The organism is Novilysobacter antarcticus (assembly GCF_019802285.1).
GTDB lineage: Bacteria > Pseudomonadota > Gammaproteobacteria > Xanthomonadales > Xanthomonadaceae > Novilysobacter > Novilysobacter antarcticus.
The window spans coordinates 57,672-113,206 of record NZ_JAIEUJ010000003.1 but is presented as its reverse complement, the minus strand read 5'-3'; the positions used below and the strand labels follow the sequence as shown (position 1 = coordinate 113,206).

Here is a 55,535-nt window from a genome sequence, read left to right as displayed (position 1 = left end):
CGAGCGCCAGGTCAAGCACGCGCTGTACGGCAAGTACATCCGTCGCTCGACCAAGCTGCACGCGCACGATGCGGACAACACCTGCAACGAGGGCGACGTGGTCCGGATTTCCGAGATCGCGCCGATGTCGAAGACCAAGAACTGGCGTGTGGTGGAAGTTGTCACCCGCGCTGTCGAATAACGAGGAGGCTGAACCATGATCCAGATGCAAAGCTACCTCACGGTGGCAGACAATTCCGGCGCGAAGGAAGTGATGTGCATCAAGGTGCTCGGCGGCTCCAAGCGCCGTTACGCCGCGATCGGCGACGTCATCAAAGTGACCGTGAAAGACGCGATTCCGCGGGGCAAGGTCAAGAAGGGCGACGTCTATGACGCCGTCGTGGTGCGTACCCGCAAGGGCGTTCGCCGCCCGGATGGGTCGTTGATCCGCTTCGATGGCAACGCCGCCGTCCTGCTGAACAACAAGCAGGAGCCGATTGGCACCCGAATCTTTGGGCCCGTGACCCGTGAACTGCGTTCCGAGAAGTTCATGAAGATCGTCTCGCTCGCCCCAGAAGTGCTCTGAGCGGAGGAATTGACATGAACCGTATCAAGAAGGGCGACCACGTGATCGTCACCGCCGGCAAGGACAAGGGCAAGAGGGGTGATGTGGTGCGTGTGGCAGGCGACAAGGTCGTCGTGTCCAACGTCAACATCATCAAGCGCCACACCAAGCCGAACCCGCAGGTCGGCCAGGCCGGCGGCGTGATCGAGCGTGAAGCGCCGATCCATATCTCCAACGTGATGGTGTTCAACCCGGCATCGGGCAAGGGCGAGCGCGTTGGCATCAAAGTGCTGGAGGATGGACGCAAAATGCGTGTGTTCCGCTCCAGCGGCGAGGCGCTAGACGCCTGAGGAATGCTGAAATGACCCGGCTTGAAAAATTCTACAAAGAAGAAGTGGTTCCGTCCCTGACCGAGAAGTTCGGTTACACGAACCCGATGCAGGTGCCGCGCATCTCCAAGATCACCTTGAACATGGGTGTGGGCGAGGCGGCCACCAACAAGAAAGTGCTGGAGAACGCCGTCGCCGATATGACCAAGATCGCCGGCCAGAAGCCGATCGTGACCAACAGCCGCGTTTCCGTGGCCTCGTTCAAGATCCGTGACGGCTGGCCGATCGGTTGCAAGGTCACCCTGCGCCGTTCGAGGATGTTCGAGTTCCTCGATCGTCTGATCAACGTCTCGCTGCCGCGCGTGCGTGACTTCCGTGGTGTGTCTGGCAAGTCCTTTGACGGGCGTGGCAACTACAACATGGGCGTCAAGGAACAGATCATCTTCCCGGAAATCGATTACGACCAGGTGGATGCTGTCCGGGGCATGGACATCGCGATCATCACGACCGCGAACACCGATGCCGAAGCCCGCGCCCTGCTGGAAGCGTTCCGCTTCCCGTTCCGCACCTAATCCAAGGACCTATCCATGGCAAAGACCTCAATGGTCAACCGCGACCTGAAGCGGGCGAAGCTGGCGGAGAAGTACGCCGCCAAGCGCGCCGAGCTGAAGAAGACCATCTCCAGCCCGTCCAGCTCCTACGAGGAGAAGGAAGAGGCGGTGATCAAGCTGCAGAAACTGCCGCGTGACTCGTCCCCGTCGCGCCAGCGAAACCGCTGCGCCCTGACCGGCCGTTCGCGCGGCGTATACGCGAAGTTCGGCCTCGGCCGCAACAAGCTGCGCGAAGCCACGATGCGTGGCGACGTACCGGGCCTGCGCAAGGCCAGCTGGTAAAAAAAGTGGTAATGCGGGTCGGTTAGTCTGCTAGACTTGCCGGCTAGCCACGCTCCATGCGCGTCAGCCGTTTTCGGCGCGCCACAACTGAATTCGCAATCGCGCGGATATCGGTGCACTCATCAGGTAACTACACATGAGCATGACTGATCCCATCGCCGACATGTTCGTCCGCATCCGCAATGCGGCCGCGGTCGGCAAGCCGTCGGTAAAAATGCCGTCGTCCAAGACCAAGGTGGCTATCGCCAAGGTGCTGGAAGACGAAGGCTACATCCTCGGCACCACCGTCACCGATATCGGCAACGGCAAGCACGAGCTCCAGGTCGACCTCAAGTACTACGAGGGCAAGCCGGTAATCGAGCAGCTGAAGCGCTATTCGCGCTCCGGCCTGCGCCAGTACCGAGGCAAGGACCAGCTGCCCAAGGTGCTCAACGGCTTGGGTGTCGCCATCATTTCCACCTCCAAAGGCATCATGACCGATTCGAAGGCGCGCGAGCTCGGCGTCGGCGGTGAAGTCCTGTGCTTCGTGGCATAAGGGAGTAACGACCATGTCCCGTATTGCCAACAAGCCTATCGTCCTGGCCAAGGGCGTCCAGCTGGATGTCCAGTCCGGTAACGTGAGCGTCAAGGGTCCGAAGGGCGCCCTCTCGATGGCCGTGCCCGAAGGCGTCCAGATCAAGATCGAAGACGGTCAGGCGCTCATGAGCGCCGACACCCCGGCACACGTCGCCGTTACCGGCACGATGCGCTCGATCATCGCCAACATGGTTCACGGCGTTTCCGAAGGCTTCGAGCGCAAGCTCGAGCTCGTCGGCGTCGGCTACCGAGCCGCGATGCAGGGCAAGGACCTGAGCCTTTCGCTCGGTTTCTCGCACCCGATCGTGTTCACCGCTCCGGAAGGCATCACCATCACCACCCCTACCCAGACCGAAGTTCTGGTCCAGGGTGCCGACAACCAGCGTGTCGGTGAGGTGGCTGCCAAGATTCGTGGCTTCCGTCCGCCCGAGCCCTACAAGGGCAAGGGTGTGAAGTACGCCGGCGAGACCATCATTCGCAAGGAAGCCAAGAAGGCCTGATCACCATCAGGGGCCTTCAGCTTTCGAGGACCAGACAATGAACAAGAACATCGCCCGCCTGCGCCGCGCCAAATCCACCCGTTCGCATATCCGCACGCTCGGCGTCCCGCGCCTGTCGGTGCTGCGTACCGGTCAGCACCTGTACGCGCAGGTATTCACTGCCGACGGCTCGCAGTGCCTCGCCGCCGCCTCGACCACCCAGTCGAGCGTGATGGAAGGCCTGAAGAACGGCCGCAACGCCGACGCCGCTGTCAAGGTTGGCCAGGCAATTGCCGCTGCGGCCAAGGCCGCCGGCATCGAGAAGGTTGCTTTCGACCGCTCGGGTTATCGCTACCATGGTCGCGTCAAGGCGCTGGCCGATGCCGCCCGCGAAGGTGGCCTGCAGTTCTAAGCCGGGACGGGGCTTCTGTCCCGTTTCCGTACCTGCCGACGCGGGTCGCGTCGGGTGTGATCCCAGGTTCCTGTGGTCGCACGGCGCCCGGAAGTGTCAACAATCATAAGCGGCAACGCCGCAAATTCCCTATTCAAACCAGGTAACTGCAAGATGGCTAACGAACGCGATTCGCGGGGGCGTGGTCCCCGTGACGAAATCGACGACGGGATGATCGAGAAGCTGATCACCGTCAACCGTGTCAGCAAGACCGTCAAGGGCGGTCGCCAGTTCACGTTCACCGCTTTGACGGTGGTCGGCGATGGTGGCGGCAAGGTCGGCATGGGTTACGCGAAGGCGCGCGAAGTGCCGGCCGCGATCCAGAAGTCGATGGAGCAGGCACGCAAGAACATGAAGGGTGTCGATCTGAACAACGGCACGCTTTGGCATTCGGTCAAGTCCGGCCACGGCGCAGCGCATGTGTACATGCAGCCGGCGTCGGAAGGTACCGGCGTGATCGCGGGCGGCGCAATGCGCGCTGTGCTCGAGGCGGTCGGCGTGCGTGATGTGCTGGCCAAGGCCACCGGTTCACGCAATCCGATCAACCTGGTGCGGGCGACGTTGCGTGGCCTTTCCGAGATGCATTCGCCGGAGAAGATCGCGGCCAAGCGCGGCAAGAAGGTCGAGGAATTGAACCATGGCTGATGCAACTGAAAACAAGAACGGCACCGTCAAGGTGCGTCTGGTCAAGGGTCTGCGTGGTACCCAGGGTCGGCACCGGCTGTCGGTGAAGGCATTGGGCCTGCGCAAGATCAATGACGTCCGCGAGCTGAAGGACAGCCCGCAGGTTCGTGGCCTGATCAATACGGTCCATTACCTGGTCCGGGTCGAGGAGTAATACGATGCGTCTCAATACACTGTCGCCCGCAGAGGGCGCCCGCGAAGACCGCAAGCGCGTCGGTCGCGGTATCGGTTCCGGCCTGGGCAAGACCGCTGGTCGCGGACACAAGGGTTCCTTCGCGCGGTCCGGCAAGGGCAAGATCAAGGCCGGCTTCGAAGGCGGCCAGATGCCGATGCAGATGCGGCTGCCGAAAATTGGCTTCCGCAGCAAGACCAAGAACGACACCGCCGAAGTCATGCTCTACCAGTTGGACAAGCTTGAAGCGGGCGAGATCGATTTCGCCGCTCTGCGCGCCGCCGGCCTCGTGCCGACCCGCGCCAAGCGCGCCAAGCTGGTGGTGAAGGGCGAGGTTAGCAAGAAGTTCGTGTTCAAGGGCGTGCTGGCCACGGCCGGTGCCAAGGCCGCGGTTGAAGCGGCCGGCGGCAAGGTCGAGGAGTAGGTCACCGATGGCGCGTAGCAACAACGCCATGGCCGGCATGGGTGGCGGGCTCGGCAAATTCACCGAGCTCCGTCAGCGACTCATGTTTGTGCTGGGAGCACTGGTCGTCTACCGGGTGGGATGTTACATCCCGGTCCCGGGCGTCAATCCCGAGGCGATGTTGCGCTTGATGGAAAGCCAGCAGGGCACCATCGTGGACATGTTCAACATGTTCTCCGGTGGTGCGCTGGAGCGCTTCAGCCTGTTCGCGCTGAACGTGATGCCGTACATCTCCGCGTCCATCATCATGCAGTTGATGGTGCAGATCCTGCCCAGCATGAAGGCGATCCAGAAAGAGGGTGAGTCGGGCCGGCGCAAGATCACCCAGTGGTCGCGTCTTGGCGCGATCCCACTTGCGGTGTTCCAGGCCTGGGGCATCGCGACCGCCCTGCAGGCCGGGGGTGCCAGCCAGGGCATCCCGGTGGTTTACAGCCCCGGGGCGGGCTTCGTGATCACCGCGGTCATCTCGCTCACCGCCGGGACAATGTTCCTGATGTGGCTGGGCGAGCAGGTGACCGAGCGGGGTATCGGCAACGGTGTCTCGTTGATCATCTTCGCCGGCATCGTCGCCGGGTTGCCGTCGGCAGCGCTGAACATGTTCGAGCAGGTCCGCAACGGTGAGATGGGTACGCTTACCGCGATGGCGGTGGTGGCGATTGTTCTGGCCGTCACCTTCTTCGTGGTGTTTGTCGAGCGCGGCCAGCGGCGGATCACGGTCAACTACGCGCGGCGCCAGGGTGGCCGCAGCGCGTACATGAACCAGTCCTCGTTCCTGCCGCTGAAGCTCAACATGTCGGGCGTTATTCCGCCGATCTTCGCGTCCAGCATCGTGATGTTCCCGGCCACTGCGGCAACGTGGTTCAGCCAGGGTGATTCGTCCTCGTTCATGCTCAAGGTCAGCCAGTGGCTGAACCCCGGCGAGCCTCTGCACATGCTGCTTTACGGCGGGCTGATCGCCGGATTCACGTTTTTCTACACCGCGCTGGTCTTCAACTCGCAGGAAACCGCCGACAACTTGAAGAAGTCCGGTGCGCTGATCCCGGGCATCCGGCCGGGCAAGGCTACCGCGGACTATGTTGATGGTGTACTCACCCGGCTGACCGCGGCGGGTGCGACCTACCTGGTGATCGTGTGCCTGTTGCCGGAAGTGATGCGCTCACAGATGGGGACGTCGTTCTACTTCGGCGGCACCTCGTTGCTGATCGTGGTGGTGGTGGTGATGGACTTCATCGCGCAGATCCAGGCGCATTTGATGTCGCACCAGTACGAAAGCCTGTTGAAAAAGGCGAACCTGAAGGGTTCGCGCGGCGGCGCAGGCGCACGCTGAGCAAAAAGTGTTGATTCCTGCCAGTCGCTTCGGCTAGACTGGCGCGTCATCTTCGGCGTACGTCGCCGTGGATGCTGCTGATGTATCGAAAGCCCGGCCTCCACACCGGCTTTCATCAGGGCGACCTGCACGACGTCTCGCGTGCAGGTGGATCCGGACCCGTCTGCGCGCCAGAGTAGCGCGCGGTGTCCGGGAAGGCGGCTTGACAGCGCTTTCCCGGTCAGTCCTGGTTCGTCGCCGGAGCATGGGCACACTCCCCATGCCGTTGCGGCGCTGCGTCATAGACGGTGCGCCGCTTCCTATCATCCGAGACCTAGATGATTTTTCGATTCACTAACCAGTGAACCTTTCCACCGAGTTGTCAGGGCTCGGTTGCCAAACCAGTTGGAGATCGCGTTATGGCGCGTATTGCGGGCGTCAACCTGCCTGCCCAGAAGCACGTCTGGGTCGGGCTGCAGAACATCTACGGCATTGGCCGTACCCGTTCCAAACAAGTGTGCGAGTCGGCCGACGTGAAGCTGTCGACCAAGATCCGCGACCTGTCCGAGCCGGAAGTCGAGCGTCTCCGCGCCGAAATCGGCAAGTTCATCGTCGAAGGCGACCTGCGTCGTGAGGTCGGCATGTCGATCAAGCGCCTCATGGACCTGGGTTGCTACCGCGGCCTGCGTCATCGTCGCGGCCTGCCGCTTCGTGGCCAGCGCACCAAGACCAACGCACGTACCCGCAAGGGTCCGCGTCGGGCCATCCGGAAGTAAGGGGTAGATCATGGCCAATCCAAGCGGCTCGAAGACGAAGAAGAAGGTCAAGCGCGTCGTCACTGACGGCGTGGCCCACGTCCACGCTTCGTTCAACAACACCATCATCACGATCACCGACCGCCAGGGCAACGCGCTCTCGTGGGCGACTTCGGGCGGCGCGGGTTTCCGCGGTTCGCGCAAGTCGACCCCGTTCGCCGCCCAGGTAGCTGCCGAGAAGGCCGGCCGTGCTGCGCTCGACTACGGCGTCAAGTCGTTGGAAGTGCGCATCAAGGGCCCGGGTCCGGGTCGGGAATCCGCCGTTCGTTCGTTGAACAACGTCGGGTACAAGATCATCAACATCATCGACGTGACGCCGATTCCGCACAACGGTTGCCGCCCGCCGAAAAAGCGTCGCGTCTGAGGAGCTGAAGAAGAATGGCTCGTTATATTGGTCCCACCTGCAAACTTGCCCGTCGCGAAGGCGTCGATCTCGGTCTCAAGTCCGCCTCGCGCGCCCTTGACTCCAAGTGCAAGCTTGAGCAGAAGCCCGGTCAGCATGGCGCGACGCTTCGTCGCGGCAAGATGTCCGATTACGCAAACCAGCTCCGCGAGAAGCAGAAGGTCAAGCGCACCTACGGGTTGCTTGAGCGCCAGTTCCGGAACTACTACAAGAAGGCGGCGGCGAAGCGCGGCAACACGGGTGAAATCCTGTTGCAGTTGCTCGAAACCCGTCTCGACAATGTCGTCTACCGCATGGGCTTTGCGGTGACCCGGCCGGCCGCGCGCCAGCTGGTGTCGCACCGTGGTGTCACGGTCAACGGCAAGTCGGTCAACCTGCCTTCCTACCAGGTCAAGGCCGGTGACGCGATCGCGTTGTCCGAGCGTGCGCAGAAGCAGTTGCGCGTGCAGGAGTCGCTGACCGTGTCGCAGCAGATGGACCTGTCGCCGTCCTGGATCGATGTGGACAGCAAGAAGTTTGCAGGTGTCTTCAAGGCGATTCCGGAGCGTACGGATCTGTCGGCCGACATTAACGAAGCGCTGATCATCGAGCTGTACTCGAAGTAATCCATCTGTTCTTGAGCCTCCGACCCGCCGGGTCGTGGGCTCACAGGAGACTCCACAAAATGACGGTTACCGCCAATCAGGTGCTGCGCCCGCGCGGTCCCCAGATCGAACGCCTCACCGACAACCGTGCAAGGGTGGTCATCGAGCCGCTCGAGCGTGGCTACGGTCACACGCTGGGCAACGCGTTGCGCCGGGTTCTGCTGTCCTCGATCCCGGGCTTCGCGATTACGGAAGTCGAGATCGATGGCGTGCTGCACGAATACACCACGGTCGAAGGATTGCAGGAGGACGTGCTCGAGGTCCTGCTCAACCTGAAGGACGTCGCCATCACCATGCACACCGGCGAGTCGGCGACGTTGTCGCTGACCAAGCAGGGTCCAGGCGTGGTGACTGCGGCCGACATCAAGACCGACCACAATGTCGAGGTCGTCAACGGCGACCACGTGATCGCGCACTTGACCAAGGACACCGCACTCAACATGCGCATCAAGGTCGAGCGTGGGTACGGCTACCAGCCTGCTACCACCCGCCGCAATCCGGAAGAAGAGACCCGCACCATCGGTCGCCTGATTCTGGATGCGAGCTTCAGCCCGATCCGCCGCGTGGCGTATTCGGTGGAAGCAGCGCGCGTTGAGCAGCGCACCGATCTGGACAAGTTGATCATCGACATCGAGACCAACGGCACAATCGACGCGGAAGAGGCGGTCCGTACCGCCGCTGAAGTGCTCAGTGACCAGCTGTCGGTGTTCGGCGACTTCACCCAGCGCGAGCGTGGTGCAGCCAAGCCGGCAAGCACCGGGATCGATCCGGTGCTGCTGCGTCCGATCGATGACCTGGAGCTCACGGTGCGGTCGGCCAACTGCCTCAAGGCGGAGAGCATCTACTACGTCGGCGATCTGATCCAGAAAACCGAAGTCGAACTGCTGAAGACGCCGAACCTCGGCAAGAAGTCGCTCACCGAGATCAAGGAAGTGCTCGCACAGCGCGGCCTCTCGCTCGGCATGAAGCTTGAAAACTGGCCGCCTGCAGGCATCGCCTCGCACGGCATGATGGGCTAAACAGGAAACAACACTCATGCGCCACCAGAAATCAGGACGCAAATTCAACCGTACCAGTGCCCATCGCGATGCGATGTTCACCAATATGGCCGCGTCGCTCATCAAGCACGGAGCAATCCGTACCACCCTGCCCAAGGCCAAGGAGCTGCGCCGCGTTGCGGAGCCGCTGATTACCCTTGGCAAGACCGATGGCGTTGCCAACCGTCGCCTCGCCTTCTCGCGCCTGCGCGACAAGGAAGCGGTGGGCACGCTGTTTGTCGAACTCGGCCCGCGTTACAGCGCGCGTCCGGGCGGTTACCTGCGCATCCTCAAGTGCGGTTTCCGCGCTGGCGACAATGCGCCGATGGCCTACGTGGAACTGGTTGACCGTCCGCAGTCCGCGGCGGAGTAATCGTTCCTCGACTGCCAAGGGGTAGCAATGCCCTGCCGCACGCATCGACCCTGGCCTTGCGCCGGGGTTTTTGCGTTAAGCGGCTTGGCCTTTGCGCAGCTGCCACAAGTCCGTATCGTGTAGCCCCATGACGACACTCGCAACGCGTACCGCCGGTTTTCGCCGCCGTTTCCTGCTTGGCTTCGTGGCTTGTGCCGGACTGATCGGTTATGCGCTCTACACCCAGATCTACGGCGGTTTGCTGCCGTGTCCGCTGTGCATTTTCCAGCGGGTCGCCTTCGCAGCGGTCGGGCTGGTCTTCCTGGTGGGCGGGCTGCACGCACCGATCGGTCGGATGGGGCGCCGCGTGTACGGCGGACTCGCATTCCTGACCGCGCTGGTCGGCATGGGAGTGGCAGGCAACCACGTGCGACTGCAGCATCTACCACCTGACCAGGTGCCGTCCTGTGGCCCGGGGCTCGATTACATGCTTGAGGCGATGCCGTTGACCGGCGTGATCCGCAAGGTGATGACTGGATCGGGAGAATGTGCGGAGGTCGACTGGAGCTTCCTGGGTCTGGCGATGCCGGCATGGAGCCTTCTCTGGTTTGTCCTGCTCGGTGCCTGGGCGCTGTATGCGAGCACGCGCGCAGACTGAGGGTGGTCGGCGCGGGCGTTGGTCCTTTGGGCGGACGTTGCAACTTTGTCGGCACGCATGGATGATGTAATGCTGCTCCGCAACAAAAGTCCTTACCGCCATGCCCACCGCCGAACGCAGCCTGCACTCCGTGAATCTCCCCGAGAACTGGAACCCGACCTCCTGGCGCGAGCGCACCGCGCTCCAGCTGCCGACCTATGGTGATGCCGACGAGCTCGCCGCGGTGCTGGCGGAGCTGCGGGCGCTGCCCCCGCTGGTGACGTCCTGGGAAATCCTCGCGCTCAAGCAGCAGATCGCCGATGCGCAGGACGGGAAGTGCTTCGTGCTGCAGGGTGGCGATTGCGCTGAGACATTCGATGCGTGCTCCTCGGATGTGATCTCCAACCGCCTGAAGGTGTTGTTGCAGATGAGCCTCGTGCTCGTGCACGGCATGCGTAAGCCGGTGGTTCGGGTGGGCCGGTTCGCCGGTCAGTACGCCAAGCCGCGCTCTGCCGATACCGAGACGATTGATGGCGTGACCCTGCCGAGCTACCGCGGCGACATGGTCAATGCGCCATTGTTTGAGGCCGCTGCGCGGCGCCCGGATCCGCGGCGGATGGTAAAAGCCCACGCCCGCTCGGCCATGACGATGAATTTCGTGCGTGCGCTGATCGATGGCGGTTTCGCTGACCTGCGCCATCCCGAGTACTGGAACCTGGACTGGGTTGGGCATTCACCGTTGGCGGCGGAATATCGCCGCATGGTCGAGTCGATCGGCGACGCGGTCCGCTTCATGGAGACGTTGTCGGGCGGGTCGGTGCGCAACCTGGACCGGGTTGATTTCTACACCTCGCACGAGGCGTTGCTGCTGCCATACGAGGAGTCGTTCACCCGCCAGGTGCCGCGTCACTGGGGTTGGTTCAACCTGAGCACCCACTACCCGTGGATCGGCATGCGCACCGCGGCGCTCGACGGTGCGCACGTCGAGTACTTCCGCGGCATACGCAATCCGATCGCGCTCAAGGTGGGCCCGTCGGTCACGCCGGATCAGCTGATGCGGGTGGTGGATGTGCTCAATCCGCAGGACGAACCGGGCCGGTTGACTCTCATCCATCGGATGGGCGCGGCCCATATCGCCGAGAAATTGCCGCCGCTGCTGGACGCCGTGCGGCGCGACGGTCGCCGCGTGCTTTGGGTGTGCGATCCAATGCACGGCAACACCGAGGCGACCGCGAACGGCTACAAGACCCGCAAGTTTGCCAACATTGGGGACGAGCTTGAGCTGGCGTTTGACCTGCATGCGGCGGCCGGGACCCGGTTGGGCGGTGCGCATCTGGAGCTGACCGGTGAGGACGTGACCGAGTGCACCGGCGGCGCGCGCGGGCTGACCGAGGGCGATCTGGAGCGTGCCTACCATTCCACGGTGGATCCGCGCCTGAACTACGAGCAGGCACTGGAAGTGGCCATGCTGATCGTGCGCAAGCAGTCACAGCTGTCGGCTGGCGACCAGGGCGTCTAAGCCGGGCTGCAGCCAGGCTGCCGGCACAAGCGTCAGCAACAAAAAAGCCGCCCGTGATGGGCGGCTTTTTCATGTCCGCCCCGCATGCTGCGCGGGGCGGTTGCCGGCCGGTCAGCCGCGGCTGGCGCGCTTGCGGTCGGTTTCGGTCAGGTGCTTCTTGCGCAGGCGGATTTCCTTCGGCGTCACCTCGACCAACTCGTCATCCTCGATGAAGTCCAGGGCCTGCTCCAGGGTGAACTTGATCGCCGGTGTCAGCTTGATCGCGTCATCCTTGCCCGAGGCGCGCATGTTGGTCAGCGGCTTGGTCTTGATCGGGTTGACGGTGAGGTCGTTGTCCTTGGAATGGATGCCGATCAACTGGCCTTCGTAGACGTTGTCGCCCTCGGCGGCAAACAGCTTGCCGCGCTCTTCCAGTGGGCCCAGCGAATACGCCGGGGTGGCGCCGGCCGAGTTGGAGATCATCACGCCGTTGGGGCGCTTGGCGATCGCGCCGACTTCGCGCGGGCCGTAATGGTCAAACACGTGGAACAGCAGGCCGGTGCCCTGGGTCAGGGTCTTGAACTCGTTCTGGAAGCCGATCAGCCCGCGCGCGGGGATCATGTAGTCCAGACGCACGCGTCCCTTGCCGTCGGATTCCATGTTCTTCAGTTGACCCTTGCGGATGCCGAGTTTTTCCATCACGCCGCCCTGGTGCTGTTCCTCGATGTCGACGACCAGTTGCTCGACCGGCTCCATCAGCTGGCCATCGATTTCCTTGATGATGACTTCCGGGCGGGACACGGCCAGCTCGAAACCTTCGCGGCGCATCGTCTCGATCAGCACCGACAGGTGCAGCTCGCCGCGGCCGGAAACCAGGAACTTGTCCGGATCCGAACCTTCCTCGACCTTGAGCGCGACGTTGTGCAGGGTCTCGCGCTCCAGGCGCTCGCGGATCTGGCGGCTGGTGATGAACTTGCCGCCGCTGAAGTCCTTGCGGCCGGCGAACGGCGAATTGTTGACCTGGAAGGTCATCGAGATGGTCGGCTCGTCCACGGTCAACGGCGGCAGGGCCTCGGGTGCATCCACCGAGCACAGGGTGTCGGAGATGCCCAGGTCCTGCACGCCGGAGATGGCGATGATGTCGCCAGCTTCCGCCTCTTCGACCTCGACCCGCTCCAGACCCATGAAGCCCAGCACCTGCAACACCTTCGCCTGGCGCTTCTTGCCTTCGCGGTCGATCACGGTGACCGGCATGTTGGTGCGTACCTTGCCACGCTGGATGCGGCCCACGCCGATCAGGCCGACAAAACTGTTGTAGTCCAGCTGGCTGATGCGCATCTGGAAGGGACCTTCGGGGTCCACCGCCGGCGGCGGAACGTGCTTCATGATCGCCTCGTACAGCGGGGTCATGTCGCCGTCGCGCACGGTGTCTTCCAGACCGGCGTAGCCGTGCAGCGCCGAGGTATAGACAATCGGGAAGTCGAGCTGCTCGTTGGTCGCGCCCAGCTTGTCGAACAGGTCGAACACCTGGTCGATCACCCAGTCGGGCCGCGCGCCGGGGCGGTCGATCTTGTTGATCACCACGATCGGCTTGAAGCCCATCGCGAACGCCTTCTGGGTGACGAACCGCGTCTGCGGCATCGGCCCGTCCATGGCGTCGACCAGGATCAGCACCGAGTCGACCATCGACAGCACGCGCTCGACCTCGCCGCCGAAGTCGGCGTGTCCCGGGGTATCGACGATGTTGATCCTGTTGCCCTGCCACGTGATGGCGGTATTCTTGGCCAGGATGGTGATGCCACGTTCCTTTTCCTGGTCGTTGCTGTCCATCACCCGCTCCGCCAGCACAGTGCGGTCGGAGAACGTGCCGGACTGCTTGAGCAGGCAATCAACGATGGTGGTTTTGCCGTGGTCAACGTGGGCGACGATGGCGATATTGCGTAGACGTTCGATGGACATTGGGTAGAGCGGCGCGTAGGCAGCTTTCATAAGGAAGTCCGCCAGTATATATGGCTGCGTGTTCTGCGCGGTAACCGGGTTGGGGTGGGTTAAACTTGGGGGTCTGGCGTTCGCACAAGCGCCCCCTTGAGAAAACCGGAGTCACGACATGAGCCTGATCGCCAATTTCGATACCGAGCGCGGACCGATCCGCATTGAGCTGGCCGCCGACAAGGCGCCGCTGACGGTCGCCAACTTCGTCAACCTGGCCCAGCGCGGCTTCTACGACGGCCTCAATTTCCACCGCGTCCTGGCCGATTTCATGATCCAGGGCGGGTGCCCGCAGGGCACCGGTACGGGCGGCCCGGGCTACCGCTTCGAGGATGAGACCGGCAACGGCCTCGCCCACGAGCGCGGCGTGCTCTCGATGGCCAACGCCGGTCCGGGTACCAATGGCAGCCAGTTCTTCATCACCCACGTGCCGTGCTCCTGGTTGGATGGCAAGCACACCGTGTTCGGCAAGGTGATTGAAGGCCAGGACATCGTCGACAGCGTCAAGCAGGGCGACAAGATCAACTCGGTCAAGATTGAAGGCGACGTTGACGCGGCACTCGCGGCCAAGGCCGACCGCGTTGCAGAATGGAACAAGACCCTCGACGCCAAGGCGTAACGCACTTATCGGCAGTGGCGCCGCCAAGCCGCGGCTGCGTGTGGCGCCACCGCCTTCAACCCCCTTGCAACAGGCGATTGCGATGCCCCAGTTTGCCCAGCGCATCGGTCGGGCCCGGCCCAGCGCGATCATGCAGGTCGCTGAAAAGGCCAAGCGGCTGAAGGCCGAAGGCCGCGACATCATCAACTTCTCGATCGGCGTGCCCAATTTCCTGCCCGGCGATCACGTCTACGCCGCGGCGCGCGAATCCCTGGCCCACGACAGCGGCCAGTACGGCAGCAACCGCGGTTCCGAGACCCTCCTGAAAGCGTTCCTCGCCCATCTGGAAAAGATTGGCCTGACCGGGTACAGCGTGGCCAACCTGGCCAGCGGGATTGGCGCCAAACAGGTCATCTACAACCTCGCGGAGGCGTTGCTCGACGAGGGCGACACGATCGCCTTCGCAGTGCCGTACTGGACCAGTTACCGGGACATCGCGGCCATCGTAAACGCGAAGGTCGACCTGCTGCCGTGTCCCGCCGCGCAGGACTACAAGCTGACCCCTCAACAGCTGCAGACCGCGCTGGAGAAGAAGCCGCGCGTGTTCCTGTTCAACAACCCGTCCAATCCGACCGGCATGGTCTACGGCAGGGACGAGATCGCCGCGCTGGCCGACGTGCTCGTGCGCTATCCCGATACCTGGATCATCACCGATGACATCTACCACGCGATGGTGTTCGATGACCTGGGCTACTACAACTTTGCCCACGCCCGGCCGGAGCTGCGGGATCGCCTGATCTTCGTCGACTCGCTGTCCAAGACCTACGGCATGCCCGGTTGGCGCGTCGGCTTGATGGCCGGTCCGGAGTCCGTGGCCAAGGCGATCGCCACGCTAAACTCCAACCACATCACCAGTATTCCCGAGGTCGTTCAGGCTGCCGCGGTGGCCGCGCTGGAAGGCCCGCAGGATGTGCCGGCAGCCAAGCGGCGCGAATTCCAGGCCAAGCGCGACCAGGTCATGGACGTGATGGACGCGATCCCCGGCGTGGTGTGCCCGCGGCCGCAGGGGGCGTTCTATGCCTTCCCCGATGTGAGCATCGCGTTCGGCCGGGTGCACGGTCCCAGCGGCCTTGCGATCGATGACGACCTGACATTCTGCGGTGCGTTGCTGGAGACCAAGGGCGTGGCCTGCGTGCCGGGTTCTGCCTTCGGCGAGCCGCGCGCCGTCCGCATCAGCTACACCTGTCCGACCCCGCAGCTGGTCCCCGGGCTGCAGCGGTTTGCCGAGTTTTTTGCTGAATTGAACTGAGCTGTCGCTTCCCATCTCCCACCCCCACTGTTTCAGGAGTCCCCATGAAGAACCCCGTTCGCGTTGCCGTTACCGGCGCTGCCGGCCAGATCGGTTACTCCCTGCTGTTCCGCATCGCGTCCGGCGAGATGCTCGGCAAGGACCAGCCGGTGATCCTGCAGATGCTCGAGCTGCCGATGGAGAAAGCCCAGGCCGCGCTGAAGGGCGTGATGATGGAGCTGGAAGACTGCGCATTCCCCCTGCTGGCCGGCATGGTCGGTACCGATGACGCCGAAGTCGCCTTCAAGGACGCGGACGTCGCCCTGCTGGTGGGCGCGCGCCCACGTGGCCCCGGTATGGAGCGCAAGGACCTGCTGCTGGAGAACGCGAAGATCTTCACCGCCCAGGGCGCGGCGCTGAACAAGGTCGCCAGCCGCGACGTCAAGGTCCTGGTGGTGGGCAATCCGGCCAACACCAATGCCTACATCGCGATGAAGTCCGCGCCCGACCTCAACCCGGCCAACTTCACCGCAATGCTGCGCCTGGACCACAATCGCGCGCTGTCGCAGCTGGCCAACAAGGCCGGTGTGCCGGTGGGCGATATCGAGAAGCTCGTTGTGTGGGGCAATCACAGCCCGACCATGTACCCGGACTACCGCTTTGCCACGGTCAACGGGCAGTCGCTGAAGGACAAGATCAACGACGCCGACTGGAATGCCAACACCTTCATTCCGCAGGTCGGCAAGCGCGGCGCGGCGATCATCGAGGCGCGTGGCCTGTCATCGGCGGCCTCTGCTGCCAACGCGGCCATCGACCACATCCGTGACTGGGTGCTCGGCAGCAACGGCAAGTGGGTGACCATGGGCGTGGCCTCAGACGGCAGCTACGGGATCCCCGAAGGCATCATCTACGGCGTGCCTGTGATCACCGAGAACGGCAAGTACACCCGCGTCGAAGGGCTGGAGGTGGATGACTTCAGCCGTGCGGCGATGGACAAGACCCTGGCAGAGCTGGAGGAGGAACGCGCCGGCGTCGCCCACCTGCTGGGCTGAGTACTCAAGCAAAGCGGTTCCCACGGGGCAGCTTCGGCTGCCCCGTTGCGTTCCGGGCCGGGCAGGCCCGCGGCTCGGCTAGAATGTAAACATCTGCCGCGTCTTGAGTCCGGCGCAACTTATGCAACGCCGCCGTCCGACGACCAGCGCGCCGCCGGGACACGGTCTGGACCATCACCACTGGAGCCGAGATGAGCGACACACCCGTTACCAAGCCCAAGCCGAAAAAATCCGTGGCCCTCAGCGGCACGCCCGCCGGAAACACGGCGCTGTGCACCGTCGGCCTCAGCGGCAATGACCTGCACTACCGTGGTTACGATATCCACGATCTGGCCACCCGCTCGTCCTTCGAGGAGGTCGCCCACCTGCTCATTCACGGCGTGCTGCCCACCCGCGCGCAGCTGGCCGCCTACAAGACCAAGTTGCGCCGCCTGCGTGGCCTGCCGGCACTGGTCACCGAAGTGCTCGAGCTGGTGCCGGCCAACGCCCACCCGATGGACGTGCTGCGGACCGGATGCTCGATGCTGGGTACGGTGTTGCCGGAACGTGACAGTCATCCGGCATCGGAGGCGCGCGACATCGCCGACCGCCTGATCGCAAGCTTCGGCTCGATGCTGCTGTACTGGTGGCACTTCACCCGCAACGGCCGCCGGATTGATGTCGAGACCGAGGACGACAGCGTCGCCGCGCACTTCCTCCATCTGCTCCACGGCGAGCCGGCCAGTGCGTTGCACGCCGACGCGCTGGACAAATCGCTGGTGCTGTACGCGGAGCACGAATTTAACGCGTCGACCTTTGCCGGCCGCGTGATCGCCGGCACCGGATCGGACCTGTACTCGTGTCTGACCGGTGCGATCGGCGCGCTGCGCGGACCCAAGCACGGTGGCGCCAACGAAGTGGCGATGGACATCATCAGCCGCTATAACACCGCCGATGAGGCCGAGGCCGACATCCGCGCGCGGATGGAGCGCAAAGAGATCGTCATCGGATTCGGCCACCCCGTGTACACGATCGGCGATCCGCGCAATCCGATCATCAAGGAGATCAGCCGCAGCCTGTGCGAGGACGGCGGCAACCAGGTGCTGTTCGACGTGTCCGAGCGCATCGAGAACCTGATGATGGACACCAAGAAGATGTTCCCGAACCTCGACTGGTACAGCGCCTCGGCGTACCACATGATGGGCATCCCGACCGCGATGTTCACCCCGCTGTTCGTAATTGCGCGGACCACCGGCTGGAGCGCCCACGTGATTGAGCAACGCCAGGACGGCAAGATCATCCGCCCCAGCGCGACCTACGTTGGCCCCGAGGACCAGGCGTACGTGGAACTCGACAAGCGCTGACCGGGACTACGGCCGCTCAGCGGCTCGCAGCAAGCAAAAGGCCACGCAGATGCGTGGCCTTTTTTGTCGGTGCACTCGGACCGGCTCAGCTGAGGCCTTCCGCCTTCAACACCGCCTGCACGCCCTCATCGGCGTCCATACGGGCGCGGTAGGCCGCCAGGTTATCCAGTCCTGTCATGTCGATTCCCACAAACCCCGCCCAGCGCAGAGTCATATAGAAATAAGCGTCGGCATGGCTGCGGAAGCCGGCCAGCCACTGCCGCCCTTCCAGGGCTGCATCGGCGACCTTGAACAGATCGCGCACACGGCCCCGGGCAGCAGTCTTCAGGCCGGCATGCTGCGCCTCGTCGGCATGGAACCGCGCGGGTGCGAACAGCGGATTGAATGCAGGGTGCAGGTCGGCATTGACGAACGCCAGCCAACGGGTGGCGATGGCTCGCTGGCGGGCGCTGCCGTCGCCGATGAGGCCGGCGTTGGGATAGCTGTCGGCGATATAGCCCATGATCGCGGCGTTCTGGGTAAGGACGAAGTCACCGTCCACCAGGGTCGGCACGGTGCCACTGGGATTGAGCGCCAGGTACTCGGGCGACTTCATCGCCTGAGCCGTCATGACTTCGATCTCGTAGGGCTGGCCGGTCCATTCAAGGGCAATGTGGTCAGCGGTTGAACACGAACCAGGCTTTGTGTACAGCTTCATGCGATCTCCGGAGTGGGGCGGGGGAGGGCCATCGTCTCGCCGATGACCACCCGCCATTATCCACGCGACCGCTGGCGCTGCGCTCAGGTCCCGACCGGAAGGTTGGAGGGAGCGAGGTTCTGCACCTTCAGGAAGGTGTGGTCGCCGATGGTCGCGACCCGGTAGGCGTTGCGCCAGTTTGGGCTGGCGATCGACAGCGCGGCGAAATGGCTGGCGCCGGGCACGATCTCCAGGCGCTCACCAACCGGCAGTTCCCAGTTGCGCTGTGCTTCCAGCGCGATGGTCACCGACTCGGCCCAGGCCTCGGTGTTGCTCAGACGGGTATTGGGCGAGACGATGGTGGGCGCGAACTGCTTGCGCGCCGTGACCACGTCGCAGACGCTGTCGCCCCACAATCCGCTGTCGCGGCGACGTAGCGCCACTTCAGCGACCGCTTGCTGTCCCTGCACGGACTGATTGCGTGCTTCCAGATACAGGGTGGTGCTCAGGCAAAGCGAGTCTGCGCTTTGCGGGGATAGAACCGAGGCCAACCACAGGATCCAGGCCAGTTTCATGACGAACTCCTTGCTCCGTTGCGCCGGCAACGTTCGTTGCACTCCGGGGAGTGCGGTCTGTTGCCGGCATGGCGTACTGGGGAGGCGGCGGCTCTGTGGCGCGCTTGGCCCCTTCACCTTTGACCCGCAGAAGGCGGGAGGGTGGATGTCACTCGCAGTGGGTGACTGGGAAAGTTGCGGCACGGTAGCGGCAGGAATATAAACGCAACGTGAACCGGGTTGCGCATTCAGGTTTGTGTGGGCACGGTCTGTACCGACCCGATCGAGGAAGCCCTTACACCGCAAAGCTTTCACGACAAGCTGAACAGAATCCTGAATCTGCCGTCAGAAAACCCCTGTTCAGGGTTTTACAGGAGTTCGCTCAAAGCGCCGCGGCCAGGCGGCAGCCCTGCTCAATGGCCCGTTTTGCATCCAGCTCGCTCGCCATGTCGGCACCGCCGATAACGTGGACCGTCCGGGCGTGGTCGCGCAGCTGGTCCGCCAACGGCTTGAAGGAAATCTGCCCGGCGCAGACGACGACGTGGTCCACCGGGAGCAACTGCGCCTTGCCGTCGATCCGCACGTGCAAGCCCGCATCGTCGACGTGCAGGTATTCCACGCCACTGATCATCGTTACCTGCTTGTGCTTCAGGGTGGCCCGGTGGATCCAGCCGGTGGTCTTGCCGAGCCGCGCGCCCAGCTTGCCGTCACTGCGCTGGAGCAGCCACAGCGCTCGCGCCGGGGGCTCGGCCGCAGGCGGTACGAGACCGCCGCGATTCTCGATGTAGTCCAGGTCGACTCCCCACTCCTTGCGCCAGCGTCGGGGTTCGAGCGTGGGGGATTTCCCGGACTGAACGAGAAATTCGGCGACGTCGAAGCCTATGCCGCCGGCACCGATGATTGCCGCTGTGGCGCCGACTTCGACATTCCCCTGCAGGACATCGGCGTAGCCGACCACGCGGGGATGGTCGGCGCCGGGGAAGTCGACTTGGCGCGGGACCACGCCGGTGGCAAGCACCACATGGTCGAATCCAGCCAGATCCGCTTTGGTGGCTCGCGTCGCCAAGCGCAGGTCGACCCCGGTCAATTCGATCTGGCGCTGAAAGTAGCGCAGCGTCTCGTGGAATTCCTCTTTGCCGGGGATGCGTTTGGCCAGGTTGAACTGGCCACCTATGCGGCCCGCGGTCTCGAACAGGGTGACCCGGTGGCCGCGCTGGGCGGCGATGGTGGCGCAGGCCAGGCCCGCCGGTCCTGCACCGACGACAGCGATACGCCTAGGCGATGCGGTCGGCGTGTATCGGAGTTCGGTTTCGGCGCACGCGCGCGGATTGACCAGGCAACTGGCGCGCTTGTTGGCAAACACGTGGTCCAGGCAAGCTTGGTTACAGGCAATGCAGGTGTTGATCTCGTCACTGCGTCGTGCGCGCGCCTTGGCGACCCACTCGGGATCGGCCAGCAGGGGACGCGCCATCGACACCATGTCCGCCTCGCCGCCGGCAAGGATGCGTTCGGCCGTGTCGGGCATGTTGATGCGGTTGGTGGCAATGACCGGCACCCCGACGGCCGGCCGCAGGCGCGCGGTAATTTGGCTGAAGGCGCCGCGCGGAACGGAGGTGGCGATCGTTGGCACCCGCGATTCGTGCCAGCCGATACCGGTGTTGATCAGGGTTGCGCCTGCGGCCTCCACCGCGCGTGCCTGGGCCACGACCTCCTCCCAGCTGAGTGCGTCATCGACCAGATCGATCATCGACAGCCGGTAGATGAGGATGAAGTCCGGCCCGCACGCCTCGCGGATGCGCCGCACGATCTCCAGCGCAAAGCGCATGCGCTGGTTCACGTCACCGCCAAAATCGTCCTTGCGTCGATTGGTCCGCGGCGCGGTGAACTGGTTCAGCAGGTAGCCTTCCGAACCCATCACCTCGACGCCGTCGTAGCCGGCTTCGCGCGCGAGCTGGGCGGTCCTTACGAACGCGGCAATTTGGCGCTCTACGCCGCGTGTCGACAGCGCGCGCGGGGTGAACGGATTGATCGGCGACTTGATCCGGCTGGGCGCGACCTGCAGCGGGTGGTAGCCGTAGCGCCCGGCGTGCAGGATCTGCAGGCAGATCCGGCCGTCGTGGCTATGCACGGCATCGGTGACCTGGCGATGCTTGCGCACCTCCCACGACCGGCTCAGCTTGCCACCGAACGGTTTCAGCCAGCCGGTGATGTTGGGCGCGAATCCGCCGGTGACCATCAGTCCCACGCCTGCCTGAGCGCGCTCGGCGAAGTAGGCCGCCAGTTTTGGGAAGTCCGCGGCGCGGTCTTCCAGACCCGTGTGCATCGAGCCCATCAGCACCCGGTTGGGCAGGCGGCAGAACCCCAGGTCCAGCGGCGAAAACAGATGCGGATACAGCGGGTGCGGGTCGGTCATGGAAAGTACGCGAGCGTATGGATGAATCACGATGCCGCCATTTCCATCAAGCGGCAAGTTGCCGCGCTCCGACGACCAGCGTGTGTCCACGCTCTGCTTATGGACGAGAGGGCACAGTGGAGCGCCGCCCCACGGACTCCTGCCAATGAGCCAGCACGACAGCCGCTCTGCGAGCCGCCCCGCGCCTGACCAGCCGTTGCTGGACGTGGCGGACTACGTGGTCGACTACACGATCGATTCGACGGAGGCCTACGACACGGCGCGCTACATGTTGCTGGACTCGCTGGCATGCGCGGCGCTGGCGATGGAGCACCCGGAGTGTGTGACCCATCTGGGGCCGCTGGTGCCGGGCGCGGAACTCAAGTACGGCGCGCGCGTGCCATTCACGGGGTTCCAGCTGGATCCCGTGCAGGCCGCCTACAACATCGGTGTGCAGATCCGCTGGCTGGACTTTAACGACACCTGGTTGGCGGCGGAGTGGGGCCATCCCTCCGACAACCTCGGCGCGATCCTTGCCGTGGCCGACTATCTGGGCCGGATTGCGGAGCAGGAAGGTAAGGCGCCGATGACCGTGCGCGACGTGCTCGGCTGGGCAATCAAGGCCCATGAAATCCAAGGCTGCTATGCACTGGAGAACGCGTTCAACCGCCTGGGCATGGACCACGTGATCCTTGTGCGCCTGGCATCGACCGCGGTAGCAACCCGGATGTTGGGCGGCGATCGCGACGCGATATGGTCGGCACTTTCGCACAGCTGGATGGACAACGGCGTGCTGCGAACCTATCGCCACGCGCCCAATACGAGTGCGCGCAAAAGCTGGGCTGCCGGCGATGCTTGCAGACGCGCGGTGACCCACGCGCTAAATGCCGTGCGCGGCGAGGTCGGCTGTCCGAGTGCGCTGAGCGCGCCGACCTGGGGCTTTTACGACGTCGCCTGTGACGGCCGGGCGTTTTCCTTCGAGCGCGATTTTGGCAGCTACGTGATGGAAAATGTGCTGTTCAAACTCAGCTTCCCGGCAGAGTTCCATGCCCAGACCGCCGTCGAGTGCGCAATGCAATTGCATGGGCAGGTCAAGCACCGGATGGATGTCGGCGGAATCGACGCGATTGAGCGGATCGAGCTGGAAACCCAGCAAGCAGCGATCCGAATCATCGACAAGACCGGCCCGCTGTCCAATTACGCCGACCGCGACCACTGCCTGCAATACATGGTCGCAGTGCCGTTGCTGTTCGGCCGCCTGACCGCCGATGACTATGGCGATGCGGTTGCCGCCGATCCGCGCATCGACGCGCTCCGCGACAAGATGACCGTACGCGAGGATCCGCGCTTCACCCGCGACTACTCCGATCCCGCCAAGCGTTTTATCGGGAATTCGGTGCAGGTGTGTTTCAGCGACGGCAGCGTCACCCCCAAGGTCACCGTGGACGTGCCGATCGGGCACCGACAGCGTCGTGCCGAGGGAATTCCGGTGTTGATGGACAAGTTCGAGCGCGCTATGCGAGGGCGCCTGACACCGGCGCGCGCGGATCAGCTTGTCCAGCTCGCGAATGATCCCGAGCGTCTGGAAGGCATGGGCGTGACTAGGTTCATGGCGATTTTCAGTACATGAACCAAACGCAACCGGGGCGGTGGCCATCCGGGAACTTCGTCAATTGTTAGTCCCCTGTTAACATGGCCTTCACGGTGACGGACCTAATCTTCACTCGATGGCGTCGTACCGGCAGCCGTCTGATAGCGGTACGGAATTACGCACCCCGGTTTTTTTCAGTCTCGATCCACATGGAGATATACGTATGAACAAGAAACTCCTCTGCGCAGCCCTGCTTGGCGGCTTCGCGTTTGCGAGCTCGGCCAGCGCTCAAGAGTTCGATGACCGCTGGTACCTGACCGGTTCGGCGGGCATGAACATCCAGGACAGCAATCGCGATTCCCGCGATGCGCCGTTCCTGGCCCTGGGTGTGGGCAAGTTCCTCAACCCGAACTGGTCGCTTGACGCGGAGCTGAACTATCAGAAGCCGAAGGCCGATCGCAACCAGGATCTGAACTGGAGCCAGTACGGCATCTCGCTCGATGCGCGTTACCACTTCCTGGCCGAAGGCCGGAACTGGAACCCGTACGTGCTGATGGGCCTGGGTTACCAGCGCGCCGAGGAAGAGTTTGATCCGTCCAACCCGCTGTTGCCCGCGCGCTTCACCCGCAACGGTGCTCCGAGCGTGCAGAAAGACGGCCACGTTGCCGGCAAGCTCGGCTTCGGTGCCCAGGGTGACGTCGGTCGCGTCAAGATCCGTACGGAGCTGGCGTACCGCATTGATGCGCACGACAACAGCGTCGGCGCGTTCCTGAGCGACGACGAGCCGCGTGATGACGGCGCCGACTGGTTCGGTGATGTCCTCGCCTCGGTCGGCGTTGTGGTTCCGCTGGGTCCCGAGCCGATGGCTCCGGTCGCCCCGGCTCCGGTTGCCCCGCCGCCGGCTCCGGTTGAAGATGCGCCGATCCCGGTGACCATCGACCTGCGTGGCGTCAACTTCGAGTTCGACAAGTCGAACCTGCGCCCGGATGCGGTCTCAATCCTGAGCGAAGCCACCCAGATCCTGCAGCGCTACCCCGAGCTGCGCGTGGAAGTGGCCGGTCACACCGACTCCAAGGGTTCGGACGCCTACAACCAGGCCCTGTCGGAGCGTCGCGCCAGCGCCGTCTATGACTACCTGACCAGCAACGGTATTGACGCCGGTCGCCTGGTGGGCCCGAACGGTTACGGCGAGAGCCGTCCGATCGCGCCGAACACCAACCCGGACGGTTCGGACAATCCGGAAGGTCGCGCCGAGAACCGTCGCACCGAGCTGAACGTCCAGAACTGAGTCAGCTACAACTCGCTGCGGTTTTTCCTGCAGCACTGAGGTAACTCCAGAGCCCGGCAGCTTATGTCGGGCTCTGGTCGTTTTACGCGCTTGTTAATAAAACGTTCCGATATGTGTATGATCGCCAGCGTGACTGCGGATCGTGGAGGCTTTGTGCCGCCTTCCGGAGTGACTTGCCTGCTCCAGCGACATGACGCGAAACCGGAATGTCGCCCAATAATTTCCCCCGGATACCACTGAAGGAGTTTTCATGAAGATTCGCTTGATGAGCGCCGCTCTGCTCGCAGGCCTGGCATTTGCCTCGGCCGCCAATGCCCAGGAATTCGATGACCGCTGGTACCTGACCGGTTCCACCGGTTTCAATCTGCAGGACAGCGACCGTGGCACTAATGACGCTCCGTTCCTGGCCCTCGGCCTGGGCAAGTTCGTCAGCCCGAACTGGTCGATCGACGGCGAGCTGAACTACCAGAACCCGAACTTCGACGCCAACCAGGACCTCAACTGGAGCCAGTACGGCATCTCGCTGGACGCGCGTTACCACTTCCTGGCCGAAGGCCGGAACTGGAACCCGTACCTGCTGATGGGCCTGGGCTACCAGCGCTCCGAGGAAGAGTTCGACGCGTTCCCGAACTCCGACTCCCCGGGCCAGCGCGTTGATGGCAACCTGGCGGCCAAGGTCGGTGCCGGTCTGCAGGCCAACATGGGCCGCGTCGGCGTGCGTACCGAGCTGGCGTACCGCGGCGACTTCGACGACCAGAGCGTCCACAACCCCAATGAGAGCTGGTTTGGTGACCTGCTGGCAACCGTCGGCGTGATCGTTCCGCTGGGTCCCGAGCCGATGGCTCCGGTCGCCCCGGCTCCGGTTGCCCCGCCGCCGGCTCCGGTTGAAGATGCGCCGATCCCGGTGACCATCGACCTGCGTGGCGTCAACTTCGAGTTCGACAAGTCGAACCTGCGCCCGGATGCGGTCTCAATCCTGAGCGAAGCCACCCAGATCCTGCAGCGCTACCCCGAGCTGCGCGTGGAAGTGGCCGGTCACACCGACTCCAAGGGTTCGGACGCCTACAACCAGGCCCTGTCGGAGCGTCGCGCCAGCGCCGTCTATGACTACCTGACCAGCAACGGTATTGACGCCGGTCGCCTGGTGGGCCCGAACGGTTACGGCGAGAGCCGTCCGATCGCGCCGAACACCAACCCGGACGGTTCGGACAATCCGGAAGGTCGCGCCGAGAACCGTCGCACCGAGTTGAACGTGCAGAACTAAGCACGCTCGCAAGGTCAGGGAACGCCCTCGGGCGACCCCTGTGCAGTACCGAAGCCCGGCCATCGTGCCGGGCTTCGTGTTTTCGGGCGTTTGGCGGAAGACCCGATGCGGGCGGTTGTTCAAGGCCGGTCAGGCGCCTACACTCTGGCCGACTGGACGCGATGTCCGGGTGCCGTTTTCCAGGAGTCTGAACATGTTGCGTGCTGCCATTGTCCTTGTACTGCTTTCCTCCGCCGGTTTGGCGAACGCGCAAACCGCGGCCTGCGGTAGCCTGGCGGCGCCGGCCATTCCGATGCAACGCACCGTGATCGTTCCGGTCGCCTCGGAGTTCCGGACCCCGGGCCGCCAGCTTGGCGCTCCCTCGGGCGTCCTTTCGCAGGCGCTGAGCGAGTCGCTTTCGGCCGAGCAGGTGCTGTTCCGCAAGCAGCTTGAAGGCTGCGCCACTGTGGCCAGTATCGCGCCGGTGGTCTCACCTGGCAGCCTGCCCGCTGCGACCGTGGCGCCGGCCGCCGTTGGAACCACGGATGCGACGACCGGTGTCCCCACCTCGGCCGATCCGGCTGCGTACAAGCCGCGGACCGAGTTCGACAACACCCCTTGGCGTTTCAGCATGAGCCAGAACGGCCAGCGCATGACCGCCGACGCCTTCGACGAGTGGATGAAAGCGAAAGGCTTGCAGGTCGTTGGTGGAAAATTCGTCCGGATCAAGGCATCCGCCGAGGTACCCGCGGCGGATGCCGGAGCAGCCGCGCCGCCCGTCCAGGAGCAATAATTAGCAAGGCAGGCTGCGTCTGCAGCCGGCTGGGGTGAACGATGAAACGGCCGCATACGCGGCCGTTTCCATATGCGCTGCGAAGGTTGCCCGCAAACCGGTTGCAGTGTGCAGCGCTTGAGGCCCGCTCAGTCTTTCAGTACGCCCAGTTCCCGACCGATGCGGATGAAGGCATCAATGCCCTGGTCGAGCTGCTCGCGGGTATGCGCGGCGCTGATCTGCGTGCGGATGCGCGCCTCGCCCTGGGGTACGACGGGAAAGAAGAACCCGATTGCGTAGATTCCTTCATCCAGCAGCCGGTTGGCGAATTTCTGTGCCATCGGCGCGTCATACAACATGACGGGGACAATCGGATGGTCACCGGGCTTGAGGTCGAATCCGGCTGCGCTCATTTTCTCGCGGAAGTAACGCGTGTTCTCCACCAGTGTGGTGCGCATCGCGTCGGCGCCGGCCAGCATCTGGAACGCCTTCGTCCCGGCAGCCACGACGTGAGGCGGCAACGAGTTGGAGAACAGGTACGGGCGTGAGCGCTGGCGCAGCAGCTCGATCACTTCCTTTTTGCCCGTAGTGAAGCCGCCCACGGCGCCGCCCATGGCCTTGCCAAGGGTGCCGGTGAAGATATCGATGCGGTCCATGACGCCCTTGAGTTCCGCCGAACCCCGGCCGGTGGCGCCTATGAACCCGGTCGCGTGGCAGTCGTCGATGTGCACCAGGGCGCCGTATTTCGCCGCCAGTGCGCAAATCTCGTCGAGTGGGGCGACGAAGCCGTCCATTGAGAACACGCCATCGGTGGTGATCAATTTGGTCTTGCAGCCAGCCGCGTCCGCTGCCTGCAGCTGGGTTTCCAGATCGGCCATGTCGCAGTTGGCGTAGCGGAAGCGCTGGGCCTTGCACAGACGTACGCCGTCGATGATCGAGGCATGGTTGAGGCTGTCGGAAATGACCGCGTCTTCCGGCCCCAACAGCGGTTCGTACAAGCCACCGTTGGCGTCGAAGCAGGATGCGTAGAGGATGGTGTCCTCGGTGCCGAAGAAGTCGGCGATCGTCTCTTCCAGCTCCTTGTGCAGGTCCTGCGTGCCGCAGATGAAGCGGACCGAGGCCATGCCGAAACCGTGCGAATCCAGTGCGTCCTTGGCGGCCTGGATCAGGTCGGGATGGTCGGCCAGGCCGAGGTAGTTGTTGGCGCAGAAGTTCAGCACCGTGCTGCCGTCATCCAGCGTGATCTGCGCCGACTGCGGGCTGCTGATCACCCGCTCGGACTTGAACAGCCCCGCCTCGCGGATTTCCTCGAGGCTGGTGGCGTAACGCTTGGTCAGGGACATGGCGGCTCCAGAAAGTCGTAGTCGATGTCGGGTTGCTGCGCGTGGATTACGTTCGCGCAGCTGCGGAAAAGGGCGGTGTGCGCTGGGCGTTTGCCGCCGGCGCGGCGTGGCGGGCGGTTCGCACTCAGTTCCAGCTGAGAACGATCTTGCCCGACTGGCCGGCTTCCATGAGGTCGAAACCCTTCTGGAATTCGTCCACCGGGAGCTGGTGGGTCAGCACCTTGCCCAACGGGAATCCGCCGAGCACCAGCTGGGTCATCTTGTACCAGGTCTCATACATCTTGCGCCCGTAGATGCCATGCAGGGTCAGGCCCTTGAAGATGATCTTGTCCCAGTCCGCGCCGGCGCCCTGGGGCATGATGCCAAGCAGCGCGATCTTGCCGCCGTGGTACATGCACTCGAGCATGTCGTTGAAGGCGCGCGGGTTGCCGCTCATCTCCAGACCGACGTCGAAGCCTTCCATGTGCAGGTCCTTCATCACGTCCTTCAGCGGTGTGTTGGCGACGTTGACCACGCGGGTGGCGCCCATGTCGGCGGCGAGCTTGAGCCGATAGTCGTTGACGTCGGTGACCACCACGTTGCGCGCGCCGATGTGCTTGCAGATGCCCGCCGCGATGATGCCGATGGGGCCTGCACCGGTGATCAGCACGTCCTCGCCGACCACGTCGAACTCCAGCGCGCAGTGGGCCGCGTTGCCGTAGGGGTCGAAGAAGGCCGCCAGCTCGCTGGGGATCTGGTCGGGGATCGGCCACAGGTTGGTGGCCGGCATCACGATGTATTCGGCAAACGCGCCATTGCGGTTGACCCCGATGCCCACTGTGTTGGGGCACAGGTGCTGGCGGCCGCCGCGGCAATTGCGGCAGTGGCCGCAGACAATATGGCCTTCCGCCGAGACCCGCTGGCCGACGCGATACCCGGTGACACCCGGGCCGAAGTCGACGATCCGGCCGACGAACTCATGACCGATCACCAGGCCCGGCTTGACGGTGCGCTGGCTCCACTCGTCCCACAGGTAGATGTGCAGGTCGGTTCCGCAGATCGCGGTCTTCTCCAGCTTGATCAGGACCTCGTTGGCACCGGCGCTGGGCACTGGCACGTCTTCCATCCAGATGCCTTTTCCGGCTTCGCGCTTGACCAGCGCCTTCATCGTGGAGGGGATCGAGTGCGCTGCGTACGGCTGCGCTTTGGCGGTGGTATCGGACATGGATGGCCTGGCGAAAACGGCGTGGTTGGGGGCCAATTGTACCGGCCACACCTTCGGTCCCGATGACGGACTCTGCATATGCCGGGCGTGGCAACCGGCTCGCAGGCATGACCGTTGGCGGTTGCGGATGCTCGGTGGCATTGCTTATCGTCGAAGGTTGCACATCACCTACCGGGGCAACCGTGAACTTTCGAATCCTCTCGGCGGCCCTGACCGTCGCGCTCGCATCCACCGTCGCCCACGCCGATGAAGGCATGTGGCAACCCAGCCAGATGCCCGAGCTGGCCGCCCAGCTCAAGGCGCGCGGCCTGGAGATGGACCCGGCGGCGTTGTCCAACCTGGCCGGCAAACCGCTGGACGCGGTCATCAGCCTGGGCGGCTGCACGGCAAGTTTCGTGTCCCCTACGGGTCTGGTGGTGAGCAACCATCACTGCGTTTACGGCGCGGTCCAGTACAACTCCACGCCCGAGCGCGACCTGCTCAGCGATGGGTTTGTCGCCAAGACCCTCGCCGAGGAGCTGCCCGCCGAGCCCAATGCACGCATCTACGTCACCCAGGAGATCGCAGACGTCACCGCCCGGATCACCGACGGTCTGGACGGTCTGGATGGCAAGGCCCGCTACGACACCATTGAGTCGCGCAGCAAGGCGCTCGTGGCCGAGTGCGAGCAGCCCGGCGGTCTGCGCTGCAATGTCTACAACTTCCACGGCGGGCTGCAGTTCTCACTGATCCGCCAGCTGGAGATCCGCGACGTGCGCCTCGTGTACGCCCCGCCCGACTCGATCGGCAAGTTCGGCGGTGACGAGGACAACTTCGAGTGGCCGCGGCACACCGGCGACTGGGGGTTCCTGCGCGCCTACGTCGGCAAGGACGGCAAGCCGGCGGCGTACTCCCCCGACAATGTGCCCTACAAGCCGGCCAGCTGGTTGACGGTGGCCCAGCAGCCGCTGGAGGAGGGTGACTACGTCATGGTGACCGGCTATCCCGGTTCCACCGATCGCTACCGCCTGCCAGGCGAGGTCAAGGAAGCGATCGAGTGGCGCTATCCGACGATGGTGGGGTACTTCGGTGACTACCTGGCCACGATTGATCGAACGACCGCCGGCGACAAGGCCGCAGCGCTCAAGTACGCCTCCACCGTGGCCAGCCTCAACAACGTGCTGAAGCTTTATCAGGGCAACCTGGACGGTTTCGCCCAGATGGCCGATCCGGTGGGGGTCAAACAGGCGCGCGAGGACGCGCTGGAAGCGTGGTTGGGCAAGCGCGGCAGCGAGGGCCGGGCGCAGCTGAACGCCATCCGCGCACTGGAGAAGGAGCTGGCCGAGGATCGCGCAACCCGTGAGCGTGACCTGTGGTTCAACAACACGCTGGGCGGCGGACTGCCCGGCGTGGCGGTGAACCTGTATCGCAACGCGATCGAACAGGCCAAGCCGGACGCGGAGCGCAAGCCGGGCTATCAGGATCGTGATGCGCCGCGCATCGCCGGCTCGATGACGGCGTTCGACAAGCGCTACGACGCCAAGGTGGACCAGGCACTGATGTCGCTGCGCCTGCAGCGTTACGCCAGCCAGGTGCCGGCGGCGCAGCGCATCGCCGCCCTCGACCGCTGGCTGGGTATCGGCGCCACCGACACGACCATCCCTGGACTGGATGCGAAGCTCGACGCCCTGTACGCCGGCTCCAGGCTCGGCGACGTGGACACCCGTCTTGCGCTGCTGAAGGCGGACAAGGCCGATATCGAGGCCTCCGATGATGCCGCCCTGCAGTTGGCGGTCGCGATGATGCCGACCGTGTTGCAGATCGAAGCCGATGGCGAGGCACGCTCCGGCCGGATCTCGGCACTGCGGCCGCAGTACATGCAGGCGATGATCGATTTCAACCAGTCCCAGGGCAAGCCGGTCTATCCGGACGCCAACAGCTCGCTGCGCATCACCTTCGGCACCGTGAAGGGTTACTCGCCGCGCGACGGCGTGCAGATGACACCGTTCACCACTCTGGCCGGCATCGTCGCCAAGACCACCGGCAAGGAGCCTTTTGTCACCCCGCAGGCGGAACTGGATGCGATTGCCGCCGGCAAGGGCGCGCAGTACCGGATGGACTCGCTGGGCGATGTGCCGGTGAACTTCCTCAGCGACGTGGATACCACCGGCGGCAACTCCGGATCGCCCACGCTGAATTCCAAAGGCGAGCTGGTTGGCCTGTTGTTTGACGGCAACTACGAAAGCCTCAGCGCCGGCTGGATCTTCAACCCCGAACTGACCCGCTCGATCCACGTCGATGCCCGCTATATGCGCTGGGTGATGGACGAGGTCGACCACGCTGAACACCTCCTGGAGGAGATGGGACTGCCGCATGACTGACACCAGCACAACCTTGAAGACCGCCGTGCGTGGAGCATTGCTGGCGACCGCCGCCGGCCTCGCGTTTGGCGCCCACGCCGATGAAGGCATGTGGATGCCGTCGCAACTGCCGCAGATCGCCGACCAGTTGGCTGCGGCCGGCTACAAAGGTGATCCCGCCGCGCTGGCCGACCTGACCCGCCCGCCGATGAGCGCGGTGGTGTCGCTGGGCGGATGTACCGCCAGCTTCGTGTCCCCACAGGGTCTGGTGGTGACCAACCACCACTGCGCCTATGGGGCGATCCAGCTCAACTCGACGCCGCAGAACAACCTGATGGCGGACGGCTTCAATGCCGCCTCGCTCAAGGATGAAGTCTCGGCCGGACCGGCCGCCCGCGTGTTTGTGACCACCGACTTCGACCGGGTCACCGACCGCGTGCTCGCGGAGGCTCGCGGAAAGACCGGTCGCGATTACTACGACGCGGTTGATTCGGCGAGCAAGGCGCTGGTGGCCGAGTGCGAACAGGACGCCGGTTACCGCTGCAGCGTTGCCAACATGTATTACGGCACCGATTTCTACCTGGTCAAGCAGCTGGAGCTGAAGGATATCCGGCTGGTCTATGCGCCGCCGGAATCGATCGGCAAGTACGGCGGCGAGATCGACAACTTCATGTGGCCGCGGCACAGCGGTGACTTCGCGTTCTACCGCGCCTATGTCGGTCGCGACGGCAAGCCGGCGGCGTTCTCGCCGGACAACGTGCCGTATCAACCGAAGGCATTCCTGGAGGTGTCGACCGACCCGGTCGCCGAGGGCGATTTCGCGATGCTGGCTGGGTATCCGGGCCGCACGTTCCGCCATCGTACCGCGGCCGAGTTCGCCGACCAGGTGGGCACCCAGCTGCCCGAGCGCGTGGACCTGTATGCCGCGATGATCGACACCATCGAGGGTGCCGCCGCCAACGACGCGGATGCCGGCGTGCTGTACGCCTCTCAGGTTGCCAGCATGAAGAACAACCTCAAGCGGGCGCAGGGCGAGTTGGACGGCCTTCGCCGCAGTGATGCGGTCGGCGTACGCAAGCGCGACGAGGCCGCGATGCTGACCTGGCTCGACAAGCAGCCCGATGCGGCCGCCGCCCGCCGCGACATCGATGCGGCGGCCGCGGTCATCGCGCAGTCGCAGGCGACGCGCGAGCGCGACCAGTTGTTCGGGCTGATGCGCACCCAGACCCAGCTGCTCAAAAGCGCCATGCAGCTGCAGCGGCTGGCGGTCGAGCGTGCCAAGCCCGACGCGGAGCGCGAAACCGGTTACCAGCTCCGCGACGAGGCGCAGATCGAGGCCTCGCTGAAGCAGGTCCAGCGCCGTTACGCCCCGCAGGTGGAAAAAGCCCTGTTGGCAGAGCTGCTGACCCGCTACCGCGCACTGCCTGCCGACCAGCGCATCGCCGAGCTGGACGCCGTGTTCGGCACCGACAAGGCCCAAGCGGTGTCCGCGCTGGACACGCTCTACAGCGGCACCCGACTCGATCAGGAGGCGGAGCGCCTGCGCCTGCTCGCCGCCGATCCCGCGGAGATCGGCGCGTCCACCGATCCGTTGATGCAGGCCGCTGCGAAGTTGCTGCCGGCCCAGTTGCGAATCGCTGATGCGGATAAGGCCAGCGACGGCGAACTGCTGCGTTTGCGGCCGGCCTACATGCGCGCGCTGATCGGCTTCCGTGAGTCGCAAGGGCAGGCGGTGTACCCCGACGCCAACTCGACCCTGCGGGTGAGCTACGGCAAGGTCAGCTCGCTGGACCCGCGCGACGGCGTCCACTACACCCCGCTCACCACGGTGCAGGGAATCGTCGAAAAGCACACCGGCGAGGATCCTTTCGACGCCCCCAAGACCCTGCGCGACGCGATCGCCAAGGGCGACTTCGGCAGCACCATCGATCCCGTGCTGGGCACCCAGACCGTCAACCTGATGACCAACCTGGACACGACCGGCGGCAACTCCGGATCCCCGGTGCTGGACGCCAGCGGAAAGCTGATCGGGCTGAACTTCGACAGCAACTGGGAAGCGGTCAGCGCCAGCTGGATGTACGACCCGCGCTACAAGCGGGCCATCCACGTTGACGTGCGTTACCTGCGCTGGCTGATGGGCAAGGTGTACCCGGCACCGAACCTGTTGCGGGAAATGAGCCTGCCGCTGGAGTAGGGCTTGGAGAAGAGCGCCGCACCGTGGTGTCGCCGCGGGCCGGGGGCGAACGCCCTTGCTGCGAATGTCCCCCGGCACCGGTGAAGCCGGTGCCTCCTCCTTTACTTCGCCGCAAGGGCGTTCACCCCCGGCATCCAGCATGGCGGTGGTTGCAGATGCGCGAATCCGCCAGTACCGGGGGGACCTGCATGCCTTCGGGGCGAAGTAAAGGAGGAGGCCGCCGCCGGAGGCGGTGGCCGGAGGCGGTGGCCGGGGGACATTCGCCTCGAAGGCATGCAGGTCGCTCGCCCGGTCGATCACACCACAACCGGGCCAATGAGCAACATTTTCCCCGTCCTCCCTATGTCTTCAAAGGCGGGCAAAAACCCGTAAATCAGCGCGTGCCGTCGGCGACTGGTCTGCATTCACCGCATTCGCGCCCGTGCCGGAAGTTACGGGCCGCCATCGGGGTTGGCAGGCTAAAATCGCGGATTGATCCTTGGCAGGAGTAGGTGCATGCGTTATTCGATATTGACCGCCGCCATGGCGTTGACGGGCGTCATGGGATCGGCGGTGGCCGGCGAGGGCATGTGGGTGCCGCAGCAGCTGCCGGAGATTTCCGCAGCGTTGCAGAAGGCCGGGCTGGAGCTGCCCGCCGAACAACTGGCTGACCTGACCGGCGACCCGATGGGCGCGGTGGTCTCGCTGGGCGGCTGCACGGCGAGCTTCGTCTCCCCGCAGGGCCTGGTGGTGACCAACCATCACTGCGCATATGGCGCGATCCAGCTCAACTCCACGCCGGAAAACAACCTGATCGAGCACGGCTTCAATGCCGGAACCACGGAGCGCGAAGTGTCGGCCGGGCCGAACGCGCGCATCTACGCGCTGGACTCGATCCGCGACGTGACCAAGGACGTCCGCGCCGCGATCGATGCCGCGCCCGATGCGCTGGGACGCACGCGTGCGCTTGAGACCATCCAGAAACAACTGGTCGCCGACTGCGAAGCCGACGCCGGCTATCGCTGCCAGTTCTACAGCTTTGCCGGCGGCAACACCTACCGTCTGTTCAAGAACCTGGAGATCAAGGACGTGCGCTTGGTCTATGCGCCGCCCAACAGCATCGGCAGCTTCGGTGGCGATATCGACAACTGGATGTGGCCGCGCCACACTGGCGACTTCGCGTTCTACCGCGCCTACGTCGGCAAGGACGGCAAGCCGGCGCCGTACTCCACCGAAAACGTTCCCTACCAGCCGAAACACTTCCTCAAGTTCGCCAGCCAGCCGCTGAACATCGGTGATTTCGTGATGGTCGCCGGCTATCCGGGTCGGACCGCGCGCTACGCCCTGGCCGAGGAGTTCGACGCGACCGAGCAGTGGACCTACCCGACGGTCAAGCGCCATTACGAGGCGATGGTTGATCTGGTCGAGGCGGCCGGCGCGAAGGACGAGGACATCAAGGTCAAGTACGCCAGCACGATCCGTGGCTGGCAGAACACGATGAAGAACTACGGCGGCCAGCTGGAAGGCTTCCAGCGCATAGATGCCAGCAAGACCAAGCATGCCGAGGAGGCCGCGGTATTGGCCTGGTTGCGCGGGCAGGGCACCAAGGGTGCGCCGGCTTTGGAAGCGCACGCACGACTGCTGGAACTGGACGCCGCCGAGCGCGCCACCCGCGAGCGCGACCTGGTCTTCGGCCAGCTGGTCCGCACCGGTGCCATCGGCGCGGCAACCAGCCTGTACCGGTTTGCGCTGGAGGCTGAGAAGCCGGACGCGCAGCGTGACGCCGGCTACCAGGCGCGTGACCTGCCCGGTTTGGAGGGCTCGCTGAAGCAGATGGAGCGCCGTTACGACGCCGGCATGGATCGCCAGTTGCAGCAATACTGGTTGCGCGAATACGTGAAGTTGCCTCAGGACCAGCACATTCCCGCTCTCGATGAATGGCTGGGCGGCAACGACGAGGCCGCCGTGCAGGCTGCACTGGATCGCCTGGCCGGCACCAGCCTGGGCGATCTGGATACGCGCCTGAAGCTGATGCAGGCCGACCGCGCGACGCTTGAAGCCAGCAAGGACCCGGCCCTGCAACTGGCCGTGGCACTGATGCCGACGATGCTGCAGAACAAGGAGCTCGAAGAAATCCGCACCGGTGACGTGCTGCAGGCCCGCCCGGTGTATCTGCAGGCGGTCGCCGATTACCGCGCCAGCCGTGGCGAGTCGGTCTATCCGGATGCGAACTCCTCGCTGCGCATCACCTTCGGCAACGTCCAGGGCTACACCAAGCTGGACGGCAGCCGCCAGGCGGCGTTCACCACGCTGGAGCAGATAGCCGACAAATCCACCGGCGTGGACCCGTTCAATGCGCTCAAGGCACAGCTCGACGCCATCGCCGCCAAGCGCTACGGCGGCCTGGCCAGCCAGGAGTTGGGCACGGTACCGGTCAACTTCATGGCCGACCTGGACATCACCGGCGGCAACTCGGGCTCGCCGGCGATGGATGCGCGCGGTGAGCTGGTCGGGCTGGTGTTCGACATGAACTGGGAAAGCGTCAGCTCCAACTGGGTGTTCGACCCGGACATGACGCGCGTGATTGCGGTCGATGGGCGCTACCTGCGCTGGGTCATGCAGGAGGCGTTCCCGGCGCCGCAGGTGCTCAAGGAACTCGGCCTGCCTACCGGCCAGTGATCGCGGCACCGGCCTGTCGCGCCCTCCTGAGGGAGGGCGTCGATGGGCAGCGGACCGGCAATGACCCGCGTTCGCGCGGGCTGGGCCAGAATGGTCCTTTGTTTCCTACCCATCTTCATCGAGTACCCGCATGAAAATCATCCTCGCCCGTCATGGCGAAACTCCCTGGAACGCCGAAGGTCGTTACCAGGGCCAGGTCGACATCCCCCTCTCGGAAACCGGCGAGGCGCAGGCGCGCGCGCTGGGCGCTCGCCTGCACGACGTGGAGATCACCCGCGCGGTGGCGTCTCCACTGTCGCGTGCACGCCGCACCGCCGAACTGGCCCTGGGCGAGCACCGCGCAGGCCTGCTCAGCACTGATGCGGACCTCAGCGAGATCGCGCACGGCAGCTGGGAAGGCCTGCTGGCCAGCGAAATCCACGCCACCGATCCGGACCTGCTCAAGCTCTGGCGCGATTCACCGCATGAGGTGTTGATGCCCGGTGGCGGCGAGTCGCTGCAGCATGTGTTCGACCGCGCCTGGCCGGCATTCGGTCGGGCAATGGCCGGACTGGGCGACCACGACACGCTGCTGGTGGTCGCGCACGACGCGGTCAACCGCATGCTCCTGTGCAACGTGCTGGGAATCCCTTTCTCGCGACCGTGGACGTTCCGCCAGGCGCCGACCACGCTCAACCTGCTGGAAGGCACGCGGCTGGAAGACCTCGAGGTGGTGCGCCTGAACGATTGCTCGCATCACACCGCGCTGTTTGGCGAAGCGGTGCACCGCGCGCTCTAGCCGCAGGCCGCACGGCCCGCATCCCGGCATTCCCGCATCCCCGCGCCGCCCCGCCTGTTGTCCTGCGAGTGTTCGCCATGAACCTGTCCCAATGGCTCGACCGGATCGAGCAGCTGCATCCCAAGTCGATCGATATGGGGTTGGAGCGGATCGGCGCGGTGGCCGGCCGTCTGGGCATCAAGCGGCCTGCGCGGCGGGTGATCACCGTGGGCGGCACCAATGGCAAGGGCTCCACTGTCGCCTTCATCGAAGCGATTGGCCGCGCGGCCGGCTGGCGTGTCGGCGCGTACACCTCGCCGCACCTGCTGGCCTACAACGAGCGAATCCGCATCGATGGCGTGGACGCGGACGACGCGATGATCGTGGCCGCGTTCGAGGCGATCGAAGCCGCACGCGGTGACACGCCGTTGACGTATTTCGAGTACGGCACGCTGGCCGCGTTGTGGCTGTTCCAACGCGCCGATCTTGATCTGGCGGTGCTGGAAGTCGGGCTGGGTGGTCGCCTGGATGCGACCAACGTGGTGGACCCGGATGTCGCGGCGATCACCACCGTGGACGTCGACCATCAGGACTATCTGGGCGAAGGGCGGGAAGCCATCGGGCACGAGAAGGCTGGCATCGCGCGGGCCTGGAAGCCGCTGGTGCTCGGCGACGAGGACCCGCCTTCCAGCGTGTTGCGCCACGCCTACGCGATCGCCGCAAAGACATTGCGGTTTGGCTGCGACTTCTTCGTCGATCTGCCCGGTGCAACCGGCAGTGAGCCGGACGATTCCCATGCCGTGGCTGCCCGACAGTGGCGCTGGCGCGAGGTCGGCCACCGCATCGAGCTGCCGTTGCCACGGCTTGCGGGCCAGATGCAACTGCGCAATGCCGCCGTGGCCATCGCCGCTCTGCGTGCCCTGGATAAATCACCACCCGACCGGGCGGTTGTGCAGGGGGTCGCCGATGCACGCATCCGCGGCCGGCTGCAGCGCTTCGACCGGAACGGGGTGGAGGTGGTGGTGGATGTCGGCCACAACCCGCAGGCCGCGCATGCGCTGGCGGACTGGCTGGCGGCCACGCCGATTGCCGGTAAAACGCACGCCGTGTACGCAGCGCTGGTGGACAAGGACGTGGTTGGCGTGGTTTCGGCGCTCGCAGCGCGGGTGGACCATTGGCACTTGGCCGGACTGTTGGCACACGCACCCAGGGGCGTCACGGTCGCGGAGTTTGCGCCGCGGTTGGCCGGAACAGCGGGCGAAGCCGGCGCGCGGCACGACACCGTCGCTGATGCGCTGGCCGCCGCCTTGACTGCAGCGAGTCCTGGAGACCGTGTACTTGTGTTCGGCTCCTTCCACACGGCCGCCGAGGCGCTCACGGTCCTTGAAGCCGCGCCCGCGATGCCGGCGAGCTGAACCGCCAGTTCGCGTCGGCCGTCTGCGCCCGGCCTTCATTTGGCACAAGGGTATAATTTGCCGGCATTCCCCGTTGCCTGCGAGATCCGATGGAACCTGCCCTCAAACAGCGTCTGATCGGCGCCGCCGTGCTGGTCGCGATTGCGGTGATCTTCCTGCCCATGTTGATCAAGGGCCCGGCGCCCGACAGCGGCGTGTCGGATATTTCACTGGATCTCCCGTCCACGCCCAAGCAGGGTTTTGAAACCCGCGAGTTGCCGCTGGTGACGCCGCCGGCGCGCAACGGCGCCAGCGTCACCGCGCCCGGTGCGGGGCCGTCCGGCGAGGGCGCACTGCCCACCGTGGATACTCGTGCTGCGCGCGATCCCGGCAACCCGGCATCCGGCATGACGCCGGCAGCAGTGGCGGCCGGAAACTACGCGGTCAGCTTCGGCAGCTACGCCAGCCAGTCGGATGCGCAGAAGGTGGTGGACGCGCTGCACGCAGCTGATTTTCCTGCCTTCCACGAATCGGTGAAGAGCGGCGATCGCACGCTGCACCGGGTGCGCATCGGACCCTTCCAGACCAGCGCCGAGGCGGAAACTGCGCGCATCGATTCGGCCCGCGTGCGCAAGGACGTCGGGGCCAAGGTCGTGGTCCTGGACGCGGATCGTGCCGGGTCCGCAACCGCGAGTGCCAGTTCCGCGACAACTCCAGAGAAGCCCGCCCAGACGGTTGCTGCAAACCCCGAGCCAAAGCCGGAACCGCCCAAGCCCAAACCCGCTGAGCCGGCAAAGCCCGAGCCGGCCAAACCAGTCGCGGCGTCGCCCGCGCCGGCGCCTGCAAAGCCCGAGCCGGCGGCGGAGACCAGCAAGCCGGCTCCCGCCGCAGCCGGGGTGGGCTTCGTCGTCCAGCTGGGTGCCTTTGGCAATCCGGCCGAGGCCACCGCGCTGCGTGATCGCGCGCGCAGCCAGGGCTTGAGCGCGTTCGTCGAGCAGGTCCGCACCGCCGACGGTACGCTCAACCGGGTCCAGGTCGGGCCGGTCGCCGACCGCGCCGCGGCCGACCAGCTCAAGGCCCAGGCCGCCGCCAAGCTGGGCATCTCCGGCTTCGTTCGCGCACATCCATGACACAGCGTTTTATGCGGTTCGCCCGCATGAGGCCCGACCGGTTGGCGCAATGATCGCGATCGACTGGGTCCTGATCGGGCTGGTCGGCGTATCGGCTCTGTTCGGGATGATGCGTGGCCTGATCGGTGTGCTGGCATCGCTGGCCGCCTGGGTCCTTGCTGGCCTGGCCGCGTTCCAGTTTGGGGCGCAGGTCGCGCTCATGCTGGCCGGCAGCGGCGAACCGAGCGCCGGTCACCTGTTCGCCGGTTACGCGCTGGCCTTCATCGTGGTGATGATCGTGGTCGGGATCGCGGGCTGGATGCTGCGCACGCTGGTGCACTCGGTGGGGTTGTCCGGAGTGGACCGGATGCTCGGCTTTGTTGTCGGGGTCGTACGCGGCCTGGTGATTGCCTGCGCGCTGTTGTTGCTGATCGGATTGACCGAGCTGCCGCGCGAACCGTCGTGGCGTTCCTCGCGCGTGGTTCCCCTGCTGGTGCCTGGCGCCGAGCAGATGCGTAATTGGCTGCCCGAGTGGGTCGCGGCGCAGGTGGACCTTCGCGGTGATGCGGACGGTCCGGCGCTGCTGTCGTCCGACACGCTGCCCCGCCTTCCGCGGCCGGTGACGTCGCCGACGTCCGCCGACGCGGCTGCGCCCGATGCCGTTGTGCCCGAGCGTCCCAAGCGGGAGACCCCGTTGCCGGCTCCCGTGCGTTCTGCGCAGTCGGGCGACGGGGACAACGAATCGGTGCTACCGGCCGAAGGCGGCTGAGACGCTCTCCACGATGGCGCCCGCGCTGTCATTTTTTGCAATCGCTCCAACCAACCAGGATTACCAGTCATGTGCGGCATCATCGGAATCGTTGGCCACCAGGACGTCGCGGCGCAGATCTATGACGGACTGCTCGTCCTCCAGCACCGTGGCCAGGACGCCGCCGGCATTGCCACTGCGGACCGCCACCGCCTGCTGCTGCACAAGGGCAACGGGCTGGTCAGCGATGTGTTCGATGACGCCGCGATGCGGCGGATGGTCGGCCACGTCGGCATCGGTCATTGCCGCTACCCGACCGCCGGCAGCGAGGGCGACGACGAGGCGCAGCCGTTCTATGTCAACTCGCCCTACGGCATCGCGCTGGCCCACAACGGCAACCTGATCAATGCCGACACGCTGCGCGAGGAGCTGTTCCAGCAGGACCGGCGCAACGTCAATACCGAATCGGATTCGGAAGTGCTGTTGAACGTCTTCGCCCACGAGATGGGGGTGCTCGAGCCGCTGTCGCCGGAGACCGCGTTCCGCGCCGTTACCGGCGTGTACCGGCGCTGCGTGGGGGGCTACGCGGTGGTCGCCACGGTTCTGGGGCTGGGACTGGTCGCGTTCCGCGATCCCAACGGCATTCGCCCGCTGGTGCTGGGCAAACGCAGCGGCGTGGATGGCGACGAATACGCAGTGGCATCGGAGTCGGTGGCATTCGACCTGACCGGTTTCAAGCGGGTCCGCGATGTGCAGCCCGGCGAGGCGATCGTGATCACCAGCGACGGCACCCTGCACGCGCGCCAGTGCATCGCGCCTGGCACCCACACCCCGTGCATCTTCGAGTACGTGTACTTCGCGCGCCCGGACTCGATGATCGACGACGTCTCGGTGCACAAGGCGCGCATGCGCATGGGCCAGAAGCTGGGCGAGAAGATCCTGCGGCTGCGCCCGGACCACGACATCGACACGGTGATTCCAATTCCCGATTCCTCGCGTGACGCGGCCCTGGAAGTGGCCAACGTGCTGGGGATCAAGTACCGCGAGGGCTTCATCAAGAACCGCTACGTCGGCCGCACCTTCATCATGCCGGGGCAGGAGATGCGGGCCAAATCGGTGCGCCGCAAGCTCAATCCGATTCCGCTGGAGTTCCGCAACCGGGTCGTTTTGCTGGTGGACGATTCGATCGTGCGCGGGACGACGTCGCGGCAGATCGTGCAGATGGCCCGCGAAGCCGGGGCGCGCAAGGTGTATCTGGCTTCGGCGGCGCCGCCGGTGCGCCATCCCAACATCTACGGCATCGACATGCCCAGCCGCGAGGAGCTGATCGCCCACCAGCGAGACGAGTCGGAGATCGAGAAGCTGCTGGGCTGCGACTGGCTGGTCTATCAGGACCTCGCTGATCTGGAAGACGCGGTGTCGGGGCCGAAGCACCGGTTGGAGGATTTCGACTCGTCGTGCTTCAACGGGGAGTACGTGACCGGGGCAGCGGACGCATATTTCGAGCGGGTGCGGCGGTTGCGGTCGGATGAGGCGAAGGCGGATCGGCGGGGCGCTTAGTCGCTCGTTTGACTGGGTAATTGGTTGTTGGGTGCGTGGACGGGTTGGATATGCGATCCCGGGTGTGGGACTGGGAGTTCGCGCGTGGCGACACCGGGAGCCTGTTCCAAGTCGCTCCACGATATTCGCTTGGTTGGAACAGGCTCCCGGTGTCGCCTTGGGGCATTCGCTGGGTGGGAGTTTGATGAATCTTTTTGAGGCGGCTTGGGAGTGCCTGGTGGCGTCATCGCCTGACGCGAAGGTGGCGGCGACCCGGCGCGCGGCTGAGGCGTTTTCCCGCGGTGAGCTGGCGATTCCCGCCGATGCGCCGCCACCGGAACCGATCGGGATGCCGGGGCGGCCGTCGCGCCCGCGCTTGGTGCCTCCGCGCGACCTGCCGCGGCGGGGGTTCGGCAGCGACGAGGGCCGGGCGGCGTTTATCCATGCCATCGCGCATATCGAGTTCAACGCCATCGATCTGGCTTGGGATGCGGTGTACCGGTTCCGGGGACTGCCGGATCAGTTCTATGCCGATTGGGTGCAGGTCGCGGACGACGAGGCGCGGCATTTCACGATGCTTCGCAGTCGGTTGCAGCAGCTCGGGCGCGATTACGGTGACTTCGACGCCCACAACGGTTTGTGGGAGATGGCGCAGAAGACCGCCGGCGACGGGCTTGCGCGGATGGCGCTGGTACCGCGGGTGCTGGAAGCACGCGGCCTGGACGTGACGCCGGGGATGATCCAGCGCCTGAAGGGCATGGGCGACAGCAAGACGGTCGCGATCCTGGAGATCATCCTGGACGAGGAGGTGGCCCACGTCGCGGCCGGTTCGCGTTGGTTCCGCTGGTACTGCGAGCGGCGCGGCGTGGACCCGGCATCGACGTTCCGCGGACTGCTCACCGGCTACGCGCGGGCTGTGCTGCATGGACCGTTCAACGTCGAGGCGCGAACTCGCGCGGGCTTCGACGAGGAGGAGCTGGCGATGCTTGAGGCGGCGGTCACAGAACTGGCCAAGGGCCCGGCGTGATCAAGACGGTCGGTTAAGCTCACCGGCATCCAATCGGGAGGCGGTGCCATGACTCATCTACGTTCGTTGACGGTGTTGCTGTGCGGTCTTGCTGCCGGCGCGGCGTTGCTGGGATGTGATCCGGAGCCGACCGCGCCAGCAAGCTCTTCGACAGAGAGTGGAGCCGGGATTACCCCACCGGTTTCCGCAGTGCCGGCAGAGGCTGACGCGTCCCTCGATGGTGACCGAGCGGTGGGATTCCATGCGCGCGGCAACGAGCCGTTCTGGTCTGTTGAGGTCGTCGGGGACACGCTGCTCTACAACACACCTGATACCCAGCCCGGCGTCGAGCTTGCCGCGACGCGAAACGACACCGCGACGGATGTCGAGTTCCGTGGCGTCCACGGCGGCAAGGATTTCGTGCTCATCATCACCCCCGGTCAGTGCGAGGATTCGATGTCCGGCCAAGCCTACGACTACACCGCGACCTTCAGCGACGGCGAGCGTCAGTTGACCGGTTGCGCCAGCGCCGAGGACTGACGCAGGCGGGTTTCTACGCCTGCCGACCGCTCAGGCCAGGGTGTCCAGACGGTGGCCCTGACGGTCGACCCGCAGCACCGAACCCTGCTCGTACCAGTCGCCCAGCACGACGCGCTCGCGCGGGCGACCATCCACCTCCCGCACGTGCACCGCGGGTCGATGGGTGTGGCCGTGGATCAGCGTATCGACACCGAACTGCTGGAAGGCGGCGGCTACCGCCGCGGGTGCCACGTCGGTGATGGTGTCCATCGTGCCTTCCGACGCCAGGCCCGACTGGTGGGCCTGGCTGGCTTCGCGCGCCTGTTTCGCAAACGCGATCCGCGCCGCCAGTGGCTGGGACAGGAACTGCGCCTGCCACGCGGGATTGCGGGTCTGGGCGCGGAACTGCTGGTAGGCGACGTCGTCGGTGCACAGGGTGTCGCCATGCATCAGCAGCACCGGCTTGCCGTACAGCTGGATGACGGTGGGATCGGGCAGGATCGTCATCCCCGCCCGACCGGCAAAGTCCTGGCCCACCAGGAAATCCCGGTTGCCGTGCATGAACCAGACCGGCGTTCCGGCATCGGCAAGGTCGCGTAGGCGGTCGGCGACGAAGGTGGCGGTGTCGGAAGGGTCGTCATCACCGATCCACGCCTCGAACAGGTCGCCGAGGATGTAAAGCGCTTCCGCGTCACGCGCTTCAGCGTCGAGGAAACGGCCGAACAGCTCGGTGATGTGCGGCCGTTCGGCATCCAGATGCAGGTCGGAAATGAAGAGGGTCGTCATCGCCACATTGTAGTGGCTGGGTGCGGACTCGCTGATTGGCGGTCCGTCAGCCGCGGATCCACCAGCAGCCAAAGTGGCGCTGCAGGCCGAACACGGTATGGGAGGGACTGACCCCGTCGCCGGTGGACTGCTCGATCCGCAAGGCCACGGGCGATTGGCTCACCGGGCGCTTTGCGTAGTACTCCGCGTCCGTCACCATGCCGTCGATCGACTGCGCGACCTGTGGGCTGACCTGCACGATGCCGGCCAGCGGGCGGTGGGCGACGGCATCCAACCGGCGCAGGATGGCCACGCTCTGGCCGCCTGACATGCCGGCCCAGTGGTAGACGCCGGCCAGCTGGTTGGTGTCCTGCTGGTTGATCGCATTGGCCACGCGCAGCACCAGTTCCGGAAGATTGCGGGCACAGCCAACGCGGGGCGGTGCACGGCGCCGCTGGCCGGGTGGCCCCTCCTGGACGGGGCCTGCGGGAGCGGCCGTCGCGCCAAGTTCCGAGCAGGCACGGTCGGTGTAGACCATGCTGCCGTCGGGCGCCTGGCATCGGTAGATCGCCGCATTGGCAGGGCGGGGCGTCACGCCGGCCGTGACCAGGAAAATGGCCAGCAGCGCCGCACGCAACAGGTTGATCGAGGCCCGGGGCATCCGTGCAGGTTACTACCGCTGGGCCGAAGCGGTCTCGGGCGCGTATTGGTGAAGCAAATGAAATACAGCGTTGGCGCAGATGCGATGCTGGAGCGGCGCTTGTCGTTACATTGATGTGGATTGGTTCTGGTGTGATCCGCTTGCGGCGTCCGGAATCCCACTTGCCATTGCATTACGACCACGATGAGGGTGCGCAAATGAAGTTTGAAACGCTCGCAATCCACGCGGGATACGAAATCGACCCCACGACCAAATCCGTGGCAGTGCCGATCTACCAGACCACGTCCTACGCCTTCGACAGCACCCAGCACGCGGCCGACCTGTTCGACCTGAAGACGCCGGGCAACATCTACACCCGCATCATGAACCCGACCAACGCGGTGCTCGAGGAACGCGTCGCCGCGCTGGAAGGCGGCGTTGGCGCACTGGCGGTTGCCTCAGGCATGGCCGCGATCACCTATGCGATCCAGACCATCGCCCAGCAGGGCGACAACATCGTCTCGGTGAGCAAGTTGTATGGCGGCACCTACAACCTGTTCGCGCACACCTTCCCGCGCCAGGGCATCACGGTGCGGCTCGCCTCGCACGACGACATCGCCGGGCTGGAGGCGCTGATCGACGAGGACACCAAGGCGGTGTTCTGCGAGTCGATCGGCAATCCCGGCGGCGACATCGTCGATATCAAGGCGCTGGCGGATATGGCCCATCGCCATGGCATACCGCTGATCGTGGACAACACCGTGGCCACCCCGGCGCTGTGCCGCCCGTTCGAGTACGGCGCCGATATCGTGGTCCACGCCTTGACCAAGTACATGGGCGGCCACGGCACGACCATCGCCGGGGCGATCGTGGATTCCGGCAAGTTCCCCTGGGCCGAGCACAAGGCGCGGTTCCCGATGCTCAACGAGCCCGATCCGTCCTACCACGACGTGGTCTACACCGATGCGTTCGGCCCCGCCGCGTTCATCGGCCGCTGCCGCGTGGTGCCGCTGCGCAATACCGGCGCCGCGCTGTCGCCCTTCAACGCCTTCCTGGTCCTGCAGGGCATCGAGACGCTCGCCCTGCGCATGGAGCGCCATTGCGACAATGCGCTGAAGGTGGCGGAGTTCCTGCAGGCGCACGACCACGTGTCCTGGGTGAAGTACGCCGGCTTGCCCGAGCATCCCGACCATGCGCTCGCGCAGACCTACATGGGTGGACGTCCGGCAGGCATCCTCACGTTCGGCATCAACGGCGGGGCCGCCGCGGGTGCGCGCTTCATCGACGCGCTGCAGATGATCGTGCGCCTGGTCAACATCGGCGATGCGAAGTCGCTTGCCTGCCATCCGGCGTCAACCACGCACCGCCAGCTCAATGCCGACGAACTGGCTGCGGCCGGGGTGAGCGAGGACATGGTGCGGCTGTCAATCGGTCTGGAGCACATCGACGACATCCTCGCCGACCTCAGCCAGGCGTTGGAGGCCAGCCGCGGCTGACGCGCGGCTTATCCGGCACCGGGCCGACGGAGGTTCCGTCGGCCCCGCTGTCGCAGTGCGTCAGGCTGTGATCCGGCTGCGCTGTCCGTCCAGTCGCGCCAACACCGCGAGCGTCGGCTTGGCCAGGTTGAGCGTGTAGAAGTGCATTCCCGGCGCGCCGCCGTCGATCAGGCGCTGGCACAACTGGCCAACCACGTCGGCGCCAAAGGCACGCACGCTGGCGACGTCATCCCCGTAGGCGAGCATCCGCTGGGTGATCCAGCGTGGAATCTCTGCGCCGCACATCTCCGAGAACCGGCGCAGCTGGCTGAAATTGGAGATCGGCATGATGCCCGGAACGATCGGGATATCAACGCCCGCGGCGCGCACATCGTCGACGAAGCGGAAATAGGCGTCGGCGTTGTAGAAGTACTGGGTAATCGCACCGTCGGCGCCGGCCTTCGCCTTGCCGATGAAATGCTTCAGGTCGGCGTGCGCATCGCGGGCCTGGGGGTGCATTTCCGGGTAGGCGGCGACTTCGATGCGGAAATGATCGCCGGTTTCGGCGCGGATGAACTCGACCAGGTCACTGGCGTAGCGCAGGTCACCGGGACTGGCCATGCCCGAGGGGAGGTCGCCGCGCAGGGTCACCAGTCGCTTGGCGCCCATGGACATATACCGCTCCAGCTGCCCGCGGATCTCTGCCCGGCTGCCGCCGATGCAGCTGATGTGCGGTGCTGCCTCCAGGGCGTGGTGGCGCTGCAGGCGTTCGATCGTCTCCGGTGTGTGGCTCAGGGTCGAGCCTCCGGCGCCGAAGGTCACGCTGACGTAGTCGGGGGCGGCCGCCTTGAGCCGTGCGGCGGTGCGATCGAGCTGGGTGCGCTGATCATCGGTCTTGGGCGGATAGAACTCGAAGCTGATCGCGGTCATGCCGGCACTGTGTAGCGTGGGGGGATCGGCAATATATCGCTTCATCACGATGAATGTAAAATAACACCTGTCGCGCCGGCTGCTCCGCCCCGCGTCTGGTCTTGCCGTTCGTATTGCACAATCGCCGCTCGCACCGAGTTGCCGGCCGCTGGTCATTCGGCGCAACCCGACACGCAAAACTGCGGCGATGCTGGCTTCACCACCCATGGAGCCGTATCGATGACCCAGCCTGTCTCAAGCACCGTCCCGTCGCGCAAGCGCGTCCCGCTCGCCATTGCGGCGTTTGTCAGTCTGGCCTGCGCATCGCTCGCCGCCCACGCCGCGCCGCTGGACCATCACGGCATCCGCATCGAGGTCATCGGTGAGGGCGCGCCGGTGCTGATGATTCCCGGCCTCAACAGCGGCGCGGACACCTGGCGTGAGACCTGTCTTGCATTGCGCGCACCCGCTGCGGACCACAGCGGCCCCGGTCTCCCGATCCAGTGCCATCTGGTCCAGCTGCCGGGTTTTGCCGGTCTGGCCAAGGTCGACGGCGAGAGCTTCCTGCCGGTGATGAGGGACCAGCTGCTGGACTACGTCGTCGAGCACAACCTGCAGGGGATGACGGTGGTCGGCCACAGTCTGGGCGGTAGCCTGGCGCTGGATATGGCGATCAAGCAGCCCGACGCGTTCGGCAAACTGGTGATCGTCGACAGCCTGCCGTACTTCGCCGCCGCGCAGAATCCCGCCGCGACCGTCGCCCAGATCACCCCGATGGCCGAACAGATGCGTTCGGGCATGTTGGGAATTGATGAGGCGATGTACGTGGCCCAGACCGACGCCTCCGTCTTGGGAATGGCGCAGGCGCCGGAGCGGGTCGAGACCCTGAAGCAGTGGGGCCGCAACAGTGATCGCACGGTGACCGCCCAGGCCATGTACGAGCTGATGACGACCGATCTGCGCGGCGAGCTCGGTGCGGTCAGCTCGCCGACGCTGGTGCTCGGCAGCTGGGCCGCGTACAAGCCCTACGGCGCGACCCAGGAATCCACCCGCCAGATCTTCGTCGACCAGTACGCGAAGCTGCCGGGTGTGCGTGTCGAAATGAGCGAGGCGGGTTACCACTTCCTGATGTGGGACGATCCGCAGTGGCTGCAGGCGCAGATGCGCGGTTTTCTCGCTGCAACGCCGTAATCACCCACGGTCCGGGCGGCACGCAGTCGCCCGGCCGCACGATGGAAGATGCTGTGGAACCTGCAATACCGATCCGCCGATTCTGGCTGCTCAACGCGATCGCGTGGTCCATGTACATCGCGCTCAGTCTGCTGCTGGGCGCACTCTTTGGCGGCCTGTCGCCGGCGATGGTGCTGATCAGCGTGTCGTTGGGCGTGTATCTGTGGCTGGTCAGCGGTCGCATTCGCGTCACGGCGGTGCGTCACGGTTGGTGGCAGCGCGGCGGGTGGGCACTGGTTACGCGTCTGATCGCGGCCGTGGCGGTGGGCGCGACCGCGGCGCAACTGGGAGTGGCCGCGCTGTTGGTTCCCTCAATCAAACTGGGCTGGGTGCAGGTAGACGGTGGCATGTCCGCCTACCGGCCAGCCGCGACCTTGATGTACTGGTTGAACACGGCGGTCGTGCTCGCCTTGTGGACGGGTATCTGGGCCGGGGCGCACTCGGTCCGCCAGGCGCGCCAGAGCGAGCTGGCCCGTTTGCGCGCGGAGGCACGTCACAGCCTGTTGGAGCGCGATGCGCTCAAGGCGCGCCTTAATCCGCACTTCGTCTTCAACGCGCTCAACAACGTGCGCGCGCTGATCAACGAGGACCCGGCCCGCGCCCGCGAACTGGTGACGCGCTTGTCGAACACGCTGCGCCACGCGCTGGACCATACCGGCAACGCCGAGGTCAGCGTCGCGCGTGAACTGGAGGTGGTTGACGACTATCTCGCCGTGGAGGCGGTCCACTACGAGGACCGCCTGCGGGTCGTGCGGGATGTGGCACCGGACACGCGGGAGGCGACGCTGCCGGCGATGGCGCTGCAACTGCTGGTGGAAAACGCGATCAAGCACGGCATCGCGGTGGTGCCGGGCGGCGGCGAGATCACCATCGAGCTTCGCCGCGAAGGCGAAGCGTTGCAGGTGGCGGTGAGCAATCCGCTGCCGCTGGTTCCGGCCGCGCGTGGCCACGGCGTCGGACTGGCGTATCTGCAGGCGCAGCTGGGGGCCGGCACGGTCGAGTTGCAGTGCAGTGGCGAGCGCATGGTGGCCCGCTTGGTGGTGCCGCAATGAGCGGGCAGCTGAGGGTGTTGGTTGTCGACGACGCGCGGCTGGCCCGGCGCGAGCTGCGCACGTTGCTGGCGGAACTGCCGGATGTGGAGTGCGTAGGCGAAGCCGACGACGTGCCCAGCGCCCGCGAGGCAATCGCGCGTCTGCATCCCGACGTCGTGCTGCTGGATATCCAGTTGCCGTCGGGCAGCGGTTTTGACGTGCTCGATGCGCTGGATCCACTGCCGTCGGTCGTGTTCGTCACCGCCTACGACCACTACGCGGTGCGTGCGTTTGAGGCCAACGCCGTGGATTACCTGCTCAAGCCGGTGGTCGCGCCTCGTTTGAGCACCGCGCTGGACAAGGTCCGCAGCCAGATGGCGGAGCAGGCCGACGCACCCGAGCCCGGGCCGGACCGGCAGGTGTTGTTGGCGGCGCACGACCAGGTCTTTCTGCGCGACGGCGAGCGGTGCTGGTTCGTCGCCCTCGGAGAAATCCGCCGGATCGTGGTGGATGGCAACTACGCCCGGGTCTGCTTCCGCGACCAGAACGCCCTGCTCGCGCGCAGCCTCAGTGGACTGGAATCGCGGATGGAGCCGGGGCTGTTTTTCCGTGCCAACCGCAACACCCTGGTCAACCTACGCATGGTCCGCACCGTGGAGCCGTCAATCGCCGATGGCTACGACCTCGGCCTGGACGATGGCAGCCACGTTGAGGTGTCGCGCCGGCAGGGTCGCGAACTGCGAGAGCGCTTGACGCTGTAAGTCGCGGGTGCGGCACGCAGCGGCTACCCTTGCAGCCCCCTTGCTCGGCCCGTTTGCATGTCCATCGTCCTGACCCCGTTTGCCCGTACCCGCCTGTTTCCGCGCACCCCGCGCGGCAACACCATCCATGACTGCACGCCGGAGCAGTTCGAGCGGCATCTCAACGAGCACGCGCCGTTCAAGGTGCTCGACGGCTATGCGCCGTTCTGCAAGTTGCACGTGCATCGCAACTGGACCTCCACCCGGTGCCTGACCGTCCCGATCAGCGACGACAACCGCCACCTGCTGCGCTCGGCCTACGAGGCGCGCACCAAGGAGGAACTGCCGGTGCTGGTGCGCTGGTTCGAGGGCGTGGAACCGCCGGTGGCGGAGTATCTGGTGGTGATCCTCTACAGCCGCGAGCAGCTGGCGAAAGAGGGAACAGTGGTGGACGCGGACTGGGGCGTGGTCGGCTGCTTGTACACCATGGCGCCGGAGGAGATCCCGATGGCGCCCATCACGATGATGCGCAACGCGCTGGGCGTGGAAGAGGGCGGTTCGGGCGTGCCACTGGATCGGGATGCCTACCGCCATGCGGTCGAGTTCTGGGACAACAACGCCAACTGGCGACCCTGACCCCGCCCCGCGTCGAATGCCCGAGCGTCGACTCCAGGTAGGGTGGCGGACGAGAGTCTTGCGCAGCGTTACCTCACCAGGGCCTTCTGCGGCTTCGTCATTGCTGAGATGGCCGCAGTTTTACTGTCTTGTCGTTAAGTCATAACGAAGGACGCCATTTGTGGTTGTGTTTTAGCGCTGCGCCCTTCAGCTCTTTTCTGTGAATCTATTAATGGATAGAGAGCTCGCAGGGGAAAATTAATTTTGATTCTCCATGTAAGGTCTATGAGTAAGTTTGGGTTGTTGGCGCATATTCTTTAGGGGCTGGTATGAAGTTATGTCGACTGCTCGTATTAATTTTATTCGTATCTTTTCTGACTGGCTGTGCTACGAGGTTGGGCTTGACCTATAACTCAGACCCTCAGGGCGCAACTCTTTACGGCCTTGATGGACATAATTATGGATATACTCCGGTGGTTTTGTATTACGAGGTTGAAAAGGAATTTAAAGCTGGACAATGCACGACTATTCATGGAAAATCAGTGCGTTGGGCAAGCGGCGCGGAGGCAGCCTATACTAGGCAATCAGTGTGCCCTGTAAATGGATATGAGCAGTCCTTTACGTTCGTGCGGCCGACAGATATTCCGGGTCGAGATATTGATGTCCAATTTCAAATGGCGCTTGAGCAGCAACGTAGAGCAGATTCCGCAGCGATGGCCGCAGCTCTGCAGGGGCTAGGGCAGGCGGTCATTCAAAGCCAGTCTGCGCCGCCTCCGTCACAGAAGTCGAGCACGTTCTGTCAAACTTATATGGTTGGTGACCACCTGCAGACCTACTGCAAGTAGTTTGGGGCGTGATTTAATAGGGGCTTGATGTCAGCTCGTTCGGCCCGGGATAGGTGCACTACTTATGATGGTTTTAAAGCTGAGTTTTTATTAAATAAAAACGGGCGCCTCGCGGTGCCCGTTTCCTGTCTCACGCACTTAATCGGCAATCGATCAGTAGCGGTAGTGCTCCGCCTTGTACGGACCTTCCACCGGCACGCCGAGGTAGGCGGACTGCGCGGGGGTCAGTGTCGTCAGCTTGACGCCGATCTTCTCCAGATGCAGGCGGGCCACTTCCTCGTCCAGGTGCTTGGGCAGGATGTAGACCTTCTTCTCGTAGCTGTCCTTCTTCTCCCACAGGTCGATCTGGGCGAGGGTCTGGTTGGAGAAGGAGTTGGACATCACAAAGCTCGGATGTCCCGTCGCGCAACCCAGGTTGACCAGGCGGCCTTCGGCGAGCAGGAAGATCGCGCGGCCATCGGCGAACACGAACTTGTCCACCTGCGGCTTGATGTTGATCTGCTCGACGTCCTTGAGGCTCTTGAGCGCGTCGACCTGGATCTCGTTGTCGAAGTGGCCGATGTTGCAGACGATGGCCTGATCCTTCATGTTCTGCAGGTGCTCGACGGTGAGCACATCCTTGTTGCCGGTGGTGGTGACGTAGATGTCGCCGCGGCCGAGAGTGTTTTCCACCGTGGTGACCTCGAAGCCTTCCATCGCCGCCTGCAGCGCGCAGATCGGATCGATCTCGGTGACGATGACGCGCGCGCCGTAGGCCCGCAGCGACGCGGCAGAGCCCTTGCCGACGTCGCCATAGCCGCAGACCACGGCCACCTTGCCCGCCAGCATCACGTCCATCGCGCGCTTGAGGCCGTCGGCCAGCGACTCGCGGCAGCCGTACAGATTGTCGAACTTGGACTTGGTGACCGAGTCATTGACGTTGATCGCAGGCACCAGCAGTGAGCCGGCTTCGGCCAGCTGGTACAGGCGCAGCACGCCGGTGGTGGTTTCCTCCGACACGCCCTTCCAGTCCTTGACCACGGTGTGCCAGAAGCCCGGGCGCTCGACAGCCACGCGCTTGAGCAGGTTCTTGATCACCTGTTCCTCGTGCGAGGCGGCCTTTTCCTCCACCCACCTGGAGCCGTTCTCCAGCTCATAGCCCTTGTGGATCAACAGGGTCACGTCACCGCCGTCGTCCACGACCAGCTGCGGGCCGAGGAAACCGCCCTTGCCGTCGGGGAAGCTCAGCGCCGCCAACGTGCAGTCCCAGTACTCCTCCAGCGTCTCGCCCTTCCAGGCGAATACCGGCGTGCCGGACGCGGCAATCGCGGCCGCGGCGTGGTCCTGGGTGGAGAAGATGTTGCACGAGGCCCAGCGCACATCGGCGCCGATGTCCTTCAGGGTCTCGATCAGCACCGCGGTCTGCACGGTCATGTGCAGCGAGCCGGTCACGCGCACGTTTTTCAGCGGCTTGTCGGCCGCGTGTTTCTTGCGGATCGACATCAGGCCCGGCATCTCGTGCTCGGCAATATCGAGTTCCTTGCGGCCCCAGTCGGCCAGACCGATGTCGGCAACCTTGTAGTCGCCTTCGGTGGAGAAGGTTCGGATGGTGTCTTTCATGCGTAGCTCCGGTTCGATCCCGCGGCACCCGGATCGGGTGCGTCAAGCGGGGAGGGTGGTCGCAACCGGGCGCCGTTGTAGCGGACGGAGACCGATGGAGCGTCTCGATCGATCCTGCCAAGCCTGGCCGTCCGTGACAGGACGGTCGCAGCGCCCCTCGGCGGACCGCGCCATTGTAACGGCTTGAACCCGGGCGCCGCCGCATCGGGACTTCCTTCACTGGCCGGGCTTCAGCAACTGTGGGAGTTTGGCCCCCTGAAACGCCCCGGCCCGCGTCCGCCGCGCCGGGACACCACGATCCAATTTTCACTGTCACCTCTCCGGGAACGTCATGTCCAAACCCAAGCGGCGCTCATCCGCCTTCGGCCTGCTGGCCGCCTTGCTGCCCTTCGCATTGCTCACCCCTGCGCTGGCCCGGACCGCCGCGCTGGACGACCAAGGCGGCTACCAGCTGCCTGTGGACGCCTTGCAGGCGCTGGTCGATGCACCTCGCCAGCCGCAGGTCAGGCTGAGTCCAAACCGCGACTTTGCAACGTTGCTGAAGACCCCGTCGCTGCCTGGCATCGATGTCGTCGCGCAGCCCGAGCTGAAGCTGGCAGGCACGCGGATCAATCCGCGCACCTACGCCAGCAGTGCGTTCTCTTTCGGATCGGATCTGCAGTTGCTGGACATCGCCAAGCGCCAGGAGCTGCCCGTCGCCGGTCTGCCCGAGAACCTGAAGCTGGCCGACCTGTCCTGGGCGCCGGACCAGAAGCACATCGCCTTTACCCACGTCGACAACGGCTCGGGCCACGTGGAGCTGTGGATCGTCGAGGTCGCCTCGCGCAAGGCGCGCCGTTTGCTGCAGCAACCCCTGAACGCGGTGGCGGGTACCGGCTTCGACTGGCTCCCCGACAGCCGCGGTCTGCTGGTGACCCTGCGCCCCCACGACCAGGGAGCCGCACCCACCGCCGATGGCATTCCAGCCGGCCCCAGCATCCAGCAGACCGAGCAGGGCGCCGCGGTGCGCTCGATCCGGACCTACCAGGACCTGCTGAAGAACGAGCAGGACGCGGCCATCTTCGCCCACTACCTGACCAGCCAGCTCGCCCGCGTGGAGCTGTCGGGCAAATTGACCCTGCTGGGCAAGCCGGACCTCGTCATCGGCGCATCGCCGTCGCCCGATGGCAGGCATCTGCTGGTGCAGACGGTGGAGCGCCCGTTCTCCTACCTGGTGCCCTTCTCGCGTTTCCCGCGCCGCATCGAGGTGCTCGACCGCGACGGCAAGCCGCTGCACACGGTCGCCCGCCTGCCACTGGTGGAAGGCCTGCCGACCGGCAACGACGCGGTCGCCACCGGCGTGCGCCGCATCTCCTGGCGCAGCGACGCGCCGGCCACCCTGGTCTGGGCGGAAGCGCAGGACGGCGGCGACCCGGCGCGTGATGTGGAAGTGCGTGACGTGGTGTTCGCCCACGCCGCTCCGTTCAACGGCAAGCCGGTGGAACTGGCCCGACTCGGCCTGCGCTATGCCGGCGCGACCTGGGGTCGCGACGACCTCGCGCTGATCGACGAGTTCTGGTGGAAGACCCGCCAGACGCGGCAGTGGCGGATTGCTCCCGGGCAGCCCGAGCAGGCGGCGGAACTGATCTTTGATCGCTCCTACGAGGACCGCTACAGCGACCCGGGCACCGCGGTGACCCGCCCCGACGACGCCGGCAACCAGCGCCTGGTGGTATCCAGCGATGGCGGCAGCATCTTCCTGATGGGCGCAGGAGCTTCGCCGGAGGGCGACCGGCCGTTCCTCGACCGATTCAGCCTCGCCGACAAGCACGCGACGCGACTGTTCCACTCGGAAGAGCCGTGGTACGAAGCACCGGTCGCGATGCTGGACGATGACGGCAAGCGCATCCTCAGCTCGCGTGAGTCACCCAAGCAGCCGGCCAACATCTACCTGCGTGACTTGGGCGACGCGGACGCCAGCCCGATCGCGTTGACCGATTTCCCGCATCCCACGCCGCAACTGCGCGACGTGCAGAAGGAGCAGATCCGCTACCAACGCAAGGACGGCGTGGAGCTGACCGCCAACCTGTACCTGCCGCCGGGTTACGACGCCAAGCGTGATGGTCCGCTGCCGACGCTGCTGTGGGCCTACCCGCGCGAGTTCAAGTCCGCCGATGCGGCCAGCCAGGTGACCGGATCGCCCTACCGCTTCAACGCGATCAGCTACTGGGGACCACTGCCATTCCTGACCCGTGGCTACGCAGTGATGGACGGGCCGACCATGCCGATCGTCGGCGAGGGCGACCGCGAACCCAACGACACCTACCTTGAGCAACTGGTGGCCGGCGCTGAGGCGGCGGTGGACGAGGTGGTGCGGCGCGGGGTTGCCGACCGCAACCGCCTCGCGATTGGTGGGCACTCCTACGGGGCGTTCATGACCGCCAACCTGCTGGCCCACACCCGCCTGTTCAAGGCTGGGATCGCACGCAGCGGCGCCTACAACCGCAGCCTGACGCCGTTCGGTTTCCAGGCCGAGGAGCGCAACTACTGGCAGGCCCAGGACACCTACATGCAGATGTCGCCGTTCAACTACGCGCACCAGATCAAGGACGCACTGCTGATCATCCACGGTGTGGACGACAACAACTCGGGCACCTTCCCGGTCCAGAGCGAGCGCCTGTTCGCGGCGATGAAGGGCCTGGGGGGCAACGCGCGGCTGGTGATGCTGCCCAACGAATCGCACGGCTACCGCGCACGCGAATCCATCATGCACATGCTGGCCGAAGAGGATGCCTGGCTGGACAAGTACGTGAAGCGCGCGGGCAGCG

Annotated in this window: 54 protein-coding genes and 1 riboswitch (2 of these 55 cut by a window edge); of the genes, 44 read left to right on the top strand and 10 right to left on the bottom strand. The window is 65.0% G+C overall.

Features of this window, described 5'->3' with window-relative positions; all coding sequences use genetic code 11:
* The 19 genes from rpsQ to KZ491_RS09475 all read left to right on the top strand — a co-directional run.
* A protein-coding gene (rpsQ, locus tag KZ491_RS09565) for a 30S ribosomal protein S17 (protein WP_222565654.1) crosses the window boundary here: on the top strand, positions 1 to 181 show its 3' portion. Its footprint begins 89 nt before the window's first position; only the last 181 of its 270 coding nucleotides appear in the window; the start codon falls outside the window, past its left edge; the stop codon is at positions 179 to 181.
* A 15-nt stretch (positions 182 to 196) separates the two neighbouring features.
* Positions 197 to 565: a 50S ribosomal protein L14 gene (gene rplN / locus KZ491_RS09560; protein WP_193985941.1), complete on the top strand. Its 369-nt coding sequence runs from the start codon at positions 197 to 199 to the stop codon at positions 563 to 565.
* 14 nt (positions 566 to 579) lie between these two features.
* Positions 580 to 894 carry a 50S ribosomal protein L24 gene (gene rplX / locus KZ491_RS09555; protein WP_222565653.1) on the top strand — a complete coding sequence of 105 codons (315 nt, stop codon included), beginning with the start codon at positions 580 to 582 and terminating at the stop codon, positions 892 to 894.
* A gap of 11 nt (positions 895 to 905) precedes the next feature.
* Positions 906 to 1,445, top strand: a complete 540-nt coding sequence (rplE, locus tag KZ491_RS09550) for a 50S ribosomal protein L5 (RefSeq protein WP_194341527.1) — start codon at positions 906 to 908, stop codon at positions 1,443 to 1,445.
* 15 nt (positions 1,446 to 1,460) lie between these two features.
* Entirely contained in the window at positions 1,461 to 1,766 is a 306-nt protein-coding gene (rpsN, locus tag KZ491_RS09545; RefSeq protein ID WP_222565652.1) for a 30S ribosomal protein S14, read from the top strand.
* 136 nt (positions 1,767 to 1,902) lie between these two features.
* Positions 1,903 to 2,301 carry a 30S ribosomal protein S8 gene (rpsH, locus tag KZ491_RS09540; RefSeq protein WP_222565651.1) on the top strand — a complete coding sequence of 133 codons (399 nt, stop codon included), beginning with the start codon at positions 1,903 to 1,905 and terminating at the stop codon, positions 2,299 to 2,301.
* A 13-nt stretch (positions 2,302 to 2,314) separates the two neighbouring features.
* Positions 2,315 to 2,842, top strand: coding sequence for a 50S ribosomal protein L6 (rplF, locus tag KZ491_RS09535; protein ID WP_222565650.1), 528 nt, complete (start codon positions 2,315 to 2,317; stop codon positions 2,840 to 2,842).
* Between the two features lie 37 nt (positions 2,843 to 2,879).
* Positions 2,880 to 3,233: a 50S ribosomal protein L18 gene (gene rplR / locus KZ491_RS09530; protein ID WP_222565649.1), complete on the top strand. Its 354-nt coding sequence runs from the start codon at positions 2,880 to 2,882 to the stop codon at positions 3,231 to 3,233.
* Between the two features lie 153 nt (positions 3,234 to 3,386).
* Complete coding sequence (gene rpsE / locus KZ491_RS09525; protein WP_043959554.1) at positions 3,387 to 3,917, top strand: 30S ribosomal protein S5; 531 nt, start codon at positions 3,387 to 3,389, stop codon at positions 3,915 to 3,917.
* On the top strand, positions 3,910 to 4,110 hold the full coding sequence (gene rpmD / locus KZ491_RS09520; protein ID WP_043959555.1) for a 50S ribosomal protein L30: 201 nt from the start codon (positions 3,910 to 3,912) through the stop codon (positions 4,108 to 4,110). Before rpsE ends, rpmD begins: the two co-directional genes overlap by 8 nt.
* 4 nt (positions 4,111 to 4,114) lie before the next feature.
* Positions 4,115 to 4,552 carry a 50S ribosomal protein L15 gene (gene rplO / locus KZ491_RS09515; protein ID WP_222565648.1) on the top strand — a complete coding sequence of 146 codons (438 nt, stop codon included), beginning with the start codon at positions 4,115 to 4,117 and terminating at the stop codon, positions 4,550 to 4,552.
* Positions 4,553 to 4,580: 28 nt separating this feature from the next.
* Positions 4,581 to 5,918, top strand: coding sequence for a preprotein translocase subunit SecY (gene secY / locus KZ491_RS09510; RefSeq protein ID WP_407070795.1), 1,338 nt, complete (start codon positions 4,581 to 4,583; stop codon positions 5,916 to 5,918).
* Positions 5,919 to 6,316: 398 nt separating this feature from the next.
* Entirely contained in the window at positions 6,317 to 6,673 is a 357-nt protein-coding gene (gene rpsM, locus KZ491_RS09505) for a 30S ribosomal protein S13 (RefSeq protein ID WP_222565647.1), read from the top strand.
* A gap of 10 nt (positions 6,674 to 6,683) precedes the next feature.
* Positions 6,684 to 7,076: a 30S ribosomal protein S11 gene (gene rpsK, locus KZ491_RS09500; RefSeq protein WP_043959559.1), complete on the top strand. Its 393-nt coding sequence runs from the start codon at positions 6,684 to 6,686 to the stop codon at positions 7,074 to 7,076.
* Between the two features lie 14 nt (positions 7,077 to 7,090).
* The gene (gene rpsD / locus KZ491_RS09495) at positions 7,091 to 7,720 is read left to right on the top strand and encodes a 30S ribosomal protein S4 (RefSeq protein ID WP_043959560.1); all 630 of its coding nucleotides are present in this window, start codon (positions 7,091 to 7,093) and stop codon (positions 7,718 to 7,720) included.
* Between the two features lie 59 nt (positions 7,721 to 7,779).
* A complete protein-coding gene (locus KZ491_RS09490) occupies positions 7,780 to 8,778 on the top strand; it encodes a DNA-directed RNA polymerase subunit alpha (protein WP_222565646.1) in 999 nt (332 codons plus the stop codon).
* Between the two features lie 16 nt (positions 8,779 to 8,794).
* Positions 8,795 to 9,169: a 50S ribosomal protein L17 gene (gene rplQ / locus KZ491_RS09485; RefSeq protein WP_043959562.1), complete on the top strand. Its 375-nt coding sequence runs from the start codon at positions 8,795 to 8,797 to the stop codon at positions 9,167 to 9,169.
* Positions 9,170 to 9,296: 127 nt separating this feature from the next.
* The gene (locus KZ491_RS09480; protein ID WP_222565645.1) at positions 9,297 to 9,806 is read left to right on the top strand and encodes a disulfide bond formation protein B; all 510 of its coding nucleotides are present in this window, start codon (positions 9,297 to 9,299) and stop codon (positions 9,804 to 9,806) included.
* Between the two features lie 100 nt (positions 9,807 to 9,906).
* Positions 9,907 to 11,304: a class II 3-deoxy-7-phosphoheptulonate synthase gene (locus tag KZ491_RS09475; protein WP_222565644.1), complete on the top strand. Its 1,398-nt coding sequence runs from the start codon at positions 9,907 to 9,909 to the stop codon at positions 11,302 to 11,304.
* 111 nt (positions 11,305 to 11,415) lie between these two features.
* On the opposite strand, the gene typA is transcribed toward KZ491_RS09475, so the two are convergent.
* Positions 11,416 to 13,242 (bottom strand): translational GTPase TypA, encoded by a 1,827-nt coding sequence (gene typA / locus KZ491_RS09470; RefSeq protein WP_222565933.1) that lies wholly within the window; start codon positions 13,240 to 13,242, stop codon positions 11,416 to 11,418.
* A gap of 148 nt (positions 13,243 to 13,390) precedes the next feature.
* On the opposite strand from typA, the gene KZ491_RS09465 reads away from it, so the two are divergent.
* From KZ491_RS09465 to prpC, 4 genes are all read left to right on the top strand, one after another.
* The gene (locus KZ491_RS09465) at positions 13,391 to 13,891 is read left to right on the top strand and encodes a peptidylprolyl isomerase (protein WP_222565643.1); all 501 of its coding nucleotides are present in this window, start codon (positions 13,391 to 13,393) and stop codon (positions 13,889 to 13,891) included.
* Positions 13,892 to 13,973: 82 nt separating this feature from the next.
* On the top strand, positions 13,974 to 15,179 hold the full coding sequence (locus KZ491_RS09460) for an aminotransferase class I/II-fold pyridoxal phosphate-dependent enzyme (RefSeq protein ID WP_222565642.1): 1,206 nt from the start codon (positions 13,974 to 13,976) through the stop codon (positions 15,177 to 15,179).
* Between the two features lie 44 nt (positions 15,180 to 15,223).
* The gene (locus KZ491_RS09455) at positions 15,224 to 16,210 is read left to right on the top strand and encodes a malate dehydrogenase (protein ID WP_222565641.1); all 987 of its coding nucleotides are present in this window, start codon (positions 15,224 to 15,226) and stop codon (positions 16,208 to 16,210) included.
* A 191-nt stretch (positions 16,211 to 16,401) separates the two neighbouring features.
* The gene (gene prpC / locus KZ491_RS09450; protein ID WP_222565640.1) at positions 16,402 to 17,553 is read left to right on the top strand and encodes a bifunctional 2-methylcitrate synthase/citrate synthase; all 1,152 of its coding nucleotides are present in this window, start codon (positions 16,402 to 16,404) and stop codon (positions 17,551 to 17,553) included.
* An 85-nt stretch (positions 17,554 to 17,638) separates the two neighbouring features.
* Here the strand turns inward: prpC and KZ491_RS09445 are convergent, their stop codons facing one another.
* The 3 genes from KZ491_RS09445 to KZ491_RS09435 all read right to left on the bottom strand — a co-directional run bounded on the left by KZ491_RS09445 (position 17,639) and on the right by KZ491_RS09435 (position 21,196).
* Positions 17,639 to 18,250: a glutathione S-transferase family protein gene (locus tag KZ491_RS09445; RefSeq protein WP_222565639.1), complete on the bottom strand. Its 612-nt coding sequence runs from the start codon at positions 18,248 to 18,250 to the stop codon at positions 17,639 to 17,641.
* Positions 18,251 to 18,333: 83 nt separating this feature from the next.
* Positions 18,334 to 18,804 carry a cell wall hydrolase gene (locus tag KZ491_RS09440; RefSeq protein WP_043959571.1) on the bottom strand — a complete coding sequence of 157 codons (471 nt, stop codon included), beginning with the start codon at positions 18,802 to 18,804 and terminating at the stop codon, positions 18,334 to 18,336.
* A 361-nt stretch (positions 18,805 to 19,165) separates the two neighbouring features.
* A complete protein-coding gene (locus KZ491_RS09435; protein ID WP_222565638.1) occupies positions 19,166 to 21,196 on the bottom strand; it encodes an NADPH-dependent 2,4-dienoyl-CoA reductase in 2,031 nt (676 codons plus the stop codon).
* A gap of 145 nt (positions 21,197 to 21,341) precedes the next feature.
* Here KZ491_RS09435 and KZ491_RS09430 point away from each other — a divergent pair, with 145 nt between their 5' ends.
* The 4 genes from KZ491_RS09430 (at position 21,342) to KZ491_RS09415 (ending at position 26,090) form a co-directional block, all read left to right on the top strand.
* Complete coding sequence (locus tag KZ491_RS09430) at positions 21,342 to 22,805, top strand: bifunctional 2-methylcitrate dehydratase/aconitate hydratase (protein WP_222565637.1); 1,464 nt, start codon at positions 21,342 to 21,344, stop codon at positions 22,803 to 22,805.
* A 184-nt stretch (positions 22,806 to 22,989) separates the two neighbouring features.
* On the top strand, positions 22,990 to 24,054 hold the full coding sequence (locus KZ491_RS09425) for an OmpA family protein (protein ID WP_222565636.1): 1,065 nt from the start codon (positions 22,990 to 22,992) through the stop codon (positions 24,052 to 24,054).
* A 250-nt stretch (positions 24,055 to 24,304) separates the two neighbouring features.
* A complete protein-coding gene (locus KZ491_RS09420) occupies positions 24,305 to 25,318 on the top strand; it encodes an OmpA family protein (RefSeq protein WP_222565635.1) in 1,014 nt (337 codons plus the stop codon).
* A 193-nt stretch (positions 25,319 to 25,511) separates the two neighbouring features.
* Positions 25,512 to 26,090, top strand: coding sequence for a hypothetical protein (locus KZ491_RS09415; RefSeq protein WP_222565634.1), 579 nt, complete (start codon positions 25,512 to 25,514; stop codon positions 26,088 to 26,090).
* A 128-nt stretch (positions 26,091 to 26,218) separates the two neighbouring features.
* Here KZ491_RS09415 and kbl read toward each other — a convergent pair whose 3' ends face one another.
* Complete coding sequence (kbl, locus tag KZ491_RS09410; protein ID WP_222565633.1) at positions 26,219 to 27,412, bottom strand: glycine C-acetyltransferase; 1,194 nt, start codon at positions 27,410 to 27,412, stop codon at positions 26,219 to 26,221.
* A gap of 124 nt (positions 27,413 to 27,536) precedes the next feature.
* The gene (gene tdh, locus KZ491_RS09405; RefSeq protein ID WP_222565932.1) at positions 27,537 to 28,571 is read right to left on the bottom strand and encodes an L-threonine 3-dehydrogenase; all 1,035 of its coding nucleotides are present in this window, start codon (positions 28,569 to 28,571) and stop codon (positions 27,537 to 27,539) included.
* 299 nt (positions 28,572 to 28,870) lie between these two features.
* Here tdh and KZ491_RS09400 point away from each other — a divergent pair, with 299 nt between their 5' ends.
* The 10 genes from KZ491_RS09400 to KZ491_RS09355 all read left to right on the top strand — a co-directional run bounded on the left by KZ491_RS09400 (position 28,871) and on the right by KZ491_RS09355 (position 42,900).
* Positions 28,871 to 30,976 carry a S46 family peptidase gene (locus KZ491_RS09400; protein WP_222565931.1) on the top strand — a complete coding sequence of 702 codons (2,106 nt, stop codon included), beginning with the start codon at positions 28,871 to 28,873 and terminating at the stop codon, positions 30,974 to 30,976.
* A complete protein-coding gene (locus tag KZ491_RS09395) occupies positions 30,969 to 33,149 on the top strand; it encodes a S46 family peptidase (protein ID WP_222565632.1) in 2,181 nt (726 codons plus the stop codon). Before KZ491_RS09400 ends, KZ491_RS09395 begins: the two co-directional genes overlap by 8 nt.
* Positions 33,150 to 33,716: 567 nt before the next feature.
* Complete coding sequence (locus KZ491_RS09390) at positions 33,717 to 35,807, top strand: S46 family peptidase (RefSeq protein WP_222565930.1); 2,091 nt, start codon at positions 33,717 to 33,719, stop codon at positions 35,805 to 35,807.
* A 130-nt stretch (positions 35,808 to 35,937) separates the two neighbouring features.
* Positions 35,938 to 36,585, top strand: a complete 648-nt coding sequence (locus KZ491_RS09385; RefSeq protein ID WP_043959580.1) for a histidine phosphatase family protein — start codon at positions 35,938 to 35,940, stop codon at positions 36,583 to 36,585.
* A gap of 77 nt (positions 36,586 to 36,662) precedes the next feature.
* Positions 36,663 to 37,979, top strand: a complete 1,317-nt coding sequence (folC, locus tag KZ491_RS09380; protein WP_222565631.1) for a bifunctional tetrahydrofolate synthase/dihydrofolate synthase — start codon at positions 36,663 to 36,665, stop codon at positions 37,977 to 37,979.
* Positions 37,980 to 38,068: 89 nt separating this feature from the next.
* Complete coding sequence (locus KZ491_RS09375; RefSeq protein WP_222565630.1) at positions 38,069 to 39,088, top strand: SPOR domain-containing protein; 1,020 nt, start codon at positions 38,069 to 38,071, stop codon at positions 39,086 to 39,088.
* A 49-nt stretch (positions 39,089 to 39,137) separates the two neighbouring features.
* Positions 39,138 to 39,836 carry a CvpA family protein gene (locus tag KZ491_RS09370; RefSeq protein WP_222565629.1) on the top strand — a complete coding sequence of 233 codons (699 nt, stop codon included), beginning with the start codon at positions 39,138 to 39,140 and terminating at the stop codon, positions 39,834 to 39,836.
* 69 nt (positions 39,837 to 39,905) lie between these two features.
* A complete protein-coding gene (gene purF / locus KZ491_RS09365; protein WP_222565628.1) occupies positions 39,906 to 41,375 on the top strand; it encodes an amidophosphoribosyltransferase in 1,470 nt (489 codons plus the stop codon).
* Positions 41,376 to 41,559: 184 nt separating this feature from the next.
* Positions 41,560 to 42,381: a ferritin-like domain-containing protein gene (locus tag KZ491_RS09360; protein ID WP_222565627.1), complete on the top strand. Its 822-nt coding sequence runs from the start codon at positions 41,560 to 41,562 to the stop codon at positions 42,379 to 42,381.
* 48 nt (positions 42,382 to 42,429) lie between these two features.
* Entirely contained in the window at positions 42,430 to 42,900 is a 471-nt protein-coding gene (locus KZ491_RS09355; protein WP_222565626.1) for a COG3650 family protein, read from the top strand.
* A gap of 30 nt (positions 42,901 to 42,930) precedes the next feature.
* On the opposite strand, the gene lpxH is transcribed toward KZ491_RS09355, so the two are convergent.
* Positions 42,931 to 43,665, bottom strand: coding sequence for a UDP-2,3-diacylglucosamine diphosphatase (lpxH, locus tag KZ491_RS09350; protein WP_222565625.1), 735 nt, complete (start codon positions 43,663 to 43,665; stop codon positions 42,931 to 42,933).
* 46 nt (positions 43,666 to 43,711) lie between these two features.
* Entirely contained in the window at positions 43,712 to 44,305 is a 594-nt protein-coding gene (locus tag KZ491_RS09345) for a DUF4124 domain-containing protein (protein ID WP_222565624.1), read from the bottom strand.
* A gap of 197 nt (positions 44,306 to 44,502) precedes the next feature.
* Here KZ491_RS09345 and KZ491_RS09340 point away from each other — a divergent pair, with 197 nt between their 5' ends.
* Entirely contained in the window at positions 44,503 to 45,780 is a 1,278-nt protein-coding gene (locus tag KZ491_RS09340; protein ID WP_222565623.1) for a bifunctional O-acetylhomoserine aminocarboxypropyltransferase/cysteine synthase, read from the top strand.
* 60 nt (positions 45,781 to 45,840) lie between these two features.
* Here the strand turns inward: KZ491_RS09340 and metF are convergent, their stop codons facing one another.
* Positions 45,841 to 46,689, bottom strand: a complete 849-nt coding sequence (gene metF, locus KZ491_RS09335; RefSeq protein WP_222565622.1) for a methylenetetrahydrofolate reductase [NAD(P)H] — start codon at positions 46,687 to 46,689, stop codon at positions 45,841 to 45,843.
* Positions 46,690 to 46,908: 219 nt separating this feature from the next.
* Between metF and KZ491_RS09330 the strand changes: the two genes are divergently transcribed.
* From KZ491_RS09330 to KZ491_RS09310, 5 genes are all read left to right on the top strand, one after another.
* A complete protein-coding gene (locus KZ491_RS09330) occupies positions 46,909 to 47,859 on the top strand; it encodes an alpha/beta fold hydrolase (protein WP_222565621.1) in 951 nt (316 codons plus the stop codon).
* A 53-nt stretch (positions 47,860 to 47,912) separates the two neighbouring features.
* Positions 47,913 to 48,950: a sensor histidine kinase gene (locus KZ491_RS09325; RefSeq protein ID WP_425493136.1), complete on the top strand. Its 1,038-nt coding sequence runs from the start codon at positions 47,913 to 47,915 to the stop codon at positions 48,948 to 48,950.
* A complete protein-coding gene (locus KZ491_RS09320; protein WP_222565619.1) occupies positions 48,947 to 49,690 on the top strand; it encodes a LytR/AlgR family response regulator transcription factor in 744 nt (247 codons plus the stop codon). The genes KZ491_RS09325 and KZ491_RS09320 overlap by 4 nt, the downstream gene beginning before the upstream one ends.
* Before the next feature lie 57 nt (positions 49,691 to 49,747).
* Positions 49,748 to 50,305, top strand: coding sequence for a DUF3228 family protein (locus tag KZ491_RS09315; RefSeq protein WP_222565618.1), 558 nt, complete (start codon positions 49,748 to 49,750; stop codon positions 50,303 to 50,305).
* Positions 50,306 to 50,685: 380 nt separating this feature from the next.
* A complete protein-coding gene (locus KZ491_RS09310; RefSeq protein ID WP_222565617.1) occupies positions 50,686 to 51,129 on the top strand; it encodes a hypothetical protein in 444 nt (147 codons plus the stop codon).
* 153 nt (positions 51,130 to 51,282) lie between these two features.
* Here the strand turns inward: KZ491_RS09310 and ahcY are convergent, their stop codons facing one another.
* On the bottom strand, positions 51,283 to 52,728 hold the full coding sequence (gene ahcY, locus KZ491_RS09305; protein ID WP_222565616.1) for an adenosylhomocysteinase: 1,446 nt from the start codon (positions 52,726 to 52,728) through the stop codon (positions 51,283 to 51,285).
* Positions 52,729 to 52,788: 60 nt separating this feature from the next.
* A riboswitch (S-adenosyl-L-homocysteine riboswitch) is annotated at positions 52,789 to 52,893 on the bottom strand.
* A 166-nt stretch (positions 52,894 to 53,059) separates the two neighbouring features.
* Between ahcY and KZ491_RS09300 the strand changes: the two genes are divergently transcribed.
* Positions 53,060 to 55,535, top strand: partial view of an alpha/beta hydrolase family protein gene (locus KZ491_RS09300; protein ID WP_222565615.1) — the 5' portion only. It continues 29 nt past the right edge of the window; 2,476 of the gene's 2,505 nt are visible here — the first part of the coding sequence; its start codon is at positions 53,060 to 53,062; its stop codon lies beyond the right edge, outside the window.

Excerpts from the sequence above, each read along its gene's own strand:
- rplN (WP_193985941.1), top strand. The coding sequence starts at position 197 with ATGATCCAGATGCAAAGCTACCTCACGGTGGCAGACAATTCCGGCGCG.
- rplX (WP_222565653.1), top strand. The coding sequence starts at position 580 with ATGAACCGTATCAAGAAGGGCGACCACGTGATCGTCACCGCCGGCAAG.
- rplE (WP_194341527.1), top strand. The coding sequence starts at position 906 with ATGACCCGGCTTGAAAAATTCTACAAAGAAGAAGTGGTTCCGTCCCTG.
- rpsN (WP_222565652.1), top strand. The coding sequence starts at position 1,461 with ATGGCAAAGACCTCAATGGTCAACCGCGACCTGAAGCGGGCGAAGCTG.
- rpsH (WP_222565651.1), top strand. The coding sequence starts at position 1,903 with ATGAGCATGACTGATCCCATCGCCGACATGTTCGTCCGCATCCGCAAT.
- rplF (WP_222565650.1), top strand. The coding sequence starts at position 2,315 with ATGTCCCGTATTGCCAACAAGCCTATCGTCCTGGCCAAGGGCGTCCAG.
- rplR (WP_222565649.1), top strand. The coding sequence starts at position 2,880 with ATGAACAAGAACATCGCCCGCCTGCGCCGCGCCAAATCCACCCGTTCG.
- rpsE (WP_043959554.1), top strand. The coding sequence starts at position 3,387 with ATGGCTAACGAACGCGATTCGCGGGGGCGTGGTCCCCGTGACGAAATC.
- rpmD (WP_043959555.1), top strand. The coding sequence starts at position 3,910 with ATGGCTGATGCAACTGAAAACAAGAACGGCACCGTCAAGGTGCGTCTG.
- rplO (WP_222565648.1), top strand. The coding sequence starts at position 4,115 with ATGCGTCTCAATACACTGTCGCCCGCAGAGGGCGCCCGCGAAGACCGC.
- secY (WP_407070795.1), top strand. The coding sequence starts at position 4,581 with ATGGCCGGCATGGGTGGCGGGCTCGGCAAATTCACCGAGCTCCGTCAG.
- rpsM (WP_222565647.1), top strand. The coding sequence starts at position 6,317 with ATGGCGCGTATTGCGGGCGTCAACCTGCCTGCCCAGAAGCACGTCTGG.
- rpsK (WP_043959559.1), top strand. The coding sequence starts at position 6,684 with ATGGCCAATCCAAGCGGCTCGAAGACGAAGAAGAAGGTCAAGCGCGTC.
- rpsD (WP_043959560.1), top strand. The coding sequence starts at position 7,091 with ATGGCTCGTTATATTGGTCCCACCTGCAAACTTGCCCGTCGCGAAGGC.
- KZ491_RS09490 (WP_222565646.1), top strand. The coding sequence starts at position 7,780 with ATGACGGTTACCGCCAATCAGGTGCTGCGCCCGCGCGGTCCCCAGATC.
- rplQ (WP_043959562.1), top strand. The coding sequence starts at position 8,795 with ATGCGCCACCAGAAATCAGGACGCAAATTCAACCGTACCAGTGCCCAT.
- KZ491_RS09480 (WP_222565645.1), top strand. The coding sequence starts at position 9,297 with ATGACGACACTCGCAACGCGTACCGCCGGTTTTCGCCGCCGTTTCCTG.
- KZ491_RS09475 (WP_222565644.1), top strand. The coding sequence starts at position 9,907 with ATGCCCACCGCCGAACGCAGCCTGCACTCCGTGAATCTCCCCGAGAAC.
- typA (WP_222565933.1), bottom strand. The coding sequence starts at position 13,242 with ATGTCCATCGAACGTCTACGCAATATCGCCATCGTCGCCCACGTTGAC.
- KZ491_RS09465 (WP_222565643.1), top strand. The coding sequence starts at position 13,391 with ATGAGCCTGATCGCCAATTTCGATACCGAGCGCGGACCGATCCGCATT.
- KZ491_RS09460 (WP_222565642.1), top strand. The coding sequence starts at position 13,974 with ATGCCCCAGTTTGCCCAGCGCATCGGTCGGGCCCGGCCCAGCGCGATC.
- KZ491_RS09455 (WP_222565641.1), top strand. The coding sequence starts at position 15,224 with ATGAAGAACCCCGTTCGCGTTGCCGTTACCGGCGCTGCCGGCCAGATC.
- prpC (WP_222565640.1), top strand. The coding sequence starts at position 16,402 with ATGAGCGACACACCCGTTACCAAGCCCAAGCCGAAAAAATCCGTGGCC.
- KZ491_RS09445 (WP_222565639.1), bottom strand. The coding sequence starts at position 18,250 with ATGAAGCTGTACACAAAGCCTGGTTCGTGTTCAACCGCTGACCACATT.
- KZ491_RS09440 (WP_043959571.1), bottom strand. The coding sequence starts at position 18,804 with ATGAAACTGGCCTGGATCCTGTGGTTGGCCTCGGTTCTATCCCCGCAA.
- KZ491_RS09435 (WP_222565638.1), bottom strand. The coding sequence starts at position 21,196 with ATGACCGACCCGCACCCGCTGTATCCGCATCTGTTTTCGCCGCTGGAC.
- KZ491_RS09430 (WP_222565637.1), top strand. The coding sequence starts at position 21,342 with ATGAGCCAGCACGACAGCCGCTCTGCGAGCCGCCCCGCGCCTGACCAG.
- KZ491_RS09425 (WP_222565636.1), top strand. The coding sequence starts at position 22,990 with ATGAACAAGAAACTCCTCTGCGCAGCCCTGCTTGGCGGCTTCGCGTTT.
- KZ491_RS09420 (WP_222565635.1), top strand. The coding sequence starts at position 24,305 with ATGAAGATTCGCTTGATGAGCGCCGCTCTGCTCGCAGGCCTGGCATTT.
- KZ491_RS09415 (WP_222565634.1), top strand. The coding sequence starts at position 25,512 with ATGTTGCGTGCTGCCATTGTCCTTGTACTGCTTTCCTCCGCCGGTTTG.
- kbl (WP_222565633.1), bottom strand. The coding sequence starts at position 27,412 with ATGTCCCTGACCAAGCGTTACGCCACCAGCCTCGAGGAAATCCGCGAG.
- KZ491_RS09400 (WP_222565931.1), top strand. The coding sequence starts at position 28,871 with ATGTGGCAACCCAGCCAGATGCCCGAGCTGGCCGCCCAGCTCAAGGCG.
- KZ491_RS09395 (WP_222565632.1), top strand. The coding sequence starts at position 30,969 with ATGACTGACACCAGCACAACCTTGAAGACCGCCGTGCGTGGAGCATTG.
- KZ491_RS09390 (WP_222565930.1), top strand. The coding sequence starts at position 33,717 with ATGTGGGTGCCGCAGCAGCTGCCGGAGATTTCCGCAGCGTTGCAGAAG.
- KZ491_RS09385 (WP_043959580.1), top strand. The coding sequence starts at position 35,938 with ATGAAAATCATCCTCGCCCGTCATGGCGAAACTCCCTGGAACGCCGAA.
- folC (WP_222565631.1), top strand. The coding sequence starts at position 36,663 with ATGAACCTGTCCCAATGGCTCGACCGGATCGAGCAGCTGCATCCCAAG.
- KZ491_RS09375 (WP_222565630.1), top strand. The coding sequence starts at position 38,069 with ATGGAACCTGCCCTCAAACAGCGTCTGATCGGCGCCGCCGTGCTGGTC.
- KZ491_RS09370 (WP_222565629.1), top strand. The coding sequence starts at position 39,138 with ATGATCGCGATCGACTGGGTCCTGATCGGGCTGGTCGGCGTATCGGCT.
- purF (WP_222565628.1), top strand. The coding sequence starts at position 39,906 with ATGTGCGGCATCATCGGAATCGTTGGCCACCAGGACGTCGCGGCGCAG.
- KZ491_RS09360 (WP_222565627.1), top strand. The coding sequence starts at position 41,560 with ATGAATCTTTTTGAGGCGGCTTGGGAGTGCCTGGTGGCGTCATCGCCT.
- KZ491_RS09355 (WP_222565626.1), top strand. The coding sequence starts at position 42,430 with ATGACTCATCTACGTTCGTTGACGGTGTTGCTGTGCGGTCTTGCTGCC.
- lpxH (WP_222565625.1), bottom strand. The coding sequence starts at position 43,665 with ATGACGACCCTCTTCATTTCCGACCTGCATCTGGATGCCGAACGGCCG.
- KZ491_RS09345 (WP_222565624.1), bottom strand. The coding sequence starts at position 44,305 with ATGCCCCGGGCCTCGATCAACCTGTTGCGTGCGGCGCTGCTGGCCATT.
- KZ491_RS09340 (WP_222565623.1), top strand. The coding sequence starts at position 44,503 with ATGAAGTTTGAAACGCTCGCAATCCACGCGGGATACGAAATCGACCCC.
- metF (WP_222565622.1), bottom strand. The coding sequence starts at position 46,689 with ATGACCGCGATCAGCTTCGAGTTCTATCCGCCCAAGACCGATGATCAG.
- KZ491_RS09330 (WP_222565621.1), top strand. The coding sequence starts at position 46,909 with ATGACCCAGCCTGTCTCAAGCACCGTCCCGTCGCGCAAGCGCGTCCCG.
- KZ491_RS09320 (WP_222565619.1), top strand. The coding sequence starts at position 48,947 with ATGAGCGGGCAGCTGAGGGTGTTGGTTGTCGACGACGCGCGGCTGGCC.
- KZ491_RS09315 (WP_222565618.1), top strand. The coding sequence starts at position 49,748 with ATGTCCATCGTCCTGACCCCGTTTGCCCGTACCCGCCTGTTTCCGCGC.
- ahcY (WP_222565616.1), bottom strand. The coding sequence starts at position 52,728 with ATGAAAGACACCATCCGAACCTTCTCCACCGAAGGCGACTACAAGGTT.